Source organism: Niallia sp. HCP3S3_B10, assembly GCF_052064465.1.
Lineage (GTDB): Bacteria > Bacillota > Bacilli > Bacillales > Cytobacillaceae > Niallia > Niallia hominis.
The window spans coordinates 1-57671 of the sequence record NZ_JBQHVO010000023.1 but is presented as its reverse complement, the minus strand read 5'-3'; the positions used below and the strand labels follow the sequence as shown (position 1 = coordinate 57671).

Annotated in this window: 50 protein-coding genes, 1 riboswitch and 3 other annotated features (1 of these 54 running past the window's edge); of the genes, 42 read left to right on the top strand and 8 right to left on the bottom strand. The window is 35.1% G+C overall.

From position 1 onward, the window contains the following. The 20 genes from citZ to ACTNDN_RS11770 form a co-directional block, all read left to right on the top strand. Positions 1-469: the 3' portion of a citrate synthase gene (citZ, locus tag ACTNDN_RS11865; RefSeq protein ID WP_031534853.1), read on the top strand. 647 nt of this gene lie to the left of the window's left edge; the window shows 469 of its 1116 coding nt (coding positions 648-1116); its start codon lies beyond the left edge, outside the window; its stop codon occupies positions 467-469. 205 nt (positions 470-674) lie between these two features. Beyond that, a complete protein-coding gene (icd, locus tag ACTNDN_RS11860; protein ID WP_031534851.1) occupies positions 675-1943 on the top strand; it encodes an NADP-dependent isocitrate dehydrogenase in 1269 nt (422 codons plus the stop codon). Between the two features lie 189 nt (positions 1944-2132). Next, the gene (mdh, locus tag ACTNDN_RS11855) at positions 2133-3068 is read left to right on the top strand and encodes a malate dehydrogenase (protein ID WP_441131280.1); all 936 of its coding nucleotides are present in this window, start codon (positions 2133-2135) and stop codon (positions 3066-3068) included. Positions 3069-3300: 232 nt separating this feature from the next. Then, on the top strand, positions 3301-4017 hold the full coding sequence (locus ACTNDN_RS11850; protein WP_031534847.1) for a response regulator transcription factor: 717 nt from the start codon (positions 3301-3303) through the stop codon (positions 4015-4017). Beyond that, positions 4018-5772 (top strand): two-component system histidine kinase PnpS, encoded by a 1755-nt coding sequence (gene pnpS / locus ACTNDN_RS11845; RefSeq protein WP_284561256.1) that lies wholly within the window; start codon positions 4018-4020, stop codon positions 5770-5772. 1018 nt (positions 5773-6790) lie between these two features. Beyond that, a complete protein-coding gene (gene polA / locus ACTNDN_RS11840) occupies positions 6791-9415 on the top strand; it encodes a DNA polymerase I (RefSeq protein ID WP_441131279.1) in 2625 nt (874 codons plus the stop codon). Positions 9416-9490: 75 nt separating this feature from the next. Next, the gene (gene mutM / locus ACTNDN_RS11835; RefSeq protein WP_284561257.1) at positions 9491-10336 is read left to right on the top strand and encodes a DNA-formamidopyrimidine glycosylase; all 846 of its coding nucleotides are present in this window, start codon (positions 9491-9493) and stop codon (positions 10334-10336) included. Between the two features lie 59 nt (positions 10337-10395). After that, positions 10396-11031, top strand: coding sequence for a sporulation membrane protein YtaF (gene ytaF, locus ACTNDN_RS11830; RefSeq protein ID WP_031534840.1), 636 nt, complete (start codon positions 10396-10398; stop codon positions 11029-11031). A gap of 161 nt (positions 11032-11192) precedes the next feature. Continuing rightward, a complete protein-coding gene (coaE, locus tag ACTNDN_RS11825) occupies positions 11193-11798 on the top strand; it encodes a dephospho-CoA kinase (protein ID WP_031534838.1) in 606 nt (201 codons plus the stop codon). 108 nt (positions 11799-11906) lie between these two features. Then, a complete protein-coding gene (nrdR, locus tag ACTNDN_RS11820) occupies positions 11907-12362 on the top strand; it encodes a transcriptional regulator NrdR (protein WP_031534836.1) in 456 nt (151 codons plus the stop codon). 245 nt (positions 12363-12607) lie between these two features. Continuing rightward, positions 12608-14026 (top strand): replication initiation and membrane attachment family protein, encoded by a 1419-nt coding sequence (locus ACTNDN_RS11815; RefSeq protein ID WP_441131278.1) that lies wholly within the window; start codon positions 12608-12610, stop codon positions 14024-14026. Between the two features lie 15 nt (positions 14027-14041). Next, positions 14042-14971, top strand: coding sequence for a primosomal protein DnaI (gene dnaI / locus ACTNDN_RS11810; RefSeq protein ID WP_251629462.1), 930 nt, complete (start codon positions 14042-14044; stop codon positions 14969-14971). A gap of 44 nt (positions 14972-15015) precedes the next feature. Next, positions 15016-15324 (top strand): hypothetical protein, encoded by a 309-nt coding sequence (locus tag ACTNDN_RS11805; protein WP_235247889.1) that lies wholly within the window; start codon positions 15016-15018, stop codon positions 15322-15324. Positions 15325-15517: 193 nt separating this feature from the next. Then, the gene (gene ytxC, locus ACTNDN_RS11800) at positions 15518-16363 is read left to right on the top strand and encodes a sporulation protein YtxC (RefSeq protein ID WP_251629464.1); all 846 of its coding nucleotides are present in this window, start codon (positions 15518-15520) and stop codon (positions 16361-16363) included. A 69-nt stretch (positions 16364-16432) separates the two neighbouring features. Further along, positions 16433-16671, top strand: a binding site (T-box leader). Between the two features lie 81 nt (positions 16672-16752). Continuing rightward, complete coding sequence (gene thrS, locus ACTNDN_RS11795; protein ID WP_031534826.1) at positions 16753-18690, top strand: threonine--tRNA ligase; 1938 nt, start codon at positions 16753-16755, stop codon at positions 18688-18690. 296 nt (positions 18691-18986) lie between these two features. After that, positions 18987-19124 (top strand) — a sequence feature (ribosomal protein L20 leader region). Between the two features lie 150 nt (positions 19125-19274). Then, positions 19275-19778, top strand: coding sequence for a translation initiation factor IF-3 (gene infC / locus ACTNDN_RS11790; RefSeq protein ID WP_016201804.1), 504 nt, complete (start codon positions 19275-19277; stop codon positions 19776-19778). A 15-nt stretch (positions 19779-19793) separates the two neighbouring features. Further along, positions 19794-19994 (top strand): 50S ribosomal protein L35, encoded by a 201-nt coding sequence (gene rpmI, locus ACTNDN_RS11785; protein ID WP_016201803.1) that lies wholly within the window; start codon positions 19794-19796, stop codon positions 19992-19994. Positions 19995-20020: 26 nt separating this feature from the next. After that, the gene (rplT, locus tag ACTNDN_RS11780) at positions 20021-20377 is read left to right on the top strand and encodes a 50S ribosomal protein L20 (RefSeq protein ID WP_031534824.1); all 357 of its coding nucleotides are present in this window, start codon (positions 20021-20023) and stop codon (positions 20375-20377) included. A gap of 74 nt (positions 20378-20451) precedes the next feature. Next, positions 20452-20718, top strand: coding sequence for a DUF1294 domain-containing protein (locus tag ACTNDN_RS11775; protein ID WP_235247887.1), 267 nt, complete (start codon positions 20452-20454; stop codon positions 20716-20718). A gap of 68 nt (positions 20719-20786) precedes the next feature. Further along, the gene (locus tag ACTNDN_RS11770) at positions 20787-21362 is read left to right on the top strand and encodes a TVP38/TMEM64 family protein (RefSeq protein ID WP_031534820.1); all 576 of its coding nucleotides are present in this window, start codon (positions 20787-20789) and stop codon (positions 21360-21362) included. A 289-nt stretch (positions 21363-21651) separates the two neighbouring features. Here the strand turns inward: ACTNDN_RS11770 and ACTNDN_RS11765 are convergent, their stop codons facing one another. Beyond that, positions 21652-22017, bottom strand: coding sequence for a hypothetical protein (locus ACTNDN_RS11765; RefSeq protein ID WP_031534818.1), 366 nt, complete (start codon positions 22015-22017; stop codon positions 21652-21654). A 290-nt stretch (positions 22018-22307) separates the two neighbouring features. On the opposite strand from ACTNDN_RS11765, the gene ACTNDN_RS11760 reads away from it, so the two are divergent. Beyond that, entirely contained in the window at positions 22308-23393 is a 1086-nt protein-coding gene (locus tag ACTNDN_RS11760) for a M42 family metallopeptidase (RefSeq protein ID WP_031534815.1), read from the top strand. Between the two features lie 92 nt (positions 23394-23485). Here the strand turns inward: ACTNDN_RS11760 and ACTNDN_RS11755 are convergent, their stop codons facing one another. Beyond that, entirely contained in the window at positions 23486-24598 is a 1113-nt protein-coding gene (locus ACTNDN_RS11755; protein WP_441131277.1) for an AI-2E family transporter, read from the bottom strand. Positions 24599-24847: 249 nt separating this feature from the next. Next, complete coding sequence (locus ACTNDN_RS11750; RefSeq protein ID WP_441131276.1) at positions 24848-26008, bottom strand: ROK family protein; 1161 nt, start codon at positions 26006-26008, stop codon at positions 24848-24850. 278 nt (positions 26009-26286) lie between these two features. On the opposite strand from ACTNDN_RS11750, the gene xylA reads away from it, so the two are divergent. Together xylA and xylB are read left to right on the top strand one after the other, a co-directional pair. Next, the gene (gene xylA, locus ACTNDN_RS11745) at positions 26287-27594 is read left to right on the top strand and encodes a xylose isomerase (protein WP_031534809.1); all 1308 of its coding nucleotides are present in this window, start codon (positions 26287-26289) and stop codon (positions 27592-27594) included. A 192-nt stretch (positions 27595-27786) separates the two neighbouring features. Beyond that, positions 27787-29286 (top strand): xylulokinase, encoded by a 1500-nt coding sequence (gene xylB / locus ACTNDN_RS11740; RefSeq protein ID WP_031534808.1) that lies wholly within the window; start codon positions 27787-27789, stop codon positions 29284-29286. Between the two features lie 51 nt (positions 29287-29337). Here the strand turns inward: xylB and sspI are convergent, their stop codons facing one another. Beyond that, positions 29338-29544: a small acid-soluble spore protein SspI gene (gene sspI, locus ACTNDN_RS11735; protein ID WP_031534806.1), complete on the bottom strand. Its 207-nt coding sequence runs from the start codon at positions 29542-29544 to the stop codon at positions 29338-29340. 182 nt (positions 29545-29726) lie between these two features. Between sspI and ACTNDN_RS11730 the strand changes: the two genes are divergently transcribed. The 15 genes from ACTNDN_RS11730 to ACTNDN_RS11660 all read left to right on the top strand — a co-directional run bounded on the left by ACTNDN_RS11730 (position 29727) and on the right by ACTNDN_RS11660 (position 50152). Further along, entirely contained in the window at positions 29727-30473 is a 747-nt protein-coding gene (locus tag ACTNDN_RS11730) for a TrmH family RNA methyltransferase (protein WP_031534804.1), read from the top strand. 102 nt (positions 30474-30575) lie between these two features. After that, positions 30576-30826: a binding site (T-box leader), on the top strand. A 66-nt stretch (positions 30827-30892) separates the two neighbouring features. Further along, positions 30893-31933, top strand: a complete 1041-nt coding sequence (gene pheS, locus ACTNDN_RS11725) for a phenylalanine--tRNA ligase subunit alpha (RefSeq protein ID WP_031534802.1) — start codon at positions 30893-30895, stop codon at positions 31931-31933. A gap of 16 nt (positions 31934-31949) precedes the next feature. Beyond that, entirely contained in the window at positions 31950-34364 is a 2415-nt protein-coding gene (gene pheT / locus ACTNDN_RS11720) for a phenylalanine--tRNA ligase subunit beta (RefSeq protein ID WP_031534800.1), read from the top strand. 176 nt (positions 34365-34540) lie between these two features. Continuing rightward, complete coding sequence (gene zapA, locus ACTNDN_RS11715) at positions 34541-34801, top strand: cell division protein ZapA (protein ID WP_031534798.1); 261 nt, start codon at positions 34541-34543, stop codon at positions 34799-34801. 8 nt (positions 34802-34809) lie between these two features. Next, positions 34810-35352 carry a CvpA family protein gene (locus tag ACTNDN_RS11710; RefSeq protein ID WP_031534796.1) on the top strand — a complete coding sequence of 181 codons (543 nt, stop codon included), beginning with the start codon at positions 34810-34812 and terminating at the stop codon, positions 35350-35352. Positions 35353-35513: 161 nt separating this feature from the next. Next, positions 35514-37229, top strand: a complete 1716-nt coding sequence (polX, locus tag ACTNDN_RS11705; protein ID WP_031534795.1) for a DNA polymerase/3'-5' exonuclease PolX — start codon at positions 35514-35516, stop codon at positions 37227-37229. Positions 37230-37299: 70 nt separating this feature from the next. Next, positions 37300-39651: an endonuclease MutS2 gene (locus ACTNDN_RS11700; RefSeq protein WP_031534793.1), complete on the top strand. Its 2352-nt coding sequence runs from the start codon at positions 37300-37302 to the stop codon at positions 39649-39651. 37 nt (positions 39652-39688) lie between these two features. Next, complete coding sequence (locus tag ACTNDN_RS11695; RefSeq protein WP_031534791.1) at positions 39689-40096, top strand: DUF350 domain-containing protein; 408 nt, start codon at positions 39689-39691, stop codon at positions 40094-40096. A 171-nt stretch (positions 40097-40267) separates the two neighbouring features. Next, positions 40268-41947: a long-chain-fatty-acid--CoA ligase gene (locus tag ACTNDN_RS11690; RefSeq protein ID WP_031534790.1), complete on the top strand. Its 1680-nt coding sequence runs from the start codon at positions 40268-40270 to the stop codon at positions 41945-41947. Further along, positions 41940-42695, top strand: coding sequence for an electron transfer flavoprotein subunit beta/FixA family protein (locus tag ACTNDN_RS11685; RefSeq protein WP_081836536.1), 756 nt, complete (start codon positions 41940-41942; stop codon positions 42693-42695). The genes ACTNDN_RS11690 and ACTNDN_RS11685 overlap by 8 nt, the downstream gene beginning before the upstream one ends. A gap of 15 nt (positions 42696-42710) precedes the next feature. Continuing rightward, positions 42711-43691, top strand: a complete 981-nt coding sequence (locus tag ACTNDN_RS11680) for an electron transfer flavoprotein subunit alpha/FixB family protein (RefSeq protein ID WP_031534786.1) — start codon at positions 42711-42713, stop codon at positions 43689-43691. A 116-nt stretch (positions 43692-43807) separates the two neighbouring features. Next, the gene (trxA, locus tag ACTNDN_RS11675; protein WP_235247860.1) at positions 43808-44122 is read left to right on the top strand and encodes a thioredoxin; all 315 of its coding nucleotides are present in this window, start codon (positions 43808-43810) and stop codon (positions 44120-44122) included. Positions 44123-44560: 438 nt separating this feature from the next. After that, on the top strand, positions 44561-46333 hold the full coding sequence (uvrC, locus tag ACTNDN_RS11670) for an excinuclease ABC subunit UvrC (protein ID WP_031534782.1): 1773 nt from the start codon (positions 44561-44563) through the stop codon (positions 46331-46333). 61 nt (positions 46334-46394) lie between these two features. Further along, a riboswitch (Lysine riboswitch) is annotated at positions 46395-46577 on the top strand. A 176-nt stretch (positions 46578-46753) separates the two neighbouring features. After that, positions 46754-47983, top strand: coding sequence for an aspartate kinase (locus ACTNDN_RS11665; protein ID WP_031534780.1), 1230 nt, complete (start codon positions 46754-46756; stop codon positions 47981-47983). A 156-nt stretch (positions 47984-48139) separates the two neighbouring features. Then, a complete protein-coding gene (locus ACTNDN_RS11660) occupies positions 48140-50152 on the top strand; it encodes a methyl-accepting chemotaxis protein (RefSeq protein WP_251629473.1) in 2013 nt (670 codons plus the stop codon). 61 nt (positions 50153-50213) lie between these two features. Here the strand turns inward: ACTNDN_RS11660 and ACTNDN_RS11655 are convergent, their stop codons facing one another. Further along, a complete protein-coding gene (locus ACTNDN_RS11655; RefSeq protein ID WP_031534776.1) occupies positions 50214-50678 on the bottom strand; it encodes a YslB family protein in 465 nt (154 codons plus the stop codon). Between the two features lie 668 nt (positions 50679-51346). Between ACTNDN_RS11655 and ACTNDN_RS11650 the strand changes: the two genes are divergently transcribed. The 3 genes from ACTNDN_RS11650 to sdhB are packed head-to-tail and all read left to right on the top strand — an operon-like array spanning position 51347 to position 54525. Continuing rightward, a complete protein-coding gene (locus ACTNDN_RS11650; RefSeq protein WP_031534774.1) occupies positions 51347-51955 on the top strand; it encodes a succinate dehydrogenase cytochrome b558 subunit in 609 nt (202 codons plus the stop codon). 46 nt (positions 51956-52001) lie between these two features. After that, positions 52002-53765 carry a succinate dehydrogenase flavoprotein subunit gene (gene sdhA / locus ACTNDN_RS11645; RefSeq protein WP_235247858.1) on the top strand — a complete coding sequence of 588 codons (1764 nt, stop codon included), beginning with the start codon at positions 52002-52004 and terminating at the stop codon, positions 53763-53765. A gap of 1 nt (position 53766) precedes the next feature. Next, positions 53767-54525 (top strand): succinate dehydrogenase iron-sulfur subunit, encoded by a 759-nt coding sequence (sdhB, locus tag ACTNDN_RS11640; RefSeq protein WP_031534770.1) that lies wholly within the window; start codon positions 53767-53769, stop codon positions 54523-54525. 32 nt (positions 54526-54557) lie between these two features. Here sdhB and ACTNDN_RS11635 read toward each other — a convergent pair whose 3' ends face one another. Together ACTNDN_RS11635 and ACTNDN_RS11630 are read right to left on the bottom strand one after the other, a co-directional pair. After that, positions 54558-55697, bottom strand: coding sequence for a 7-cyano-7-deazaguanine synthase (locus ACTNDN_RS11635; RefSeq protein ID WP_235247855.1), 1140 nt, complete (start codon positions 55695-55697; stop codon positions 54558-54560). Between the two features lie 135 nt (positions 55698-55832). Next, positions 55833-56018, bottom strand: a complete 186-nt coding sequence (locus tag ACTNDN_RS11630) for a hypothetical protein (protein ID WP_441131275.1) — start codon at positions 56016-56018, stop codon at positions 55833-55835. A 331-nt stretch (positions 56019-56349) separates the two neighbouring features. Between ACTNDN_RS11630 and gerE the strand changes: the two genes are divergently transcribed. Further along, positions 56350-56574: a spore germination transcription factor GerE gene (gene gerE, locus ACTNDN_RS11625; RefSeq protein ID WP_016201768.1), complete on the top strand. Its 225-nt coding sequence runs from the start codon at positions 56350-56352 to the stop codon at positions 56572-56574. Positions 56575-56809: 235 nt separating this feature from the next. On the opposite strand, the gene ACTNDN_RS11620 is transcribed toward gerE, so the two are convergent. Further along, a complete protein-coding gene (locus ACTNDN_RS11620; protein ID WP_441131274.1) occupies positions 56810-57166 on the bottom strand; it encodes a hypothetical protein in 357 nt (118 codons plus the stop codon). Positions 57167-57671: the final 505 nt, after the last annotated feature.

Here is a 57671-nt window from a genome sequence, read left to right as displayed (position 1 = left end):
ACTTCATGGTGGGGCGAACGAAGCTGTTATGAAGATGTTGAAAGAAATCGGAAGTATCGAAAATGTAGAGCCATATATTAGAGAAAAGATGGCGAAAAAAGAAAAGATAATGGGATTTGGTCATCGTGTATATCGAAAGGGCGATCCTCGTGCGAAGCATTTAAAGGAAATGGCAAGAAAATTAACGCAGTTAACAGGGGAGCCTCAACTATATGATATGAGTATTAAAATTGAGAGCCTGTTAAAAGAAGAAAAAAATCTAGTGCCAAATGTAGACTTCTTTTCTGCATCTGTTTATCATAGTTTAGGTATTGACCATGATTTATTTACGCCAATTTTTGCTGTAAGCAGGGTTTCAGGTTGGCTTGCTCACATTCTTGAGCAGTATGAGAATAATCGTCTTATTAGACCAAGAGCAGATTATGTTGGTCCTGAACGCTTAGAATATGTACCAGTTCATCAACGTTAAAAAGGATATAATTCCCCATAGAGTAAAAGGATGATATATACTTAGTGTTGTAGAGTTTAATAAAAGGATTAACGTTTACTTAATTTTATTCGTCAGAATAGTAAATATAATCAGCTTTTATAAGCTTGTTATAATAAATTATTTCATTCTTTTTCCAATTGATTGCATTGGAAAAGGAAACTATTTTTTACGGAGGGATAGAAGCATGCAAGGAGAAAAAATTACAGTAGTAGATGGAGTATTAAATGTACCAGCAAATCCAATTGTTCCTTATATTGAAGGAGATGGAATTGGCCCAGATATTTGGGCAGCGTCATCAAGAGTAATAGATGCTGCTGTTGAAAAAGCATACAATGGAGAAAAGAAAATTGTTTGGAAAGAAGTGTTAGCTGGGGAAAAAGCATTTAATGAAACTGGAGAATGGTTACCTTCTGAAACATTAGATGTTATTAAAGAATATTTAATTGCTATTAAAGGACCATTAACTACACCAGTTGGCGGAGGTATTCGTTCTTTAAACGTTGCTCTACGCCAAGAATTAGATCTTTTTGTTTGTTTACGCCCAGTAAGATGGTTTGAAGGCGTACCATCTCCAGTAAAAAGACCTCAAGATACAGATATGGTTATCTTCCGTGAAAATACAGAAGATATTTATGCTGGAATTGAGTATGAAAAAGGTTCTGAGGCTGTTTCTAAATTAATTAACTTTTTACAACAAGAAATGGGAGTTAATAAAATTAGATTTCCTGAAACATCTGGAATTGGAATTAAACCAGTTTCTGAAGAAGGAACAAGCCGTTTAGTAAGAGCTGCGATTAATTATGCGATTAAAGAAGGTCGTAAATCTGTAACTCTAGTACATAAAGGTAATATTATGAAATATACAGAAGGTGCATTTAAAAACTGGGGTTATGAGTTAGCAGAAAAAGAATTTGGGGAAAAAGTATTTACTTGGGCTCAATATGATCGTATCAAAGAAGAGCAAGGATCTGATGCTGCTAATAAAGCACAGGCAGAGGCAGAAGCAGCAGGAAAGATTATTATCAAAGATTCTATTGCAGATATCTTCCTTCAACAAATTCTTACTCGTCCAAAAGAGTTTGATGTAGTGGCGACAATGAACCTAAATGGGGATTATATCTCTGATGCATTAGCGGCACAGGTTGGTGGAATCGGTATTGCACCTGGTGCAAATATAAATTATGAAACAGGCCATGCAATTTTTGAAGCAACACATGGAACTGCTCCAAAATATGCTGGTTTAGATAAAGTAAATCCATCTTCTGTTATTCTCTCAGGGGTTCTAATGCTTGAACATTTAGGATGGACAGAAGCAGCACAATTAGTAATTCAATCTGTGGAAAATACAATTGCTTCTAAAGTTGTTACCTATGACTTTGCTCGTTTGATGGAGGGCGCAACGGAAGTGAAATGCTCAGAATTCGGTGATGAATTAATTAAGAACATGGGTTAATAACAAATAGAAGAAGAGATAGTCTCATCTCTTCTTCCTTTTTGTCTAAAATAGCAGTTTGGTGTATTGGATTAGAATGGGATAAGCTAATATGAAATAGTGTTACTAGATTTGAGTAAAAGGGGACTCTGCCTAGTAAATTGCCTATTAGTGGCTCATGCATTCTTGGTCTAATAAGGGGGATATTATATGGTTAAGCGCAAGAAAATTTCAATCATTGGTGGTGGATTTACGGGATCCACAACAGCATTTCTACTTGCTCAAAAAGAGCTTGGAGATATTGTTTTATTAGATGTTCCGCGAAATGAAAATGCAACTAAAGGTAAAGCCTTAGATATGTTTGAAGCGAGTCCTGTACAAGGGTTTGATGCAAATATTATTGGAACATCCGATTATAAGGATACTGCAGATTCTGATATTGTCATTATTACAGCTGGTATGGCAAGAAAACCAGGTATGAGTAGAGATGATCTTGTACAGACAAATCAATCCATTATGATATCAGTAACGAGGGAAATAGTGAAATATTCCCCTAATTGTATCATTATTGTACTTACGAATCCTGTTGATGCAATGACTTATACAGTCTATAAGGAATCAGGTTTTCCGAAAAATAGGGTTATTGGTCAGTCAGGTGTCTTAGATACCGCTCGTTTTCGAAGCTTTGTTGCGATGGAGCTAAACCTTTCTGTTAAAGATATTACAGGAATTGTATTAGGAGGACACGGAGATGATATGGTTCCGCTTATACGCTATTCGTATGCAGGTGGAATCCCGTTAGAATCGCTCATTCCGAAGCATAGATTGGAAGAGATTATTGAAAGAACAAGAAATGGTGGTGCCGAAATCGTAAATCTACTTGGGAATGGAAGCGCTTATTATGCTCCGGCGGCTTCATTAGTGGATATGTGTGAGGCAATTATGAAAAGTCAAAGACGAGTTCTTCCAACCATTGCTTATTTAGAAGGAGAGTACGGGTATAACGATCTTTATCTAGGTGTCCCTACGATTTTGGGCGGTAATGGAATCGAACAAATTATAGAACTTGATTTAACAGAAGATGAAAAAGCAGCATTAGAAAAATCTGTTCATTCCGTTCGTCATGTAATGACAGTATTAAATTGAATAAATGAGAAAAATCGGTCGAACATAAAAGTTAGCCGATTTTTTTATGGAATTAATTAAGTTACAAGCCTAGTTTTTCTAATAGTATCATTGTTATAGCCTGCGCGTTTAAATCAATACTTCCTTTTGGAAATAGTAACGAAATGTTTTTTCCATTTTCGCTACACAATATATTATAATGTAAATAGGTATAAGGGGACTTAAGGGGAATTAACATATTTGGAGGCTGTATATGAAGAAAAAGGTATTAGTTGTAGATGATGAACAATCTATCGTAACTTTACTAAAGTATAATTTGCAACAGGCGGGGTATGATGTATTGACTGCCATGGACGGAGAAGAAGGATTGAATCTAGCTTTAACTGCTAATCCAGATGTCATCCTACTTGATTTAATGTTGCCAAAAAAAGATGGGATGGATGTTTGTAAAGAACTACGCCAACAGAAAGTGTTAACTCCTATATTAATGTTAACAGCAAAAGATGATGAGTTCGATAAAGTATTAGGACTTGAGCTTGGTGCAGATGATTATATGACCAAACCTTTTAGTCCGAGAGAGGTTATCGCCCGTATAAAAGCTGTTTTAAGAAGAACTCAGATGCAAGTGCCAACATCATCTAATGAAGTAAACACAGATGAGGATGAAGGTATTAAAATTGCAGAGTTGAAAGTCCTTCCTAATTATTATGAAGCCTATTTTAAAGGGGAATTATTAGAATTAACGCCTAAAGAATTTGAGCTATTATTATATCTTGTAAAAAACAAAGGCAGAGTTTTAACAAGAGACCAGCTGTTAAGTGCAGTTTGGAACTATGACTTTGTAGGCGATACAAGAATTGTAGATGTACATATTAGTCATTTACGAGAGAAAATTGAAGAAAATACAAAAAAACCTATATATATTAAAACAATTCGTGGTTTAGGCTATAAATTAGAGGAACCAAAGTAAATGAAGAGTTTTAAATCCCGATTAATGGCTAGTGTTTTATTTACTATTTTTATCGTGTTTTTATTTGTTGCTATTTTTATTGAGTCTTATAATAAGAAAACCTTTATGGATTCTTTTGATCACCGCCTAGAAAGAGAAGCTACATTAATAGCAAATCAAATAATGAATAACGGTAGGATTTTAAAAGTTAATAATGATTTAATAATCGAATATAGCGAAGCATTAGAGTTACAGATTACGATTATTAATGAATCTGGCGAGATATTGTTCAATGTGGGAGAGCTGCAGACAGATGAAGAATATGAAAATCAAATGCAGGCTTTGTTATTAAATGAAAAAGTAAATGCCGTTGCGATTGATGGTAACCCTAACTTTCATTTTTACCAACTGGAGCTTTCTGATGAAGAAGGCGGCCAAGGTTATTTGCTAATAGGGGCAAAAGTAGACGAGATAGAAAATGCATACCAACATATCAATTGGATTATTTTTTCTTCGTTTGTATTTTCATTCATAGTAATTTATCTAGTTGGTTATAAATTAATTTATCGTTACACAAGGCCAATTGAGTCGGCTACCAAAGTTGCTGTTGATTTGGCAAATGGCAATTATCATGCTAGAACATATGAAGATCGAGTAGATGAGACAGGGATTCTTAGTTCTTCTCTTAATAAGGTTGCCAAAGATATGCAAGAAATGGTAAAAGCACAAGAAATACAAGAAGATCGTTTAGGTACTTTGATTGAGAGTATTAGTAGTGGCCTTCTTTTAATAGATAGCAGAGGGTATATTAATTTAATCAATAAATCCTATAAAGATATTTTCTCTGTTCGTTCAGCTGACTATCTTTATAAACAATATTATAAAGTTATTCCATATAGACAAGTTACAGATCTTGCGGAAGAAATTTTTATGACAGAACATAAAGTTATTCGAGACATGACACTTGAAATTAAAAATGAGAAAAAGAGCTTTCAGGTTTATGGAGTTCCCATTATTGGGACAAATGATAGGTGGATGGGGATTTTGCTCGTTTTTAATGATATTACGGAGTTGAAGAAGCTAGAACAAGTTCGGAAAGACTTTGTAGCCAATGTTTCACACGAGTTAAAAACGCCTATTACTTCTATTAAGGGATTTTCTGAAACACTTCTTGATGGGGCGATGGAAGATAAAGAGACGCTGGAAGAATTTTTGCGAATTATTTTAAAAGAGAGCCATCGATTACAGACTTTAATTCAAGATCTTCTAGATTTATCAAAATTAGAACAACATCACTTCTCTTTAAATAAAGACGAGTTTAATTTGGTGGAAATTTTAAATAAGGCAACAAAAATGCTAGAAGGTCGAGCAGAGGCGAAAAATATAAAACTGAAATTTCCTCAATCAAATGAAATTATCCAGATTCAAGGAGATAGAAGTCGGTTAACTCAAGTCTTTTTAAATTTAATCACAAATGCTGTGATTTATACTCCAAACGATGGCGAAATCAACGTCTATGTTGTGGAAAAGAAAAAGAAAATTGAAGTTAGAATTCAAGATACAGGAATTGGAATCGATTCGGCAGAAATTCCAAGAATATTTGAGCGCTTTTATCGCGTAGATAAAGCAAGAAGTAGAAATTCTGGCGGAACAGGGCTAGGTCTTGCAATTGTTAAGCATTTAGTTGAATTACATAGAGGAACGATTCATGTGGAAAGTGAAATGGGTGTAGGAACTACCTTCACGGTTATTTTGCACAAGGAATTTCCATTTTAAGGACAGGGGATACTGACATCGGTATCCTCTTTTTTCTAAATCTAGCACATTTTCCTATGGTATCAGCGCCAGTTCACACGGCGCTAAACGGTGCCTTCCGCTTTTCACTGTCTAGCTCCAGTCACCAGCGCCAGATGAACTTCACGATTGTCTCTACGATAAGTCAACATCGAATCACTATCGTTCTTCGTGTTTCCTTTATCTCAAGAAAATCGCTCCAGTTCACACGGCGCTAAACGGTGCCTTCCGCTTTTCACTGTCTAGCTTCAGTGCCTATCGGTTAGCAAACTTCCGACTATCTCCCTACGATAAGTCAACATCGACTCACTGCCGTTCCTCGTGTTTCCTTTATCTCAGTCGAGAGTCTCCAGTTTGTACACCGAAAAAACAGGCCCTTCCGCTTTTCATTGTCTAGCTCCAGTCACCAGCGCCAGATGAACTTCACGATTGTCTCTACGATAAGTCAACATCGAATCACTATCGTTCTTCGTGTTTCCTTTATCTCAAGAAAATCGCTCCAGTTCACACGGCGCTAAACGGTGCCTTCCGCTTTTCTCTCTTTACATTGTTTTTACATTTGGTTTATGGTGGGTTTACACTTTGTTGATACAATAATTTGTGAAGTCCCCCTTATCCATTTGGTTAAGGACTTAAGCTGAAAGCTACCCCGCTTTTGGCTTCCCCTGTGTAAAATTAGTCTTGGAAGAGGGAAGAATTGGTTCTCGCTCGTTAGTAGAATAGATAGTTTTCTCCAATTCAAGACCATGTCAATATACCTAAAATGTTTTTATTAAAGTTGTAAAAATAGCAGAGATAGTTGGTAAAAGGTGTTTGTTCCACGTTTATTTCGTCGATGAATGAAATAAATATAAGCGTAGGAAGGAACCTCTTTTTCAGCAATCTCTGCCTTTTTACATTTATGTATATGTCATGTAAAATAAATAGTATTGAGCCATGTAACAATCATCGTTTTTTTTACGAGATAACATAACACATAAATAGGATGGAGGAGGATTTCTTGAAAAAGAAATTAATATTAATAGACGGTAATAGTATTGCCTATCGCGCGTTTTTCGCTTTACCGCTTTTAAATAACGATAAAGGTGTACATACAAATGCTGTTTACGGTTTTACCATGATGTTAATGAAAATTTTAGAAGAAGAGAAGCCAACACATGTTTTAGTAGCCTTTGATGCAGGAAAAACAACTTTCCGACATAAAACATTTAGTGAATATAAGGGAGGGCGTCAGAAGACACCACCAGAATTGTCAGAGCAATTCCCTTATATAAGAGAGCTATTGAAATCCTATGGTATCCATCATTACGAATTAGAAAACTATGAAGCAGATGATATTATTGGAACTCTTTCTCTTCAAGGAGAAAAGGATGGGTTTGAAGTGGTTGTTATTTCTGGTGACAAAGATTTAACACAATTGAGCTCAGATAAGACAACTGTTTATATCACAAGAAAAGGGATAACAGATATGGAATCCTATACGCCTGAACATGTTCAGGAAAAATACGGTCTAACTCCAGATCGTATTATTGATATGAAAGGCTTAATGGGAGATAGTTCAGATAATATTCCTGGTGTTCCTGGGGTAGGAGAAAAAACAGCAATTAAATTGTTGAAGGAATTTGATTCATTAGAAAAATTGGTAGAGTCTATTGACCAAGTAAGTGGTAAGAAGCTGAAAGAAAAGCTAGAAGAATTTAAGGATCAAGCTTTAATGAGCAAAGAACTAGCTACTATTACAAGAAAAGCTCCTCTAACAATAACTTTGGAAGATACAGAATTTCCTGGAATGCAAATAGAAAAGCTAAAAGAAATGTTCAAGGAGCTTGGATTTAACTCTTTACTCGAAAAATTAGGAGAAACACCTGAACAAGAGGAACTAGTGTTAGAAGATATAAATTTTGAAACGGTTGAAAATATTACAGAAGCTATTTTTTCTGATATAAATATAATGTATGTCGAAGTATTGGAGGATAACTATCATTATGCCCCAATCTTAGGTATCTCTTTATTAAATGACACAGGAGCATACTATCTACCGATCAATCAAGCTTTAGTATCGTCTGCTTTCAAAGCATGGGCAGAAGATGAAAACAAAGAAAAGATTGTTTATGATGCTAAAAGATCGGAAGTGTCTTTACGACATCAAGGGATTCATTTAAAAGGAATTACGTTTGATGTTCTTATTGCTGCATATTTAGCAGATCCTTCTGCAACGATTGAAGATGTTGCTTCTGTTGCTAAAAAATATGGCTATCTTAACTTACAATCAGATGAAGCTTTCTATGGAAAAGGAGCAAAAAGAAAGGTTCCAGATCAAGAATTCTTATCTGATCACATCGTAAGAAAAGCATTCGCTATGCAGGCTATACAAGAGAAAATGGAAGATGAATTAAGAAAGAATGACCAAGAAGCACTATTTTATGATTTAGAAATGCCATTAAGCCTAGTGCTAGCTGATATGGAGTCAACGGGAGTGAAAGTGGATGTTGATCGCTTGAAAGCAATGGGAGAAGAGCTTTCCGAAAGACTGAAAGAAATTGAAGGGCGAATTTATGAGCTTGCAGGTGAAACCTTTAATATTAACTCTCCGAAGCAGCTCGGTGTTATTTTATTTGAAAAGCTTGGCTTGCCAGTTGTGAAAAAAACGAAGACAGGATATTCAACCTCTGCTGATGTGTTGGAACAGCTTGCAAGTTCACATGAAGTAATTAGAGAAATCCTTGAATATAGACAGCTTGGTAAATTACAGTCAACCTATATAGAAGGCTTGCAAAAAGTGGTACATAATGGAAGAATTCATACAAGATTTAATCAAGTATTGACACAAACAGGTCGTTTAAGCTCTATTGATCCTAACCTTCAAAATATTCCAATTCGGTTAGAAGAAGGAAGAAAAATTAGACAAGCATTTGTACCGACAGAAAAGGATTGGGTTATTTTTGCTGCTGACTATAGCCAAATCGAGTTACGTGTTCTTGCTCATATTGCCAATGACGAGAAATTAATAGAAGCATTCAGAGAAGACCATGATATCCACACAGAAACAGCTATGTCCGTTTTTCATGTAGAAGCAGATGAGGTCACTTCTAATATGCGAAGACATGCAAAAGCGGTTAACTTTGGAATTGTATATGGTATTAGTGACTATGGGTTATCGCAAAGCTTGCACATTACGAGAAAAGAAGCAGCCAAGTTTATTGAACGCTATTTAGAAAGCTATCCAGGAGTAAGGAGTTATATGGAAGAAATTGTGGCAGATGCAAAACAAAAAGGATATGTCTCAACATTGCTTCATAGAAGAAGGTATTTAGCTGATATCACAAGCAGAAACTTTAATCTTCGAAGCTTTGCCGAGAGAACAGCAATGAATACACCAATACAAGGCAGTGCCGCTGACATTATAAAAAAAGCGATGATTGAAATGGCAAAACGTTTAGAAGAAGAAGGATTACAGGCTAAATTATTATTACAAGTGCACGATGAATTAATCTTTGAGGCTCCAAAAGAAGAAATCGAGAAGTTGAAAGAAATAGTTCCAGATGTAATGGAACATGCAGTTGAATTAAGTGTTCCTTTAAAAGTGGATTACTCTTATGGACCAACTTGGTATGATGCGAAGTAATAAATGATTATTTTATAATATTGGTGAGAAGTAAAGAATCATGAGCAATTTTCTCAAGGAAATGAGGTATATGAGGTGCCAGAATTACCAGAAGTTGAGACGGTACGTAAAACGTTAAAACAATTAACGCAAAATAAAGTAATTAAGGAAGTTGTTGTGTCATGGGCAAAAATGATTAAAAAACCAGAAAATGTAGAAGAGTTTTCCGATGCATTAATTGGTCAAACCATCCTTGATGTAAAAAGACGAGGCAAATTCATTTTAATTGAAACAAATGATTTTACGATTGTTTCGCATTTGCGAATGGAAGGCAAATACGGTGTGTTTCAAGCTGGTGAACCCGTTGATAAACATACCCATGTTATTTTCTTTTTTGAAGATGGTTCTGAATTAAGATATAAGGATGTACGTAAATTTGGAACAATGCATTTATTTAAAAAGGGTGAGGAATTAAATGCCATGCCACTGTCTCAATTAGGTCCTGAACCATTTGATGCTGATTTTACGATTGCTAATTTTACAGAGCGATTATTAAAAACCAGCCGAAGCATAAAAACGGCATTATTGGATCAAAAAATTGTCGTTGGTTTAGGCAATATTTACGTAGATGAAGCATTGTTTCGAAGTGGCATTCATCCAGAGCGATTAGCAAATTCGTTAAAATCTGCCGAAATGGAGAAACTATATAAAGAGATTATTGCTACTTTATCGGAAGCTGTTGAAAAGGGTGGTAGTACGATTCGTTCTTATGTAAACACACAAGGGCAAATAGGAATGTTCCAGCTTGAACTATATGTATATGGCCGAAAAGGGCAAGACTGTAAAGTATGTGGACATACATTAGAAAGAATTATTGTCGGAGGAAGAGGAACTGTTTTTTGTCCTAATTGTCAAAAAAATAAAACAATAAATCTAAATTAACATTGGATGGGCTCTTTCCATATAGTATATTACTATTGATTTGGAAGGAGCTTATCTTTATGGCCCAGGTGTTTTCTCTTTTATTAATAGCAATCGCTGTTAGCATCGATAGCTTTAGTGTTGGGTTTACTTATGGTCTGCGAAAAATGAAAATGCCCTTAAATTCTATCCTTATTATCGCCTGTTGTTCCGGTCTGACACTGCTTACAGCAATGTTGGTAGGTCATGTTATTTCAAGGATATTCTCCCCCTCGTTTGCAGAGAGTTTAGGTGGCATTATATTAATAATATTAGGTGGATGGATTCTTTACCAATATTTTAAGCCAAGCAAGGAAAAGGAAGTATTAACAGAAGAAAAGAATATTATTAATTTTGAAATAAAATCTTTAGGTATCGTTATAAATATATTGAAGAAACCTTTGTCAGCCGACTTTGATAAATCGGGAACAATTACAGGGGTAGAAGCAGTTATGTTAGGCTTTGCTCTGTCTTTAGATGCCTTTGGCGCAGGAATTGGAGCTTCCATGCTAGGACTTCCTCCACTTTTTTTAACACTTTCCGTTATCTTTATGAGTACATCCTTTGTTTCGTTAGGGATTTATCTAGGTAAATTTCTGTCAGAAAAAAGTTATATGGATAAATTTTCTTTTATCCCAGGGATTATTTTAATTATTATTGGGATATTTAAACTCTAAATCGCTTGAAAAAATTAGCGAATAGGTTATATTTTCTAAGGTGGTGACCCTCCTTGGCGAATCGCCTTAGGAATTTCACCTATCTATTGCTTTATATATTTACAAAAGTGTTTGTTCATTTAATTTTGTTACATACTAAATTTAATAAGGCAGGTATTGTCATGACATTAATAGTAGGCTTAACAGGGGGGATTGCGAGCGGCAAATCGACAATATCCTCCTATTATCAATCATTGCATATTCCGATTATTGACGCTGATATCGAGTCTAGATTAGCTGTTGAAATAGGAGAACCAGCATATGTAGAAATTGTTGCTCATTTTGGTAAGGATATTCTTCATCAAGATGGTACTTTAAATCGCCAAAAGCTTGGAGAAATTATTTTTTCGAATGAAGGGGAACGGGATGTGCTTAATAGTATCGTTCATCCTGATGTAAGAAGGAGAATGGATGAAAAGCAAAGACAAGCCGTTAAGATGGGCGAAAAAATCGTAATTTTAGATATCCCATTACTATTTGAAAATAAATTAAACACAATGGTTGATCGAACTATTTTAGTATATGTAGATCGAGATATCCAAATAGCAAGGTTAAGGAACAGAAATAATTTAAGCTATGAGCAGGCAGTTAATAGAATAAATGCGCAGATGCCTTTGCTGGAGAAAAAAGCTCTTGCTGATGAAGTAATTAATAATAATGGGACAATCGAAAATTCATTACAGCAAGCGAAGAATATTTTGGAAAAGTGGCATGTTTTTCCTATCTGACATTAGGTTATAGGTGAAATTTAATATAATTACTTGTACAAGCCTTTAATTTTATATAATATGAAGATAAGTATATACATGGAACAAAGAATTCGGAGCTGATATGAAATGAGATGTCCTACCTGTCAACATAATAACACCCGTGTTCTTGATTCACGACCAGTTGATGAATATAAATCGATTCGTAGAAGAAGAGAGTGTGAAGCCTGTGGCAATCGATTTACAACTTTTGAAAAAGTAGAAGAGATTCCTTTGATTGTAGTGAAGAAAGAAGGAACACGTGAAGAATTTAGTAAGGATAAAATATTGCGTGGTTTAATTAGAGCATGTGAGAAGAGACCGGTTGCATTAAAACAACTGGAGGAAATTACTGCAGAAGTAGAGAAAGAGCTTCGAAGTAATGTTGCCTCAGAGATAAAGAGTGAAATAATTGGAGAAATGGTAATGGATCGCTTAGCAAAAGTTGACGAAGTGGCATATGTACGGTTTGCTTCTGTTTATCGCCAGTTTAAAGATATAAATGTGTTTATTGACGAACTTAAAGAATTAATCAAAAAAGACTAGCGAATTTTATCCCTCTCTATACGGACCATAAGACTCTCTCCTTTTGCTTAGGAGAATACGAGGAGTAAAGTTGGGAGATTGTTGTCCATAAAGATCCGATTGGTTCAACTATGGATGGGGGGAAAAACTCATTAATGAGTTTCACTTTATGGAAATGATTACTAAGGGAGCTGAAGATTTCTTTGGCTCTTTTTTGCCTTTCAACTCCTTTGATGGAAATAGAATGTAAGGAAGGGGGACTTAATATGTCTCAGCACTGGCAAGACCTACTTCCCGTCGACAGATATCGAGTAGCTGCGAATGGACTCTTAAGTGATTATGATCGAAAAACAATCACATTCTTGTATCAACCATTAATTGGGACACAGTGTTTAGCTTTATACATGACTTTATGGGCTGAAGTAGAAGAAAATCGCTTGTGGTCCATGACAAATACACATCATAGCTTAATGAATTTCATGAGCTGTGGTTTAAATGATATATATGAAGCAAGACTAAAGCTAGAGGGAATTGGTCTTTTAAAAACGTATTTAAAGAAGGAGGATGGCAATCGCTCGTTTATTTATGAATTGCAGCCACCTTTATCGCCAGCACAATATTTTCTCGACGGAATGTTAAATGTTTATTTATATCGAAAAATTGGAAAAGCACAATATAGCAGATTGAAGAAATTCTTTTCCGATGAAAAAATTGTTGATCCAAGTTTTCAGCTTGTAACAAAAGGTTTTCAAGAGGTATTTATGTCTGATCATGGAAGTGCTGTTCGGGCAATACATGAATTAGAGGATGAAGAAGAGACTGACCAAACCTATATTGGAAGAGAAGAGCAGACTGGAATTCAAATTACGAAGGTGGATTTTGATTTTGAACTACTCTATGCAGGAATACACGATTCTTTACTTTCGAAAAAAGCCTTTACCAAAAAGGTGAAGGAAGCGATACAAAATCTTGCCTTTATCTATGGAATTGACCCCATTCAAATGAAGAATATCGTTATCAGTGCAATTAATCAACAGGATGAGATTGATATGGAAGAATTAAGAATAGCTGCTCGTGATTGGTATCAATTTCAGCATAACGATTTGCTGCCAATGTTAGTTGACCGAAAACAGCCGCAGAAAGATTATTCGTCTATGGATGCACCAAAATCAAAAGAGGAAGAATTAATCTATTATTTAGATCATACTTCTCCTCGTGAAGTATTAAAAGATATTTCAGGAGGTGCTGAACCATCTAAAACGGATTTGCAAATAATCGAAGAAATTATGTTTTCACAAAAGCTCTTACCTGGAGTAATAAATGTGCTTATTCAATATGTTATGCTAAAAACAGATATGAAATTAACGAAAGGTTATATAGAAAAGATAGCTGGTCAATGGGTAAGAAAGAATATTCGTACGGTGAAGGATGCAATGGATTTAGCGAAAAAGGAACATAAGCAATATATGGAATGGGCGCAAGGTAAAAAAAATCAACAATCAAAGTCAACTCGTCGCAAAGCAATTCGTACAGAAAAAATTCCAGAATGGTTTGGACAACAAGATCAGGGGAATGAAGAAGCAAATAAAACAGCAGAACAGAATCAAGATAATGCAGCAAGCGACAAAGACTTGGAGCAGAAGAAAAGAGAGCTGGAAGAACGCATAAAAAAATTAAAAAAATAGGTGGTGAATCAAAGGGTGGAAAGGATTAATGATACGTTAAAGAAGTTTGGGGCAGGTAATAATTTTCAGGAACGTTACCGTGCGATGAAACAGGAAGTACTTGCACACCCTGATGTGAGGGCCTTTTTACGCGAGCATGAAGATGAGTTGACTTCCAATGCGGTAGATGTGGGAATGATGAAATTATATGAATATGCTAATCAAAGCAAGGCTTGTAATAAGTGCCCAAGCCTTCAAGGTTGTGTGAATATGATGCAGGGTTATCATCCGAGTCTAGTTGTTATCAGGGGGAATATTGAGATTCAATATGACCGCTGCCCAAGGAAGCTCCAAGAGGATAACCAAAAGAAAAAAGAAAAATTAATCCAAAGTTTATATGTGCCCAAGGACATTTTAGAAGCATCTTTTGACAGGCTGGACATAGAAGGAGAAAGAATGGAAGCGGTAGATGCAGCTATTCGATTTGTAGAGGAGTATAAACCTGGTCAAAGACAAAAGGGAATATACTTTTACGGTGAATTTGGAGTGGGTAAATCCTATATTTTAGGAGCCATTGCAAACGAACTTTCTCAAAAGCAAATTTCTTCTATGATCGTATATGTTCCTGAATTATTTAGGGAAATGAAAAGCTCGATTGCTAATAGTACATTAAATGACAAAATCGAAAGCATCAAAAGGGAGCCGATTTTAATGCTGGATGATATTGGTGCAGAAACAATGTCTAGTTGGATTCGAGACGAGGTATTAGGACCAATCTTACAGTTTAGGATGTTAGAGAATTTACCGACTTTATTTACATCTAATTTTGACTTTAGTGGACTAGAGCATCATCTTACCTACTCTCAAAGAGGAGAAGAGGAAAAGATGAAAGCAATGAGAGTAATGGAAAGAATTCGTTACTTATCTACACCGATTCATGTAAAAGGTAAAAATAAGCGGATATAAAAAATTTATACTAGATGTTTATAAGTGTAAGGAGTAGTGTTGAGTTGACGGAAATTTCGAATGCAGAAAAATTACTGGTAAAGCGTTATAATCAATTTCTTTTCTTTGTATCCATCACTATTTTGCTATTGTTAATCCCATTTTTTCTCTCGTTTTATAGCCCGGGAATTTATAAAATAATCTTGGCATTATTGGTATTTGGATTAACTTATACGTATGTTACAAAAAATAGAAGGTTACTTGCATACGTAAGAAATCTTTGCGAAAAACGATCCATTTCTTTACAAGTGATGTATATAAGATACATTATTGTGTATGTCATTATAGTAGGAGCAATCGTATTCTTTTTGTGAATTTGGATATTACGAACGAAGACAGACTAATTAAAAGTCTGTCTATTTTTTTAGAAAAGGCAATTCCTATATATTGTAAGCATATATTACGATAACGGACATACTCCGATGATTTTCCTTATTTTATAGTCTATTTTCTCTCTATCCCCCATATATATGGAATCGAGGACTTCTTTATAAAGGGGGGATACGGTTGATCGAAATTCAATTTCAATCTGAAAAAGATGCAAAGAAATTTTTGCGTTTAATGAATAAACAGGTAAAACCTGCTGAGTCGATTGAAAGAATAAGTGATGACAATAGTGGAAATGTCGTTAAAATAGATGGAAGCAGTCAGGTAGTGCAAAAATGCTTAACTGCTTTTATCTTGCATATTAAAACAGATGATTGGGCAAAAGAAATATTACAAAATCGTTATTTCTATATGGATGAATTAGAACAACGCAGTATATTAGAACTTCTTCATAGTTTAATAGAAGAAGAGCGTGAAGGACTAGCAAATATAACAAAAGATATAAATATAAAAGCATGTCTTGCAGAAAGTATGAATAATTTTATGGTGGAAACACATCATGCATTTTCTTTTGATTCATTTGTGACCTTTCGATTAAAGGCTTTTTTTGAAAAGCTACTAAAATACATAGAATTATCGATTGATGAGTACAAAATGGAACAAGAATATCAGGTGTTTATTCATAGCTTACGAAATTCCCTTTCTAAAAAAACTGCAAAAGTGAATCATATTCATGTTTTAGTTGACTTAGAAATCCAGTTTTTTGATACCGAATATCAAGAGATTCCCCAACAGGAATTAATGATGTTGTATGAGCAAAGAAGTTTAGCTTCTTCTCCCTATTATATTGACCCATATTCTTTAGGACCACTGCTGGCAATTGCTCCGAAAACAATCTATTTATATACTGAAGATAGGGAGTTGCCTATTGTGCGAACAATTTTAAACATTTTTGAAGAGAGAGTACAGCTTCTTGAAAAGGGTCATTTTTTCCTAAGAATAAACACTCAAAAAGAAATAAAATAAGATTTTTATCTCCCCTTGATTTTATGTTTAGAAAAGCATATAATAACGTACATAAATTAACTATAACTTATACATGTATTGATAAGGACAATAGTTTTCTTGTACGGTTTAAAGAGAGGGAAGGATGCTGGGAACTTCCTAACACGATGAGATTACTTACCACCTTTAAACTTCAGTCAGGAACAGGGAACCTAAGTAATGACTGGCGGTCTCAGCAGCCGTTATCTGTTTAAACTAAAGTCAGACAATGGATTGTCTGAGAATTAGGGTGGAACCACGTGTTTATATTTATAAAACTCGTCCCTTCGCATAGGGATGGGTTTTTTTGCGTTCAATCGGTTCTTATCGTACATGAAAAGCTTAATGGCGAGAATGAAGGAGGAAGTTTTATGTCAGATCTAATTAACATTACATTTCCAGATGGAGCGGTAAAGGAGTTTCCAGTAGGGACAACAACAGAAGATATTGCCGGTTCCATTAGCCCAGGGTTAAGAAAAAAAGCACTTGCAGGAAAAATAAATGGTTCATTATATGATTTGAAAAGACCAATTTTAGAAGATGCTTCTTTTGAAATTGTTACACCTGATAGCCCGGATGCACTAGAAATTTTGCGTCATAGCACTGCACACTTAATGGCACAAGCGATTAAACGTATCTATGGAAATGTAAAGCTTGGTGTAGGTCCAGTTATCGAAAATGGGTATTATTATGATATTGATTTAGAGCAATCATTAACACCAGAAGATTTACCGGCTATTGAAAAGGAAATGAAGAAAATAATCAATGAAAATCTGGAGATTGTTCGTAAAGAAGTAAGCAGAGCGGAAGCGATTGAGCTTTTTAAAGAAATGGATGACGAATATAAGCTAGAATTAATTGATGCAATCCCAGAAGATGAAACGGTAACACTTTATCAACAAGGTGAATTCGTTGATCTATGTCGTGGTGTACATGTTCCTTCAACTGGAAAACTAAAAGAGTTTAAATTACTAAATATTGCTGGGGCTTATTGGAGAGGAAATAGCGATAATAAAATGCTTCAGCGTATTTATGGAACTGCATTCTTTAAGAAGAATGAGTTAGAGGAGCACTTACGATTTTTAGAAGAGGCGAAGGAAAGAGATCATCGTAAAATTGGGAAAGAATTAGATTTATTTATGACTTCTCAAAAAGTGGGACAAGGCCTACCGCTATGGCTTCCAAAAGGTGCAACAATCAGACGCATTGTAGAGCGCTATATAGTAGACAAGGAAGAAAGATTAGGCTATAACCATGTATATACACCGATTATGGGTAGTGTAGACCTGTACAAGACCTCTGGTCACTGGGATCATTATCAAGAGGATATGTTCCCAGTAATGGAAATGGATAATGAACAGTTAGTGCTTCGTCCAATGAACTGTCCACATCATATGGTTGTTTATAAAAATGATATTCACAGCTATCGCGAATTGCCAATTCGTATCGCAGAGCTTGGAACAATGCATCGTTATGAAATGTCAGGTGCATTATCTGGATTACAGCGTGTTCGTGGAATGACATTAAATGATGCGCATATCTTTGTAAGACCAGACCAAATTAAAGATGAATTCAAACGTGTCGTAAACTTAGTATTAGAAGTATATAAAGATTTCGATATTACAGATTACTCATTCCGACTATCTTATCGTGATCCAGCAGATACTGAAAAATATTTTGATGACGATGAAATGTGGGATAAAGCACAAAGCATGCTGAAAGGGGCAATGGACGACCTAGGTCTAGATTATTTTGAAGCAGAAGGAGAAGCTGCATTCTATGGTCCTAAATTGGATGTGCAAGTGAAAACAGCTTTAGGAAAAGATGAGACATTATCTACTGTGCAATTGGACTTCTTATTGCCTGAGCGCTTTGATTTAACATATGTTGGGGAGGATGGAAAACAACATCGTCCAGTTGTTATCCATAGAGGAGTAGTATCTACAATGGAACGCTTTATTGCATTCCTTATCGAAGAATACAAAGGGGCATTCCCAACTTGGTTATCGCCAGTGCAAGTACAAGTGATTCCTGTATCACCTTCTGTACACTTTGACTATGCAAAAGAAGTACAAGAAAACTTACAAAGACACGGTATCCGTGTAGAGCTTGACGAACGTGATGAAAAAATCGGCTACAAAATCCGTGAGGCGCAAATGAAAAAAATCCCTTACATGCTAGTAGTCGGAGATAAAGAAGTAGAAGACAAAGCCGTAAATGTCCGCAAATACGGAGAACAAAAATCAGAAACAGTTTCTTATGTAGACTTCTTGGAAAAATTAACGCAAGAAGTAAAATTTTCTAACTAAGTTAGCATAGATTTTTATGAAGTAGCATTCTTATGACTTAGTTTTCATGGATCTTAGGATAAGGTTCAGAGGGAATGGACGTCTGCCAGAAAGCAAAAAACAAACGAACTTCTGTCGTTTTAAAGGTTGTAAAGTCCGAATTTCGTTCCATATTCCTAGCTTTTCTGAATTTATGCATAAAAAGTATTGCATTGAATCAATTATTTTGATAAAATTTTTCTCGTTGTGATATTTCTTTCGTTGACTTACAGTTATCATTTGTGATATAGTTACTAAGGTAAATTGAATACGAGTTTGAGGAAAAGAAGAAGCACCCGCTTCTCACCTGATTGACACAGATTCCAAGTAGTTAACAGGTATTACGTAAAACATTTTAGGTATTACTTTTGTTTCGTAAGTGTGGGTGAATTGTTCATCCACACTTTTTTATTTGGATGATAAAGATTACAAAGCCTACGATGTCAACTTGAGAGTCAAGTGTCAATTAGTATCTAAGCTAGAGAAGGTGACCTAGAATAGATTATTCTTGACCCGAACGTTGTATTCGTCATTAACCTTGGAGGTGTTTAACTATTAGCAAAGATATGATTTTAAATGAAGGCATTCGTGCAAGAGAAGTTCGTCTTATTGACCAAAATGGAGAACAGCTTGGGATTAAAACGAAATTTGAAGCTCTTGAAATTGCAACACGTGTAAATCTTGATGTTGTTCTTGTTGCTCCAAACGCAAAACCGCCAGTAGCTCGTATCATGGACTATGGTAAATACAAGTTTGAACAGCAAAAGAAAGAAAAAGAAGCACGTAAAAATCAAAAAATCATTAATATTAAAGAGGTTCGCCTTAGTCCAACTATAGATGAGCATGACTTTAATACAAAGCTTCGTAATGCTATTAAGTTCCTAGAAAAAGGCGATAAAGTAAAAGCATCCATTCGTTTTAAAGGACGTGCTATTACACATAAGGAAATCGGTCAACGAGTACTTGTTCGTTTTGCAGAAGCATGTGCAGAAGTTGCCACTGTGGAATCACATCCAAAAATGGACGGTCGAAGCATGTTCATGACTTTAGCGCCTAAAAACGACAAGTAAGAGGAGGAATACCAAATGCCAAAAATGAAAACTCACCGCGGAGCTGCTAAACGTTTCAAAAAGACAGGCTCTGGTAAATTAAAACGCTCAAAAGCTTATACTAGTCACTTATTTGCTAACAAATCTACTAAGCAAAAACGTAAACTTCGCAAAGCTGGATTAGTATCCAAAGGCGATTTCAAACGCATTCGTCATTTATTAGACAACATTAAGTAATTTTTTCAATATAGGAGGGAAATTATATGCCACGTGTTAAAGGCGGTACAGTTACACGCAAACGTCGTAAAAAAGTTCTTAAATTAGCTAAAGGTTATTATGGTTCAAAACATACATTATACAAAGTTGCAAACCAACAAGTAATGAAATCATTAATGTATGCATACAGAGATCGTCGTCAAAAGAAACGTGATTTCCGTAAATTATGGATTACTCGTATCAACGCAGCTGCTCGTATCAACGGTCTTTCTTATAGCCGTTTAATGCACGGATTGAAGTTAGCTGGTATTGAAGTAAACCGTAAAATGCTTGCTGAACTTGCTGTAAGTGATGAAAAAGCATTTGCTGAATTAGCTACAGTTGCAAAACAAAACTTAAAATAAGTTTATTAAAAAAAGGAGGTATTTGCTACCTTCTTTTTTTTATATTTTTTTCTTTGAAAGAAGGAGGAAGCAGGATGATGCCATTACTATCCATCTATTTAGTGTTAATCAATGTAACAGGCTATTTATTCATGATGATTGATAAAAAAAGAGCGATCAAGCATCAGTATCGCATAAGTGAGCGAACCCTTTGGACAATTGCTATTTTTTTCGGTGCTTTAGGGTTATACATAGGTATGAAAAATTTTCGGCATAAAACAAAGCATGCTACATTTAAATATGGTTTACCAGCACTAACATTACTAGAATTAGGGATTGTACTCTATTGGCTGAATGTTTAGGCATATTCTCTTGTCTTTTTCTATACACTTTAATAACAGCATGATTCTTTAGAGCAGAAGGTGATAAGATGGAAGAGCAGTTATCAGTCCTATTTGTAATGGTAGAAGTTAGTGGCATTTTAGCGCCAATTATATTTATTTTATTCCATACCCTACGGCAATTTTTGTTTATTCCTCCAATCTTAGTCTGTATTGCAGGAGGAGTTTTATTTGGAGTGACGCTTGGAACCATCTATTCTATTATAGGCTTAACAATTAATTGTCTCATTTTCTATACTGTCATTCATCGCTTGCCAAAGACACATCGGAAACTATCTAATTTAAAAAAAAGATGGTTTGGGGAGTATCGTAATTTGACACTTGGACAAATCACAGTATTGCGTTTAATACCAGTATTTCATTATCATTTACTAAATTTTTGCCTATTAGAGAAAAGAAAAAGTTTAAATGAATATGGAAAAAGCGCTTTTTTAAGCAATATACCTTTAGCGTTCTTTTATACTATTTTCGGTCAGTTTATTAGTCAATTTTCGTTAACAATGGTCGTCATTATTATGTTTGCATTAGCGATACTTGTTTATATTTTAAGGGAAAAAATTACGATTATTAAATGGAGAGAATTTTTTAAAGAAGCCCATGAGTAAAATACTTCATGTAAAAAAGTCTAGGACAAAACTAATTTGCTAATCTGTGAAGACGAACAATTTCTAATATAGCGATTTCACAAATAGCTGTTATCCAATATGAGTTATGAAAAATAATCAAATGAAAAACTAATTCGTTCCCATTCTGCTACAGACACAAAATGTGCTGCAGGGAACAACACCAACTTCACTGAAACGGTCTTTTATAAACTATAAAAACCCGACCAACCATATGGAACTTGATATGGTTGGTCGGGTTTTTCAATGAGCTGGAATACTGTCCGAACCTCTACGTATTTTTTTCTGCTTCTTTAAACCGTGTCCAATCAATTTTAGCCTTTGGGTATATAGACAATAGTGACTGTTCTATATAGGCTTTGTCTTGTTTTGACATCTTCGTATTATAAGGATTGGTAGGGAATAGTAAGATGTGATCAACTTCGTTTGCTACTGCGTATTTTTCCCCTTCGAGTAAATGCCCTTTATAGGTTAATAAGAGATTCATTCTTATATTATCCTTTTGATCGAGCAAATAAAAAGTTCTCCGCTTTTGCGCTAACTTCAATCGTTGTTGTGGATTCATTAAGAAAGAAAGGATTCGAAATAAACCATAAAGAAGAAATACGAGCAGAACAATTAACAAAAGCCATTTCATAAAAGAGCCTCCAGTAACTTAATTTTTCAGGATTAACTAATAGAATACGATTGATAATAGAAAAGGTTTCATTATTTTAGAAAAAATATTTTTTTAAAAGAAAAAAGATTAAATAAATAGAAACCAAGGTTTGATACATAATAAAAGCAAGGGTTCTTTCTATACCCATATAAGACGGGTAGTAAGCAACTATTGAGGGAAGATTCTTTTTATAAGTAATTAATACTTTGTACTATATCTATTTTCTAGTATAATAATGAAGAATATATTATATTAAGGGAGTCGAAATAATGTCCAAATTAGATGAAACATTAACGATGCTTAAAGATCTCACAGATGCAAAAGGCATCCCAGGCAATGAAAGAGAACCAAGAGAAGTAATGAAAAAGTACATAACAGAATATGCGGATGAAGTGACAACAGATAATTTAGGAAGCTTAATTGCTAAGAAAGTTGGTCAGGAAAATGGACCAAAAATTATGGTTGCAGGTCATCTGGATGAAGTTGGATTTATGGTAACTCGTATTGATGATAAAGGGTTTCTTTATTTTCAAACAGTAGGCGGTTGGTGGTCCCAAGTAATGCTAGCTCAAAGAGTAACGATTGTAACGAGTAAAGGCGAAATTACTGGAATTACAGGGTCTAAACCTCCACATGTATTAAGCCCAGAAGCAAGAAAAAAACCAATAGATATTAAGGATATCTTTATTGATATTGGTGCATCTTCTAAAGAAGAAGCAATGGAATGGGGAGTAAAACCAGGAGATATGATCGTTCCATATTTCGAATTTACAGTAATGAATAATGAAAAAATGTTGCTTGCAAAAGCATGGGATAATCGAATTGGTTGTGCAATTGCAATTGATGTATTAAAAAATTTAAAAGAAATCAATCATCCTAATATTGTATATGGTGTTGGAACAGTTCAAGAAGAGGTAGGTCTTCGTGGAGCGAAAACAGCAGCGAACTTAATTGAGCCGGATATTGGGTTCGGAGTTGATGTTGGAATAGCTGGAGATACACCGGGAGTTACAGAAAAAGAAGCACTAAGTAAAATGGGTAAGGGTCCACAAATCATCTTATATGATGCTTCAATGGTTTCCCATAAAGGGTTACGTGACCTTGTTACAGATACAGCGGATGAGCTAAACATTCCTTATCAATTTGATAGTGTGCCAGGAGGCGGGACAGACTCTGGCTCTATTCACTTAACACATAAAGGAGTTCCGACGTTATCGATCACAATCGCAACTCGCTATATTCATTCACATGCTGCAATGCTTCATCGTGATGATTATGAAAATGCAGTCAAATTAATTGTGGAAGTTATTAAGAGATTAGATCGTGAAACAGTTGATTCCTTGACATTTGCATAAACAGCTAAAATAAAAAAGGGAATTTGATCTTCAAAAATCAAATTCCCTTTTTCTTATTTCAAAGAAAATACTATAACTTATACCAAAATCTTTTACTCGATTGGAGGGATTTGGGTATTTAATATAGCTGCTTTCCGTGCTTTAAGGAGACGATTAATATTAACTACAATCGTTTTGACAGCAGCATAGGTCGGTACGGCAAGAATCATTCCTAAAATTCCTGCTAAATTTCCTGCTACTAATAACAAAATAATAATTGTTGCTGGATGGGTATCCAACCTTTTTCCTAGAATTAATGGAGATAGGATATTTCCTTCAATCTGTTGAGCAATGGTAATGACAATAATAACTAGGAACGCTTGTGTTGGCGATGTGAAAAGGGCGATTATAACAGCTGGTGCACCACCAATTAAAGGACCAACATATGGAATAATATTCGTAACAGCAACAATTAAGGCCATTACAAGTGCATAATCAAGCCCAATACTCAAATAGCCGATTAAAGATAAGGTTCCTACAAACAAAGCTACTATTACTTGTCCTTGAATATAGGCTGCAATTGTTTCACTTGTATCTTTAATAATTCTTAAACCTTCTTTTCGATAAGAAGAAGGGAAGAATTTTGATAATGCTTCAGGAAATTTGCTACCATCTTTAAAACAATAGAAAAGTAAAAATGGAACCGTTACAATAGTAATGGTGATATTCGTCATGGTACTGATAACTGTCCCAATTCCATTTGTTATATTGCTTGGAATAGTTTGAGCATAAGCCTTTAGGTTCTCCGTAATATCCTCAATTTTTACATATTCTTGGTTCATAATCCATTTATACTGTTTAGTATCATTTAAGTATTGGAAATAGTGAACTGCATCATCAGCATATTTAGGAATATTGCTAAATAATTCGCTAACCTGTTTACTAATCATCGGTACAACACTGCCAATTGCCAAAATAATAATTCCAATCACTGCAAGATAGAGAATAATAATTGCGAGTGTTTTCGGAATTTTATTTTTTTGCAAAAATTTAACGATTGGATTAAGTAAAAAATATAAGAAACCAGTAATTATAATTGGCACAAAAAGTGTGGAAAATAGCACTGCAACTGGTTTGAATAAAAACGTAATTTTTGTGCAGAGATAAATAATGGCAGTGATGATGAGGATCTGCAGTAACCAATAATGAAACTTCTTCTTTGTCAAAATTTTTCACCTTTTTCTTATTTTGTATAGCAAGTATAGCATATTCATTCAATTTCTTGTAAATATTGTATTATGTATTTTAAACGATTGTATCACACTTTACGTTCATAATGATATTACGAGATAAGGAGGAGAAAAGTTTCATTTATCCTAAGAAGATTTCCTTTAAAGTATAAGAAAAAATGATACAATCTGTTATTTTTAGAAACAAGATTGTATCACTCCATGAACCATACACAAAATGCTATGTTAATCTGTATTAATAATTTTCAGATGGGAAATATTTAAGAAATTACGAATGTTCAAAGCGGTAGCCCCAAATAAAGATGCCTTCGAACCTAAACTGGAATTTTCAATGACGATGTCTTTATTAAAGGAGCTTTGCAGATTATTGCTGATTAATGAAAGTATCTCAGGGATTCTTCGAATGACAGAACTGTTCATGAATATAACCTTTGGAGCAAAAAAAGTCATTATATTGTTTATGCCCTTCGATAAATTATAGCAATGTTCTTGAATAATTTCTTGAACAAGGGGGTCTTTAGCAAAATATAGCTCAGCTAATAAATCAGGATTGACATCTGTTAACTCTTTCTTTTCTTTGAACAGCTCTAGAAGAACTTTATCGGAGCAGTACTGCTCTAAGCAACCTTTATTCCCACAAGGACAAGCTTTGCCGTTTGGATAAAGCACAGAATGACCAACTTCACCAGCTCTTCCATCTAGTCCTGTAAATAATTGACCATCTATTATAATTCCAGCACCGATCCCACTGTGAATACTTAAACTGATTAAGTTATTAAATTCAGTAGAAAAAGTAGACTCTCCTATTGCTGTTAAATTTGCTTCGTTTTCAATATGGATAGGATACTGGTATAGCTTCGTTAATTCCTCATAAAGTTCCATTTTGTCTAAATCATAATATGGTGTAAATGAGATAGTATTTTCATTTACAATACCATGAATCGCAATTCCAATTCCGATAATACCATAGGTTGTCAGATGGCTTATTTTTTGATATTTTTCAATTATATTTGAAACATGTGCAATGACATTTTCTTTTGTAATAAATATACCTCTTTCTTTATTGTAAAAGACAACTTCTCCATCTAGGTATGTGACCATTGTGGAAATGAAGTCATAGCCAAGCTCGATAGCGATTGAAAGACCTGCTTTATTATTTAGTTGTAAAAGAATTGGTTTTCTTCCTCCAGAATGACTACTCTCACCAATTCCAATTTCTTCAATAAGTTTATCCTCAAGTAATTTCTTTGTTATATCAGATACAGTTGCTTTATTTAAACCAATATTAGATGAAAGACTTGCTCGAGAAATGGGAGCATGTTGAACAATTTGCTCCATGACAAGAGAAGCATTTTGCTCTCTAATTACATATTTATCTGTGACCATTATTTTCCTCCAAACTAATTAATCCCCTTATAACGATGCTCATATTGTTAGGTTACCATACTAATTAAAATACTTCTATTAAATTTATGGATAAAATAATAAAAATACTATTGTAAGCGCTTGACAAAAAATATAGTTAGATTTATGATTAATGCAGTTAGTATACTGAACTAACAAATTAAAAATGATTTAATAGAATAGAAAGAAGATGCTACTTTTAAAAAGTAAGTTAAAGCAAGAACAAAAATATCTTTTATAACAATTAGGAGGGAATTAACATGGAATTTTTTCCAATGATTAAAGAAGTCAAATATGAAGGACCAAAAACTGAAAATATTTTTGCTTACCGTCACTACAATCCAGAAGAAGTAGTTTTAGGAAAAACAATGAAAGAACATTTACGATTCAGCTTGGCATGGTGGCATACATTAACACAAGATGGATCAGATCCATTTGGTGCAGCTACTAATGTTCGTAACTGGTTTGGTGAAACACCAATGAAAACAGCAAAAAATAGAGTAGAAGCAGGCTTTGAATTAATGGAAAAAATGGGCTTTGAATTCTTTTGCTTCCATGATGTTGATATTGCTCCAGAAGGGGAAACATTACAAGAGTTCTTCGACAATTTAGATGTAATCACAGATTTGATTAAAGAGAAGATGGATCAAACAGGTATTAAATTACTTTGGAATACGGCTAATATGTTTACAAATCCTCGCTTTGTACATGGGGCTGCTTCATCATCAAATGCAGAAGTTTTTGCATATGCTGCAGCTCAGGTGAAAAAAGGGTTAGAAATCAGTAAAAAGCTTGGCGGCAAAAACTATGTATTCTGGGGTGGCCGTGAAGGATATGAATCTTTACTAAACACAGATTTACAACTTGAACAAGACAACATGGCTCGTTTTTTCCATATGGCAGTTGATTACGCAAAAGAATTAAATCATGAAGTTCAATTTTTAATTGAGCCAAAACCAATGGAGCCATCAAAACACCAATACGATTTTGACGCTGCGACTGCAATGGCTTTCTTACAAAAATACAATCTTGATAAACACTTTAAACTAAACTTAGAAGCAAACCATGCAACATTAGCAGGGCATACTTTTGAACATGAAATGGCAGTAGCTAGAAGCTATAATGCACTTGGATCTCTGGATGCGAACCAAGGGGATGTAATGCTTGGATGGGATACAGATGAATTCCCAACTAATATCTATGATACAACTCTAGCAATGTATCAAGTGCTAGAAAACGGAGGAATTGCTCCTGGTGGTATTAACTTTGATGCGAAAGTACGCCGTTCTTCTTTCTCTATGGAAGATTTAGTGCTAGCACACATTGCTGGTATGGATACCTTTGCACGCGGATTAAAATCAGCTGCAAAACTAAAAGAAGATCGTTTCTTCGACAAAGAAATTGAACGTAGATATATGAGCTATACAACTGGAATTGGTAAGTCCATTGTAGAAGGTAAAGAAGATTTGAAAACATTAACAGAATATGCATTACAACATGATCAAATTGAAAATGAGCCAAATCATCTAGAATTCTTAAAATCTCGTTTGAACGATTATTTAGTATAATATAAATATAATAATTTGGTATAACACCATAAAGGGGTGTCTCAGGTAGAAGGAATTGGCATCACAAGTTTATTAGTAGGAGCTAATTGAAAATAATCTACTATTTATACTTGTGGAGGTCTAAATCTCTATAAATGAGGCAGCCCTTTCTTTTATCATTTGTCACATGACTTAGGAAGGGAGAGCGTGAAAATGTCGTATGTAATAGGAATTGATTTAGGAACTAGTTCATTAAAAGGCTTGTTAGTTGATAAAGAAGGCAAGGTTCTTATAACAAAGAGCTCTGAATATGAGCTTCTGACTCCTCAGCCAAAATATAGTGAACAGAATCCAAATGTTTGGATCGAAGCATTGGATATTGTCTTAAAAGAAATAATTGCCGCATTTCCAGAAGCAGCATCAGAAACAGAGGGAATTAGTTTCTCTGGACAGATGCATAGCTTGGTTTTATTAGATGGAAATGGTAAACCATTAAGAAACGCAATTTTATGGAATGATGTGAGAACAAGCAAACAATGCCTGGAAATAATGGATAAAGCGGGACAAGAAGTTATTCAAATTACAAAAAACAAAGCGTTAGAAGGATTTACTTTACCTAAACTACTGTGGGTGAAGGAAAACGAGCCGACCATATGGGAAGAAGCAAAGCACTTTTTATTGCCAAAAGATTATTTAGGATTCTATTTAACTGGCAATAAGCAAATGGAGTATTCAGATGCTGCTGGCACCTTATTGCTAAATGTGGAAGAAAAGGTTTGGAGCGAATCTATTGCTGAATTATTTGATTTGCCACTATCTATTTTCCCTAAGCTTGTCGAGTCTTCTGACAAAATAGGCGTAATGAATAAACAACTTGCAGATAAGTATGGCTTTACAAATGAAATCGCTGTATTTTCTGGAGGTGCGGACAATGCTTGTGCAGCAGTTGGGGCAGGGATTGTGCAAGAAGGTATGGGATTAGCAAGTATCGGAACATCTGGCGTATTTCTTTCCTATGAGCAAGATGGGCAACAGGATTATGAAGGAAAAGTTCATTATTTCAATCATGCAATAAAAGACAGTTTTTATTCCATGGGTGTAACCTTATCTGCCGGATATAGCTTGAATTGGTTTAAAAATACTTTTGCTGCAGATAAACGCTATGATGAGCTTCTTTCTAATATGGGGAATGTGCCAATTGGTTCAGATGGTTTATTGTTTACGCCTTATATAATGGGAGAAAGAACACCATATACAGATAGTCAAATTAGAGGAAGTTTTATTGGCATGGATGCAAGGCATACATTAGATAACTTTGCACGTGCTGTTGTGGAGGGTATCACTTTTTCACTTAATGATAGTAAGATATTGATGGAGGAAAATGCAAATAAGCAATTTACACGCATTGTCTCTGTAGGTGGCGGAGCAAAAAACAGTAATTGGTTACAAATTCAAGCAGATATCTTTAATGCGCCAGTCGTTAATTTGACAGTCGAACAAGGACCGGGATTAGGAGCAGCGATGATTGCTGCTGTTGGATTAGGTTGGTTCCCAACGATGAATGAGTGTGTGGAGAAATTTGTTCATTATAAGGAAGAGTTTCAGCCAATTCCTGAAAATGTGAAGAAATATGAAAAGGTATATGAAATTTATAAAGGTGTATATGAAGCAACAAAAGAAACTGCACATAAATTACATGCGTTAAATGAGTAGTTTATTTTAAAATGCTAAACCAAAAAGAAGGAGAAATCTCCTTCTTTTTGGTTATTTTAGTCCATTTTCCAATGTCTGCAACATTTCAATTTTATCATCTTCAGAAGAATTTTTCCAAATTACTTCGAATAGAACGCCTAAACCAGGTAACATTTTCTCTTCCCCATTTTGAATAGCATCCACGATGGTGTCTTTTAATTCATCTTGAGAATTTCCAGAAACATTGTGGATTATTGCATTTCGTAAATTTAAATTCATAATAAGCACCCTTCTTTCCATTGTTATCTATCAACACCATTTCAATTGGAAATGATATTAGATAGACGTTTTGTAGAACACATCTATTTTTATCATTTCACTAATGCCGTTTATTATGTATTTTATTTAAGCTATAATAGAGGACATAGAGATCATCTGGTGATTATGAAGGAGAATAGTAAGTGAAACACATACTTTCAGTAAAAAATCCACAAATTAAAGAATGGAAAAAAAGATTAACAAAAAAGGAAAGAGATAAAACGGGAACGTTTTTGGTGGAAGGCTTTCACCTTGTGGAAGAAGCATTCAAAGCAGATGCCATCATCGATTTGATTATTTCTGAAGATATAGATGTACCTGCTTGGAATTATAGAGATATACCGATAACAATTGTTACGAAAGAAATCATTAAAGAGCTTTCAGATACAGAAACACCACAAGGCATTCTTGCACTCTGCAAACAGCAAAGTCATCAAGAAATACTATCCACTGCTCAAACCTTTATTGCGATTGATCAGGTTCAAGATCCTGGTAATATGGGAACCATTATCCGAACTGCAGATGCAGCAGGGATAGATGCTGTTATTATAGGAGAAGGAACTGTTGATATATACAATCCAAAAGTAGTTAGATCCGGTCAAGGCAGCCATTTTCACTTGCCAATCATAAAAACAAATATACCTGCATTTATAGAGGAATTGAAAGAAAGAAAGGTTCCCGTTTACGGTACTGCACTTGAAAATGGCAGAGATTACCGAGAAACAGTAAAAACAGACGAGTTTTGTTTGATTGTCGGGAATGAAGGCAATGGTGTAAGCAAAGAAGTTTTAAGTAAGACAGATACCAACTTGTATATCCCTATTTACGGAAAAAGTGAATCCTTAAATGTTGCTGTAGCAGCTGGGATTTTGATGTATTATTTTAAATAATCTGTTTTCCTAAATAAAGTTTTCGAAATGGTGGAATCTTAGGCTAAAAAGGCATTTGAAAACTGAATAGATATATATTATAATTAAAAACAAATTACATGAATAAAGACATTGATGGAGAAAAGTAATTGGTGATTTTTAATCAAGGGAGAAAATGCCGCAGACTGTAAGCATTTTTATTAAAAACATGAATGAAGTTCACCTCCTGAGTCGGCATCGGGACCATTTTTTCTTTTTAGAAATGATGTAAAGATGTACCGGTATAGACTACCGTTATCCAAATGAAGTGAACTTGTTTTATCATACATACAAGTTAATTAGGGTGGTACCGCGACAATAACCTCGTCCCTTTTTTGGGGATGGGTTTTTTTTATGCCAATTTTCATGCAAAATCAACCAATATATAAGGAGGAAAAGTGATGGAAGATAAATTAAAAGAACTGCAAGCTGAAGCACTATCACGCATTGAAAACAGTAATGATATGAAAGAACTAAATGAAATTCGTATCGCATATTTAGGTAAAAAAGGTCCAATTACAGAAGTGTTAAAAGGAATGGGAAAGCTATCTGCTGAAGAAAGACCAAAAATGGGTGCACTAGTAAACGTAATTCGTGACGATATTACTAGCCACATTGAAGCTAAACAAAAGGCTTTAGAAGAAGCAATTGTCCAAGAAAAAATTGCTTCTGAAACAATTGATATTACCTTACCAGGTCGTCCAGTTTCTGTAGGAAATCATCATCCGCTTACAAGAGTAGTGGAAGAAATTGAAGATCTCTTTATTGGTATGGGTTATACCGTGGAAGAAGGACCAGAAGTGGAAAATGATTACTATAATTTCGAAGCATTGAATCTTCCTAAAGATCACCCAGCGCGCGATATGCAAGATTCTTTCTATATAACAGAAGAAACATTACTTAGAACACAAACTTCTCCAATGCAAGCAAGAACGCTTGAGAAGCATAAAGGGAAAGGGCCAGTGAAAATTATTTGTCCTGGTAAAGTGTATCGCCGTGATAATGATGATGCGACACATTCCCATCAATTTATGCAGATTGAAGGACTTGTAGTAGACGAAAACATTCGAATGAGCGATTTAATTGGAACATTGGAAGTTTTTGCTAAAAAAATGTTTGGGGAAGATAGAGAAATCCGCTTGCGTCCAAGCTTTTTCCCATTCACAGAGCCTTCCGTTGAAGTAGATATCTCTTGCTTTATCTGTAAAGGTGCAGGCTGTAGTGTATGTAAAAAAACAGGCTGGATCGAAATTTTAGGAGCGGGAATGGTTCATCCAAATGTATTGGAAATGTCGGGGTTTGATTCAAAGAAATATTCTGGTTTTGCCTTTGGAATGGGTCCAGAGCGAATTGCGATGTTGAAATATGGAATTGATGATATTCGTCATTTCTACACAAACGATGTACGTTTCTTAAAACAATTTTCAGTACCGGAATATTAAGGGTGGAGGAGAAAAAATGTTAGTATCCTATAATTGGTTAAATGAATATGTAGATTTGAATGGTATTAATCCCGATGAATTAGCGGAAAAGATAACGAAAAGCGGGATTGAAGTGGAAGGTGTTGAAATTCTTGATGAAGGGATTAAAAATGTTGTTATCGGTTATGTTGTAGAGCGTGAACAACACCCAAATGCAGACAAATTGAATAAATGCTTAGTAGATGTAGGTGAAGGGGATCCAATTCAAATTATTTGTGGAGCGCCTAACGTTGATAAGGGACAAAAAGTTGCTGTCGCGAAAGTAGGAGCAGTACTTCCTGGGAACTTTAAGATTAAAAAGGCAAAACTTCGCGGTGAAGAATCAAATGGAATGATCTGTTCTTTACAAGAACTTGGAATTGAAGGGAAAATGGTTGCAAAAGATTATGCGCAAGGTATTTTTGTTTTTCCAAGCGATGTGGAAGTTGGAAAAAATGCCCTAGAATACTTACAACGAAATGATGCTGTCTTAGAACTAGGGTTAACTCCAAACCGTGCTGATTGCTTAAGCATGCTTGGTGTAGCGTATGAAGTTGCAGCAATCTTAGGAAAAGATGTTAAATTACCTGATACTGCATATCCAACTATTAACGAGAAAGCATCTGATTATATTCAAGTATCTGTCGAAGAAAATGGAGATACACCATTATATACAGCAAGAGTAATTAAGAATATTAAAATCGCTCCATCACCATTATGGATGCAAGGAAAATTAATGGCAGCAGGAATTCGTCCACATAACAATGTAATAGATATTACAAACTATATTTTATTAGAATATGGTCAGCCGTTGCATGCTTTTGATTATGATAAAATAGGATCAAAAGAAATTCTAGTAAGAAAAGCCCAAAGTGGAGAAAAAATTACGACGCTTGATGAAGCAGAAAGAACGTTATCAGCAGACAATTTACTAATCACGAATGGAAAAGAAGGAATTGCTGTTGCTGGAGTAATGGGTGGCGCTAATTCTGAAGTGCAATCTAATACAACCACTGTGTTATTAGAATCTGCTTATTTTGACAGTAAAGTCATTCGCAGATCATCAAAAGTGATTGGGTTAAGAAGTGAAGCAAGTGCTAGATATGAAAAAGGGATTGATCCAAATCGAGTGCGCATAGCTGCAGATAGAGCATGTCAATTATTGCATTTATATGCAAGCGGAGAGGTGCTTGAAGGAGAAGTAGCGGTTGATACATTAACAGCTGAACCAAAAGTTGTTTCCATTACGCTAACTAAAATTAATCAAACCCTTGGAACTTCTTTAGAGTCAAATGCAGTTACTGCTATTTTTGACAGTCTACAATTTACAACACAAGTTATGGGAGATACGTTCACAGTAACGGTTCCAACGAGAAGAAATGATATTGTCATTGAGGCAGATTTAATCGAGGAAGTTGCCCGTCTGTATGGGTATGATAATTTACCGAAAACATTGCCTATTGGCGCATCTACACCGGGTACCTTAACTTCTTATCAGAAGAAGCGTCGTATGGCTCGCAGATATTTGGAATCAGCTGGTTTATATCAAGCGATTACGTATTCATTAACAAATGAAGCGAAAGTCCATAGCTTTGCTTTAGAAAAAAGAAATCCAATTAAACTTGCAATGCCAATGAGTGAGGAACGTGCATTATTACGTCAAAGTATCGTACCACAGCTTTTAGAAGTACTAAAATACAATGCAGCAAGACAAAATGAGAGCAGTGCCGTTTATGAAACAGGAGTTGTTTTCCTAGCGAATGAAAATCAGGAACTTCCAGAAGAAAAAGAACATTTAGCTGGAGCTGTGACGGGAATATGGAGCACTCATCCATGGCAGGGAGAAAAGAAAGCTGTTGATTTCTTTGTTGTAAAAGGTGTATTAGAAGGTCTGTTCCAAAAGTTAGGTGTATCGGAGAAAATTACTTTTACAAGAGCGGAAATGGAAGGAATGCATCCAGGAAGAACGGCTGAAATCGAATTTAATGGAGACGTTATTGGGTTTGTTGGTCAAGTTCATCCACAAATGCAAAAGGAATTAGATTTAAAAGAAACGTATTGCTTTGAACTAGACTTAAGCAAATTATTTGCAGTAGAAATAGAAGCTTTACACTATACTTCTATTCCTCGCTTCCCTTATGTAACAAGAGATATAGCGCTTGTTGTGGATAAACAAATTCTAGCAGGAAATCTTCAAGGAATCATCCGAGATGCCGGTGGGAAATTATTGAAAGATGTCCAAGTGTTTGATTTATATGAGGGAGAAAAAATGGAAGAAGGCAAAAAGTCAATTGCATTCTCCTTAACTTATTTCGATCCAGAACAAACATTAACAGATGAAATGATCAGTAAAGTTCACGAAAAAGTACTTGCAGCTGTGGAAGAACAAGCAGGAGCTACTTTAAGAGGCTAACGAAATAGTAAAAAGCATCCCATCGTTCTATTTTGGGATGCTTTTTTTCTTGATGGAAATAGTAATTCTTTCCCCTTATAACAAGTCTTGAGATAGAATCTATTCGAATGACTTCCCTAGCAAGAATAGTTCATGATATGATAGAAACTAGGATTCTTTAGAATGGAGGCATGGGCGTGTCAAATACCCCTAAAAATCGTACAAATGTTGATATATACGGAACACCATATACAATAATAGGGGAAGAACCTTCTAGTCATGTTAGACTGGTTGCCTCCATAGTAGATAAAAAAATGCGTGAAATTCATGTCATGAATCCCTCACTTGATTTAAATAAACTAGCAGTCCTTACTGCTGTTAATATAGTAAATGACTATGTAAAGCTAGAAGATCGAGTGAAAGAACTGGAAGAAGAATTAAAAAGAGAAAAGGACTGACAATGTTCATGTTGGATATTATTTTGGTTATATTGCTGCTTTTTGGTCTTTTAAGAGGACTAAAAAGAGGATTTATTATGCAAATTATACACTTAACAGGATTTATTGTTGCGTTTATTGTTGCTAATAAATATTACATACCACTATCGCAAAAATTAACACTATGGATTCCCTATCCAAATACAGGAGAAAGCAGTTTTCTACATTCTTTTATTCAGACTGCGAATATAGAAGATGTTTTTTACAGAGGATTCTCCTTTATTGTGATATTTTTTGTCGTGAAAATTATTTGGCAAATTCTTGGTAGTATGATAGATTTTGTTGCTAGTATTCCAATTTTAAAACAGTTAAATACATGGGCTGGTGCTGTATTAGGATTTATCGAAACGTATTTGCTATTATTCCTTCTATTATATATTTCTATTTTAATCCCAATTGATTTTATACAAGCTCAATTAAACGAATCCTCTGTAGCAGCTTGGATGATAGAAAATACTCCTTATTTTTCAGAGAAAATTAAAGATTTATGGTTCGACTATATCGCTTCATAGAAATTAGGAAACTCTTCTAGCTTTGTATGTAGCTAGTGGAGTTTTTTGTGTGGTTAGCAATTACGAACATCATTATTGAAATATTGAAGTTCATGGTATGATATGTAGTGTAGGCAGAATTTAGAAAATAGAAGATTTATTATATCCATGTAGGTGATGAAATGACAATAACAAACAAAGATATTATTCGATTATTAGAGCAAATAGCGATATATATGGAGCTTAAAGGAGAAAATCCTTTTAAAATTTCAGCTTTTCGAAAAGCTGCAAATACAATAGAAACAAGTGAATACAATTTAACCGAGATAACAGATTTAACACAGTTGCCTGGCATCGGCAAGGGAACAGCGGCTGTTATAGAAGAATATATAAAAGAAGGAAAGTCTTCCGTATTGCAAGAATTGAAAGACGAAGTTCCGAAAGGGTTAATTCCTTTGCTACAGCTACCAGGTCTTGGTGGGAAGAAGATAGCGAGATTATATAAAGAGCTATCTGTTGAAAATGCTGATGATTTAAAAAATGCCTGTTTAGAAGGAAAAGTTCAAGCGTTAAAGGGATTTGGAAAAAAGACAGAGGAAAAAATACTAGAATCTCTGCAAAATGTTGGATCAAGACCAGATCGATTACCGATTGCCTTTATGATCCCAATTGCTGTTTCGATTGAAGAGGCATTATCGAAAATGGAGGGGGTTGTCCGCTATTCAAGAGCAGGAAGCTTAAGAAGAGTGAGAGAGACCATTAAAGATTTAGATTTTATTATTGCAACAGAGAATCCTGAACAAGTGAAAACACAGTTGCTTCAGCTTTCCTCTATTAAAGAGGTAATTGGAGCAGGTGCAACAAAAGTAAGTATTGTTCTTGGACTCGATTACGACGTCTCTATAGACTTTCGTTTAGTAAAGCCAAATGAATTTGCAACAACGCTACATCATTTCACCGGTTCAAAGGAACATAATGTGCGAATGAGACAGCTAGCAAAGGAACGTGGAGAAAAGATAAGCGAATATGGTGTGGAGAATAATGAAACAGGAGAAATTAAAACCTTCGAATCAGAAGAAGCTTTCTATCATTATTTCGGACTACCATTCATTCCTCCTGAAATAAGAGAAGATGGAAAAGAAGTAGACAACTATTCAGATCAAAGTGAGCTCATTTCCTTGGAAGATATTAAAGGTGATTTGCATATGCACACAACAGCAAGTGATGGTGCACATACATTAGAGGAAATGGTAGAAGCGAACCGTCATTTAGGCTATCAATATATGGCGATAACGGACCATTCCCAATATTTAAAGGTAGCAAATGGATTAACACCAGAAAGAGTACGCAAGCAAATACAAGAAATTAAAAGACTTAATGCAAAGTATGATGATATCACTATTTTAGCTGGGGCGGAAATGGATATTCTTCCTGATGGGACTTTAGATTATGAGGAAGATTTATTGAAAGAATTAGATATTGTTATTGCTTCCATTCATTCTGCGTTTTCCCAATCGAAGGAAAAGATTATGACTCGTTTAAAAGCAGCCATGGAAAATAAGTATGTCGATATCATTGCACACCCAACTGGTAGAAAAATTGGGAAAAGGGATGGATATGCTGTCGATATGGACATGCTTATTCAATTAGCAAAAGAAACGAACACTGTTTTGGAGCTAAATAGTAATCCGAACCGTTTAGATTTAAATGCTACGTATATTAAAATGGCGCAGGATGCTGGCGTGAAGATTGTTATTAATACAGATGCCCATTATAAGCATGAGCTTCATAATATGGCAATAGGTGTTTCCACAGCAAAAAAAGGCTGGATTAAAAAATCGACGGTCCTAAATGCGATGACAAAGGAAGAACTATTGGAATTTTTGTATAAAGGCTAATATATAAGCAAATAGAGAATACTTACAAACATCATTAACCCATAAGCGGGATAGCAAAGGAGATTACTCCATGCAGGAAAGAGTATTAAAAACGTTAGAATTTGATAAAATAAAAGCGCAATTAATGGAGCATGTTTCTTCCTCTTTAGGCAGAAATAAAGTAGAAGAACTAATTCCATCAACGGATTACAATGAGGTAGTAAGATGGCAAGAAGAAACAGATGAAGCGGCTAAAGTATACCGAATGCGGGGAACAATTCCTCTTGATGGGATTTATGATATCGGTGCCCATGTGAAAAGGTCTTCTATCGGTGGAATGCTGAGTCCTATCGAATTAAATCATGTTGCAAGTACTGTTCATACTAGTAGACAAATGAAACGTTTCATTGAAGAATTTCATGAAGAAGAAGCTGTGCCTATTCTTTTTACCTTAACAGATAGTATCACGGTATTAGCCGAATTAGAAGAAGAAATAAAGATGGCGATTGATGAACAGGGTTCGGTTCTAGACAGTGCAAGTGATACACTCAGAACGTTGAGAAATCAATTGCGTAGAAACGAAGCAAAGGTACGGGAGAAGCTAGAAAGTATGATTCGTTCCTCAAATGCCCAAAAGATGCTTTCAGACAGTATTATTACAATAAGAAATGATCGCTATGTTATTCCAGTTAAACAAGAATATAGAGGGAATTATGGTGGAATTGTTCATGATCAAAGTGCTTCAGGGCAAACTTTGTTTATTGAACCACAGTCTGTAGTTACCTTAAATAATGAGTTGCAAGGAATTCGAGTCAAGGAACAGCAAGAGATAGACCGTATTTTGACCCAATTGACGGCACTTGTTGCGCAAAATGAAGAGGAATTATTGCATATTGTTACGGTATTAGCTGACATTGATTTTATGTTTGCAAAAGCCAAATACGCTCACCGCTTAAAAGCATCGAAACCAAAAATCAACGATGAGGGAAAAATTGTACTTCTTAAGGCTAAGCATCCACTTATACCACCAGAAGTTGTTGTAGCAAATGACATTGTCCTTGGAGATACGTATAAATCGATTGTGATAACAGGGCCAAATACAGGTGGTAAAACGGTAACCTTAAAAACGGTAGGACTATGTACGTTAATGGCGCAGGCAGGACTCCAAATTCCAGTTTTAGATGGTTCTGAAATGGGTGTATTTAAATCCGTTTATGCAGATATTGGAGATGAACAATCTATTGAACAATCATTGAGTACTTTCTCCTCCCATATGGTAAATATCGTAGGCATACTTGAAAAGGTGGACCATGAGAGCCTTGTTTTATTCGACGAGTTAGGAGCAGGAACAGATCCGCAAGAAGGGGCAGCACTTGCTATCTCTATTCTTGATGAAGTAAATAAAAGAGGTGCAAGGGTTATCGCAACAACTCACTATCCAGAGCTAAAGGCATACGGATATAACAGAGAAAGTGTTGTGAATGCGAGTGTAGAATTTGATATTGAAACACTAAGCCCAACCTATCGATTACTAATCGGCGTACCAGGTAGAAGTAATGCCTTTGAGATTAGTAAACGACTAGGTTTAAAAGAAGATGTTATTGAAACGGCTCGTTCACATGTTAGTGAAGACAGTAATAAAATTGAGAATATGATTGCTTCTTTAGAAGAAAGCCGTAGACAGGCTGAACGGGAGCATGAAGATGCTAAAGATTTATTAAAGCAAGCAGAAATGCTTCATCGTGATTTACAGAAACAGGTAATGGAATATTACGAAAAGAAAGAAACACTGCAGGAAAAAGCGAAAAAAGAAGCAAAGGAAATTATGGAAGAAGCAAAGAAAGAAGCAGAAGCTGTAATTGGTGATTTAAGAAAAATGCAGCTTGAAAAACGTGCTGAAATTAAGGAGCATGAATTAATTGATGCTAGAAAACGTTTAGAGGATGCAACGCCACAAATAGAAATAAAAAAACAACAAGCAGCAGCCAATACAAACCATGTTTATCAGCCAGGAGATGAAGTAAAGGTCCTTACCTTTAATCAAAAGGGACAATTACTAGAAAAGGTTTCAGATAAGGAATGGCAAGTTCAAATTGGCATTATGAAAATGAAAGTGAAAGAAAAGGATCTTGAATTCATAAAAGCACCAAAGGTAGTGGAAACAAAACCGCTTGCTACAATAAAAGGAAGAGATTATCATGTGAGCTTGGAATTAGATTTGCGTGGCGAAAGATTCGAGAATGCTTTAGCAAGAGTAGAAAAATATATTGATGATAGTCTCCTTGCTGGCTATCCTCGTGTCTCGATTATTCATGGAAAAGGAACAGGTGCACTTCGCTCAGGTGTTCAAGAGTATTTAAAAAATCATAGAGCGGTGAAGAGAATTCGTTTTGGGGAAGCAGGAGAAGGTGGAAGCGGCGTAACTGTAGTGGAATTTAAATAATCCCTTCTTTTAAAGAAAATGGTAGAGGAGAAACCTTATGGATCAATTTTGGGAAAATGAATATGTAAAAACGGCAGGAGATTATAGTGTTGTTATTTTAAGCCTAGTTGTATTTTTGGCTATTTTTGAACTCGTCACAAAATATAATAATTGGGATGAAATCAAAAATGGCAATATTGCTGTTGCTATGGCTACAGGCGGCAAAATATTCGGTATTGCAAATGTATTTAGACATTCGATTATGCATAATGACTCTTTATTGACAATGATAGTATGGGGTGTGTATGGATTTATACTATTACTAATCGGCTATTTCATTTTTGAATTTTTAACACCAAAATTTAAGATTGATGAAGAAATAAAAAATGATAATCGAGCTGTAGGGTTTATTTCCATGATTATATCCATCGGTTTATCTTTCGTTATAGGAGCAGGCATTTCTTAATAATGACCAAATTAAAGGGGCTTTCACTTAGTGATGGTCCCTTTTACTTGGTTCCAGCAATATAAGCCTATTTTTTCTATTCGATTAAAAGTAGGCTTATACATAATCCAATTAAAGTATTCTTCCATATAATAAGCTAGTACAATAATAGAATTAAATGGAGGAATTGTGTTGGAAACTGAGAAAAGATGGTTAAAACTTTACCCCGACCAAATAGCCAAAAATGTCTACTATCGGGCAGATACTCTCCCACAATTATTAGAAAATGCCGCAAAAGAGTATGCAAAGCATAAAGCCATTCATTTTATGGGAAAAGAAATGACTTTTAAAACACTATACAAAAAAACATTAAAATTAGCAGCATATCTACAAAATTTAGGGATAGAAAAAGGGGATAGGGTTGCTGTAATGCTTCCAAATATTCCTCAAACAGTTATTAGCTTTTATGCGATTTTGCAGGCGGGAGCTATTGTAGTTCCGGTAAATCCTTTGTATCAAGAAAGAGAAATAGAATTTATATTGAAAGATTCAGGTGCGAAAGCAGTTATTACATTAGATATGCTTTATAACAGAGTGGAGAAAGTGAAGGAGCAAACAGATTTAGAACATATCATTGTAACTTCTATTAAAGATTACCTTCCATTTCCAAAAAATATTGTCTATCCTTTCGTGCAAGCAAAAAAGCAGGGAAAGCCTCCAATTATTCCATCATCAAAATCCACTCATCTTTTTACCCAAACAATAAAGAAGAACTATAAGCTTAAAGAAGTATCGATTAGTTTTGAAAAAGATATAGCAATCCTGCAATATACAGGAGGTACGACAGGATTTCCTAAAGGAGTTATTCTAACCCACCAAAATTTAGTTTCAAATACCTCTATGTGTAGACAATGGCTATATAAGATGGAAAAAGGCAAGGAAATCATGCTTGCAGTAATGCCATTATTCCATGTGTATGGTCTTATGACAGTCCTTGTTTTATCTGTGATGGAAGTGTATAAGATGATTCTTGTTCCAAGATTTGACGCAACAGATCTATTAAAAACAATCCAAAAACAAAAAGCGACTATCTTTCCAGGCGCACCTACTATTTATATTGGATTAATGAATCATCCAGATATTAAGAAATACGATCTTTCTTCCATTAAAGGAGCGATAAGTGGATCTGCTCCATTACCAGTCGAGGTTATCGAAAAATTTGAGCAAAAGACAGGTGGAAAGATTGTAGAGGGATATGGATTAACAGAAACATCTCCCGTTACCCATGTGAATTTCCTTTGGGACAATGAAATAGTGAAAGGAAGCATTGGTGTGCCATGGCCTGGAACAGATGCTGCAATTTTTTCCATAGAAACAGGAGAAATGTTACCAGTAGGTGAAGTTGGAGAACTTGGTATTAAGGGACCACAAGTAATGAAAGGCTATTGGAATAATGAAGAAGAAACCGAGAAAGTTTTAAAAGATGGCTGGTTATTAACAGGTGATATCGCATATATGGATGAAAAAGGTTATTTTTATATCGTCGATCGAAAAAAGGATATTATCATTGCCAGTGGATTTAATATTTATCCACGTGAAATTGAAGAAGTCTTGTATGAACATCCAGCTATTATGGAAGCATCAGTTGTTGGTGTAAAAGATCCTTATAGAGGAGAAACGGTTAAAGCATTTGTCGTTTTACAAGAAGGCATGACCGTGACGGAAGAAGAATTGAATAAATATATGCGCAGCAAGCTGGCGTCGTTTAAAGTTCCTCGCATCTATGAATTTAGGAAAGAACTTCCAAAAACGGCAATTGGTAAAATATTGAGAAGACAATTAAAGGAAGAAAGTGAAGAAATAAATGAGTAATAAAGCATTGCATCTAGTTGTCTTATTATCGAGGACCATTTCACCTGAAGCATCTTTAGTGCTTGATTCTGGACAAGTTTTTGTGGAAGACGATAACTTCATCATCAACCCGCCAGATGCAATTAGTTTAGAAGAAGCATTGCAATTTAAAGAGAAATATAATACCGAAATTACAGTGTTAATGATAAGCGGAAAAGAAGGGGAGAAACAACTAAGAGCTGCTTTAGCTATGGGAGCAGATCGGGCTGTTTTAATAGAATGTCACCCATCAGAAGATGAAGCGCCATCCATAGCTAAAAAAATCGCTGAATATTTGCGAGAGATTGACTTTGACATCATCTTAGCAGGAGATTTTTCTACAGATGGAGCAACTAGTCAAGTAGGACCTCGAGTTGCTGCCTTATTAGATATTCCCTTTTTTACCAAAACAGTCAAAATCGAAAAAGAGGAAGAAAGCGCCATATTAAAACGAAACACGGATGGGGACATAGAAACATTTTGTGTTGCTTTTCCTTTCTTAGTCACCATTCCACAAGGATTACATGTTCCACGTCTGCCCTCACTTGCTGGAATTATGAAGGCAAAAAAGAAACCCTTAGTGTATAAGCAGTCAGAAGAAATGGCATTAAAAGAAAAATCGAAACAGTACGCATACCCTAAAATGAAACGAAAGCAGACAATCTTTCAAGGAGAAACACAAGAAAAGGTAATGGCGTTAGCAAAATTGTTAAAGTCATTACATGAATAAGTGGAGGAATTAATAATGAAAGATAAAATTATTATTTTGGGCGAATATCAACAAGATAAAATTTCCTCCATCACCCTTGAGTGTATTTCAGCTGCAAAGCAACTACAAGGGGAGGCGGAGATTATCCTTTTATTAATGGGAGAAGATAGAAAAAAAGATGCTTGCGAATTGCAACAATATGATGTTGATCAAATTGTTTTAGTGGAGCATCCTTTGCTTTCTAGATTCTCAAATGAACCTTATGCTAAAGCACTTTTATCCGTATGGGACCAACTTAATCCTGCTATCCTTCTGTGGGGACACACAGATATAGGCAAAGCCATTTCTCCCTATTTAAGTGAAAAATTAGATATTCCTTTGTATTCGAATGTAGAGAGCGTTGAATATAATGAAAAAAGGTTATTCTTAACTCGACCTGTTTACTCTGGAAAATTAATAGAGAAAATAGAAGTAAATACGCCCACTTTTTTTCTAACAATTAAGCCGAAAAAGTGGAAAGCTTCACAGAAGAAGTTAGAAAGGAATTGTACGATTCGTTCCTTAAAAGTAAAAATTGATAAATCTATTCCGACTTTAATTGGACTAGAACAAAAAAAGCAGCAGACGCTTAATTTGGAGGATGCAAAGATTATTGTTGGTGCGGGTAGGGGAATTCAGAATGAAGAAGGGTTTGCTCTGATTAATCAATTAGCAAAAACTATTGGTGGAACGGTTGGTGTATCAAGAGGAGCTGTAGAATTAGGTGTATGTGATGCATCAATGCAACTTGGTCAAACAGGTAAAACTGTAGCTCCTGATCTTTATATTGCTTGCGGTATTTCCGGAGCCATCCAACATTTAGTGGGTGTTACATCAGCCAAAACAATCATAGCCATTAACAAAGATCCTCATGCGCCTATTTTTGAAGTAGCCGATTATGCAATTGTAGGAGACCTCTTTGAAATAATCCCTGCCTTAATGAAAGAATGGGACAATCCAACAATCGAAATATCTTGAATGTATTATCAAGTTATAGGGGAAAATGATATTTGAAACATATTATTAGTATCATTCTTGAAAGCATGGTATACTTTCGATATTGTTAGATTATCAAATAAGGAGGCAAATAATAAATGGCAATTACACATGCAACAGATCAAACTTTCCAAGAAGAAACAGGTTCAGGTGTAGTACTAGTAGATTTCTGGGCTCCATGGTGTGGACCTTGTAAAATGATTGCTCCTGTTCTAGAAGAACTAGATGGAGAAATCGGAGAAAGTGTAAAAATCGTAAAAGTAGATGTAGATGAAAACCAAGGGTCAGCATCTAAATTTGGCGTAATGAGCATTCCAACATTACTAGTTCTTAAAGATGGTGAAGTTGTAGATAAAGTAGTAGGTTTTCAACCTAAAGAAGCTCTTTCAGAATTATTATCTAAACATGTTTAATAAAGAATTTAATCTTCTTTGAAGAGGAAATAACTGTAGACACACTCAGAAAATGAGGAAGTGTTTACAGTTTTTTTATTGGTGGAACGAAGGATGAATGTAGAGATGTTTCTGTAAATGGTGGGTTCTGGGGAGGGATAAAGACCACAAGTAAGAGGAAAAGCAAGAAAAGAGGCGTTCATAGAAGGAATGAAAACCACAAATAATAGGAAAAACAAATAAGTGGCATTCATCGAGGAAATATCTCAACCAATAATTAATTTATCAAAAAGGCAAAACCCATCCAATCCCATCCAATCCGAATCCAAAAATAAAACCGTTCTCATAAAATATTTCCATCCTATACTTTTTCCTTGATGATTCGATGAAATTCTCTATAATTAGAGAAGATAGTATATATGTTCGTTTGTTTAGGTTTGCATGCTGGGAGGGAAAACATTGAACGATATCATTAAAAATAAATTAATGATCTTACCTGATCAGCCTGGTTGTTATTTAATGAAGGACCGACAAGGCACGATTATTTATGTTGGAAAAGCAAAAGTGCTGAAAAATCGGGTTCGTTCCTATTTTACAGGCTCTCACGATGGAAAGACATTAAGACTAGTCAATGAAATAGAAGATTTTGAATATATCATAACCTCTTCCAATATCGAAGCGCTTATTTTAGAAATAAATCTGATTAAAAAGCATGATCCAAAATACAATATTATGTTGAAGGATGATAAAAGCTATCCGTTTATCAAATTAACGGCAGAAAAACATCCAAGACTCATTACAACGCGAAATGTAAAGAAGGATAAAGGAAAGTATTTCGGTCCATATCCGAATGTACAAGCGGCTAATGAGACGAAGAAGCTTCTTGATCGAATCTATCCTTTACGGAAGTGTAATGTATTACCAGATAGAGTATGTTTATATTACCATTTGGGGCAATGTCTGGCTCCATGTGTGAATGAGGTTAGTGAGCAGGAATATAAGAAAATGACGGATGATATTACAAAATTCCTAAATGGTGGGTACAAAGAAATAAAAAAAGACTTGTCCGAAAAAATGATGGCAGCATCAGGAGAATTAGATTTTGAACGCGCGAAGGAATATCGCGATCAAATTGCCCATATTGAAGCAACAATGGAAAAGCAGAAAATGATGATGACGGATTTAGTGGACAGAGATATTTTTGGCTATTCCTATGACAAAGGTTGGATGTGTGTTCAAGTATTTTTTGTTCGGCAAGGGAAACTAATTGAACGAGATGTTAGTATGTTCCCTATTTATCAAGAGCCGGAAGAGGAAATGTTGACTTATCTAGGACAATTTTATGATAAAGCCAATCATTTTAAGCCAAAGGAAATTTATCTTCCAGACGATATACAAGGGGATATTGTTGAACAGTTATTAAAGGTAAAAGTAACAAAGCCACAAAGGGGACAAAAAAAGGAACTTGTTTTATTGGCAAATAAAAATGCGAAAAATGCCTTAAAAGAAAAGTTTGCCTTAATCGAAAGAGACGAAGAGCGGACAATAAAAGCGGTTGAAAACCTAGGGAAGCAAATCGGTATATATACTCCGCTCCGAATTGAAGCTTTTGATAATAGTAATATTCAAGGGACAAATCCTGTGTCTGCAATGATTGTATTTATCGATGGAAAACCGTCGAAACGAGAATACCGCAAATATAAAATTAAGACAGTAACAGGTCCAGATGACTACGAATCGATGCGTGAAGTAGTTCGTAGAAGGTATCAACGAGTTTTAAAAGAAGGATTGCCACTGCCAGACTTACTTTTAATTGATGGAGGCAAGGGACACTTAGAGGCAGTTAGAGAGGTTCTGCTAGACGAATTGAGCTTAGATATTCCAGTTGCGGGATTAGTGAAAGACGACAAGCACCGTACCTCACAGCTGCTATATGGAAATCCCTTAGAGATTATTCCACTGGAGCGAAATAGTCAGGAATTCTATTTATTGCAGAGAATCCAAGATGAAGTTCACCGTTTTGCGATTACGTTTCATCGTCAATTAAGAGGGAAAAATGCTTTTCAATCTATATTAGACGATATTCCTGGCATTGGGGAGAAACGTAGAAAATTATTGTTAAAGACTTTTGGTTCAGTCAAGAAAATGAAAGAAGCCTCGATGGAAGAGTTCTTAGAAATTGGAATACCAACAAATGTGGCGGAACAGCTACTTGCTAAATTACAAGAATAGAAAATAATGTTTGTTGGAATGAAAACATTATGCTATAATGATGGCAACTTATAACTTAATAAGTGAAGGTAGAGGTGCGAACTTCAATAGTAATAATTCGGAGAAGAATGAGCTTCAGAGAAGAATTATGAAAGGGATAGATCGCCGAAGTAAAGAAAGCTCTCATGGCTTTTTTTACTGGTTTTGCATTGAATAAATGTAAGATTGTCAAAACAAGGAACTGTTTTGGAGAGCTATCTCACTGTTTGTGCGAATTAATACTATTATTGGCCTGCACAGCAATGAGATATTTCTCATTGCTTTTTTTAATCCGTTTTTTCTGGAATTTAAAATTATTGGAAAAGAAAAGGAAATACATAAATAAAAAGCAATGAGAAAGAAAAAGAAACCTCTAAGATTACAAGAAGGTAGGGAATGACTTTGGGTTTAGTTGTACAAAAGTTCGGTGGAACATCAGTAGGTAGTGCTGAAAGAATACTACATGTAGCAGAAAGAGTAATGGAGGAAAAAAATCGAGGCAATGATGTAGTTGTTGTTGTTTCTGCAATGGGGAAAACAACAGATTCCCTTGTGACGCTAGCAAATGAAATAAATCCAAAGCCGTCCAAACGGGAAATGGATGTATTACTATCAACTGGAGAGCAGATTACAATTAGCCTTCTTAGCATGGCGTTACAGGCAAAAGGCGTTGACGCTATTTCTTATACTGGTTGGCAAGCAGGAATAGAAACAGAGGACGTTCATGGCAATGCTAGAATCTTAAACATGCAAACAGAAAAAGTTCAAAAGCAAATTCAAGATGGTAAAGTGGTTATTGTCGCAGGATTTCAAGGAGTTACAGAAGCTGGTGATATTACCACACTTGGTCGCGGTGGTTCTGATACAACAGCAGTTGCTATTGCAGCAGCGCTAAAAGCGGATAAATGTGACATTTATACAGACGTAACCGGTGTTTTCACAACAGATCCTCGGTTTGTTAAAAATGCTAGAAAGCTATTAGCTATTTCCTACGATGAAATGTTAGAATTAGCGAATTTAGGGGCAGGGGTTCTGCATCCAAGAGCGGTAGAATATGCAAAAAACTATCAGGTTCCATTAGTGGTCCGCTCCAGTATGGAACAAGAAGAAGGAACAATCATCGAGGAGGAAGTTTCAATGGAACAAAATTTAGTCGTACGTGGAGTTGCGTTTGAAGATAATATTACGAGTGTTACGGTATTTGGATTAAAAAATCCGTTAACAAGTCTTTCTACTATTTTCACAACACTTGCATCTCATCATATAAATGTAGATATTATTATCCAAAGTCTTACTAATGATCAGCTGACAAACCTATCATTTTCCATTAAAGATAGTGATTTAGAAGAAACCTTAAAAGTATTAGAAGAAAATAAGAGTGTACTAGGATATGATAAAGTTACTTCTGAACAAGGCTTAGCCAAGGTATCTATTGTTGGTTCTGGAATGATTTCCAATCCAGGTGTTGCAGCAGATATGTTTAAAGTATTATCAGCTGAAGAAATTGTTATTAAAATGGTGAGCACATCAGAAATTAAAGTTTCCACTGTTATCGAAAAAGAGAATATGGTTAAAGCAGTAGAAACATTGCATGATGCGTTTGAATTAAGTAAAATTCCAGTGAATGCATAAAAACAAAAAGCCGCTTCTTTCCAAAAGCTTGGATTAGGGAGCGGCTTTTTAGTTTGATTTTCAAAAATGGAAAATAGAAAATTTTGTTATGAAAACGCTTAATATATATGGTAAGATATTAAAAGAGGAATATTTTACTATAAAGGAGGTTCTGCTATGAAGAAAATGAGTTGGAATAGGGTAAAAAGAACTAAGGGGAAGATCAAAACAAGATTTAAATTGAAGTTGAAAACCAAAATGATTATTTCTTTTGCACTAATATTAATTATTCCAAGTTTAATTATTAGCACGTTTTCATATATAAAAGCGAGAAATGAAATGGAAAATCAATTTTTAAATACTTCGTCTGAAAACGTAAAAATAGTCGACAATATTATTAGGAATACATTAGGCACCAGTATCTATCAAACGGTGATTTATTCGGAAAAAGTTAATTTTGATGAATCAGAAGAAAGTTATTCGACGGTAAAGACAGAATTTGATAAATACATGGAAATGAATCCAGAAATTGAGAGCGTTTTCTTTGGTTCTAAAGAAGGAACAATCATCCAATCTCCGAATAGTATTCAAGGAAAAGGCTATGATCCAAGGAAAGATGCATGGTACACAAACGGGATGGAGAAAGAGGGGGTTGTTTACGTTTCTAGTCCCTATACTTCGATTGCTACAGGCAGTTTAGTTGTGGCTGTTTCTAAACAGACGGAGGATAAAAAAGGTGTAGTAGGAATGGAAGTTAGCTTAGAGCGAATAAAAAGCTTGGTTTCAGATGTAAAAATAGGTGATAAAGGCTATATCATCATTTTAAATCAAGATAAAAAATATATTGTACATCCAAAGGAAGAAGCCGGTACAGCTGCTGAACAGACAGTGTTTAATCAAATGTTCGACAAAAATGAGGGAAGCATCGATCTAGCCGATGGAGAAAATAACTATATTCTGCAATATATAACGAATGAAACAGTAGGCTGGAAAATCACTGGTGTTGTAGATAAGTCAGAAATTAATGATATGACTTTTCCTATTTTGTATCAAACTGTTCTAGTAATTGTAGTGTCGTTATTAGTAAGCGGATTCTTTGTATTCTTGCTCATTAATTCCTTTATTAGACCATTAAATAACTTGAAGGAAACAGCAATAAAAATGAGTGAGGGGAACTTAACAGAGAAAGTAGACATTTATAGAGAGGATGAAATAGGCCAAGTAGCTCACGCGTTTAAAAATATGGCAAAAAATCTACATAGTATCATTAAAGATGTAAACGAAAAATCGGAACATATTGCCGCTTCGTCTGAGCAATTGCTTGCAAGCTCTGATCAAACAGCATCTGCATCTGAATATGTAGCTGGAGCATTGGAGGAAGTTTCAAGTAAGGCCGAAATACAGAAGGATAATTTAATGGAAAATTCTAATGCATTAAAGGAAATAGAGAATCATGTTAATAAAGTTGCCGAAAATGCAAAAATTGTTTCCACATTGACAAATGAGACAGTCATTCAGGCACAAGAAGGAGAGAATACGGTAAACAATACGCTGAGCCAGATGAATGAAATATATCATTCCGTTGAAGCATCGAATCAGCAAATTCATTCCTTACAAGAACACTCGCAAAGAATAGAATCTATTGTAGAGACTATTAGTGGAATAGCTAACCAAACAAATTTGCTTGCCTTAAATGCAGCAATAGAAGCTGCAAGAGCAGGTGAGCATGGAAAAGGATTTGCCGTAGTTGCGACAGAAGTTGGAAAACTTGCCAAGCAGTCAGAACAATCTGCGCAAGAAATTGCCGATATTATTACTAACATCTTGACGAATACAAAAACAACTGTTGACGGGATGGAAACAGTTACAAAAAGTGTTCAAAAGGGAATACTGGCATCCGAGCAAACTTTTGAAGCCTTTAGTGGCATTATTCATCGTGTAAAAAACATTTCACCACAGATGACGGAAGTTGCTAATCTGTCTAATCAAATAGCAGAGCAGGTACAAATGGTAAGTATATCAGCAAATGAATTATTAACCATTTCAAGCGAGAATGCAGCTTATTCTGAGGAAATGGCAAGCTCAACCGAAGAACAATTAGCTGCAATGCAAGAAATAAAAGCAGCAGCCAGCTCATTATCAGATGTAGCAGTCGAACTCCAAGAAAAAATAAATGCATTCATCATTTAAAAAACTCCATATGACGTAAGGAACTGATAGAAAATTCCTTACGTCATACGGAGTCATCTCATTATTCCACTACTGAATCTTTACTATCCCATCGAACAGTAATGGTAACTTTATGATTTTTTCTTTTTGGGTCTTCAAAGGCTTCAGTAATAACATTTTTTGTCTGCTCATATTGCTGAGCTAAATATCCTGCTTCTAGTTGAAATGTGCATTTCCCTTTTTCCTTTAATCTTTTTTCAATGAGTTCGCTGGATAAATGATAGGTAATTTCATTTTTGGTTTGTTTCACGACTTCTAAATTACCCCATCCGACTTTTTGAAAAAAAGCATAAGCTTCTTCTATTGCCTGTAAAGGAAATAAGCGAGCAATACGTTTACCTGCCCAATATAAAAGATCAGGGGTTTCACGGCCTAATAATTCTGGGATAAGTATTTCTCGAATTAATTCATATCCATATGCGGGAACAGTAAGCGGATCAGCAGCTTCCACCTGTTTTTTTTCTTCTACGGATGTTAAATTACTCAATATGCTCTCCTCTTTCTACCATTCTATTATATTCACTTACTTAGAAGAAGTAATCTCCTTAAAAAGTCATCATATTAAGTCATGAAGGATTATTCCATACAATAATTAATGATGTAAAAAAGTATGGATTCCAATAAAATAGAATAAAATATATTGTCTAAATAGTATACTGTATAAACGAAAAAAAATCATAAGAAAAGAGAATGATTTTTTAATTTAGCAATGCCAAACACTCTTGAAAGCTCATTTAGTAGGTTATAACTTTTTCATAAAAGTTGCGAACAGCAGGGAATCAAATTCCTGTAAGAAAGGAGGAAAGGGGAGAAAAAGCAGGTAAAACAAGAAGTTGCAGTCCCCAAACCAATATCAAAATATTAGGTTGCTGTAATCAAAATTTGTATTAAAAATATTTTCTAAATGGCTTTGTTGTTGATTCTATTATTTGATTTGCATATTAAATTTATGCGAATAATAGAAAGGAGGAAATTTTTACTTTTTTTCACATATAGATAGAAAAAAAGCGAAAGAAAATTTATTTAATGTATCCGTTTTCTTGACCGCATTTTTTTTTAAGAGTACAATTAAATTGTCACTAAATTGTAAGAATTTTTGGTTATGTTATCGCTTTATGGGCAAAGGGAGTATGTCATCAATTAGGGGGGAATTTTATGGCAGCAAATCGAGAGTTTTTATTCAGAAGGCTTCACTCTTTATTAGGGGTAATTCCCGTAGGGGTATTTTTAATCCAACATTTAGTTGTCAATCATTTTGCAACTAACGGTCCAGAATCTTTTAATAAGGCAGCTGGATTTATGGAGCATTTGCCTTTTCGGTATTTTCTTGAAATTTTTGTAATATTTTTACCGATATTGTATCATGCAATTTATGGAATCTATATTGCGTTTACAGCCAAAAATAATACAAAAAATTATGGATACTTTCGAAATTGGATGTTCTATATCCAAAGGGTGACAGGGATTATCACATTAATATTTATCGTTTGGCATGTATGGGAAACAAGAGTGGCTGCACAATTAGGGCAAGAAGTAAATTATGAGATGATGAGTGAAAATTTAGCTAATCCATGGATGTTAGTATTCTATTTAGTAGGAGTTATCTCAACAATTTTCCACTTCTCTAATGGATTATGGTCCTTCTGTGTTAGTTGGGGTATTACGGTTTCTCCTAAATCGCAACGAATTAATACATATGTAACACTAGGAATTTTTGTTGCATTAACAATTGTAGGTGTACGAGCAATTTTTGCATTTGTTTAATAATAGTAGATTAATAGAGCAATAGATGAGGGAGTGAACGTTTGTTATGAAGAAAGGGAAAGTTATCATCGTTGGCGGTGGCTTGGCAGGATTAATGGCAGCAATCAAAGTAGCAGAAACAGGGACTCCTTTAGAACTGTTTTCCCTTGTGCCTGTAAAAAGATCACATTCCGTTTGTGCTCAAGGTGGAATAAATGGAGCGGTAAATACGAAGGGGGAAGGAGATTCTCCTTGGGAACATTTTGACGATACAGTGTACGGTGGGGACTTCTTAGCAAACCAACCGCCAGTTAAAGCAATGGCTGAAGCTGCGCCAGGAATTATCCATTTGATGGATAGAATGGGTGTTATGTTTAACCGGACACCAGAAGGATTACTTGACTTCCGTCGTTTTGGAGGAACTCAATATCATCGAACAGCCTTTGCCGGAGCAACAACTGGACAACAGTTACTTTATGCATTAGATGAACAAGTAAGACGTTATGAAGTCGATGGGCTTGTGGTAAAGTATGAAGGTTGGGAATTCCTTGGAATTATCACAGATGATGAAGGGGTATGCAGAGGAATTAAAGCCCAAGATTTAAAGACAATGGAGATTAAATCCTTCCCTGCAGATGCTGTTATTATGGCAACAGGAGGTCCTGGAATTATTTTCGGAAAATCTACGAACTCCATTATCAATACTGGTTCAGCAGCATCTGTTGTTTATCAGCAAGGAGCTTATTATGCAAATGGTGAATTTATCCAAATTCATCCAACTGCAATTCCAGGTGATGATAAACTCCGTTTAATGAGTGAATCAGCTCGTGGGGAAGGCGGCCGTATCTGGACGTATAAAGATGGGAAACCATGGTATTTCTTAGAAGAGAAGTATCCAGCTTATGGAAACCTTGTGCCAAGGGATATCGCAACCCGCGAAATTTTCCATGTTTGTGTCGATCAAAAGCTCGGCATCAATGGGGAAAACATGGTGTATTTAGATCTATCTCATAAAAATCCAAAAGAGCTTGATATTAAGCTAGGCGGCATTATCGAGATTTACGAAAAATTCACTGGCGAAGATCCACGTAAGCTTCCGATGAAAATTTTCCCTGCAGTTCATTACTCCATGGGTGGATTATGGGTGGATTATGATCAAATGACGAATATCCCAGGCCTATTTGCTGCAGGAGAATGTGATTATTCTCAGCATGGAGCCAACCGTTTGGGAGCAAATAGCTTACTTTCGGCAATTTATGGCGGCATGGTAGTAGGTCCAAATGCGGTTAAATATATCAGTGGATTAAGCAAAAGCGCAGAAGATTTATCATCTGCTCTATATGATTCAGCTATGAAACAAGAAGAATCCAAATGGCAGGATATCATGAAAATGGATGGAACAGAAAATGCCTATGTTCTTCATAAGGAATTAGGAGAATGGATGACTGACAATGTGACAGTTGTTCGTTACAACGATAAGTTGCTTGCAACAGATGATAAGATTCAAGAGCTATTAGAGCGTTATAAAAATATTAATATTAATGACACGGCAAAATGGTCGAATCAAGGAGGCGTATTTACTCGTCAATTAGAGAATATGCTTCAGCTAGCACGTGTGATTACCCTTGGTGCATACAACCGAAATGAGAGCCGTGGAGCACATTATAAGCCGGAATTCCCGGAAAGAAATGATGAAGATTTCTTAAAAACAACAATGGCTAAATTTGTTGGTGGAAACAAGGCGCCAGATTTCCATTATCAAGAAGTGGATACCTCCTTAATCAAACCGAGAAAAAGAGATTATTCAAAGCAAAAAGAGGGAGTGAAATAAAATGGGGGAGCAAAAAACAGTAACGTTACAAATTGAAAGACAAGATGACCCTAATTCACCATCTTATGTAGAAGAATTTACTTTGCCGTATCGTCCTAATATGAATATAATTTCTGCATTAATGGAGATTCGCAGAAATCCTGTCACAAGCGACGGGAAAAAAACATCTCCAGTAGCTTGGGATATGAACTGTTTAGAAGAAGTTTGCGGAGCTTGTTCAATGGTTATTAATGGAAAACCACGCCAATCCTGTACGGCGCTAATTGATCAATTGGAACAGCCGGTTCGTTTAGAACCAATGAGAACATTCCCAGTCGTCCGTGATCTTCAAGTGGATCGCAGCCGAATGTTTGATAGCTTGAAGAAAGTAAAAGCATGGATCCCGATTGATGGTACGTATGATCTTGGACCAGGCCCAAGAATGCCAGAAAAAAAACGACAATGGGCATATGAGTTATCGAAATGTATGACTTGCGGAGTTTGCTTAGAGGCATGTCCAAACGTAAATAGCAAATCAGATTTCATTGGACCAGCGCCACTTTCTCAAGTTCGTCTTTTCAATTCTCATCCAACTGGAGAAATGAATAAAGAAGAGAGATTGCAAGAAATTATGGGAGATGGTGGACTAGCTAATTGTGGTAACTCACAAAACTGTGTGCAGTCCTGTCCAAAAGGAATTCCATTGACTACATCGATTGCAGCATTAAACCGTGAAGCAACTTTTCAAGCGTTTAAGGATTTCTTTGGTAGTGATCATTAATCAAAAAGACCACCAATTTTGGTGGTCTTTCTTTACGTTTGATACTTTGTCATATATTGATAATAAGCATTGGCAAATTCCTTTGCTATATATTGTTCTTCTAAAGATAGCGTAGGTAATTTGTTTTCCAAATAAGAGCAGATACTTTCCATTTGTTGAATACTTTCCAAAAAAATTGTCCGATCTCCGTCGTTTTCTATATCTGATATTTTTTGCTCATAATCATAGTGATAGAACGTATCATACACTTCGCTATTGCATGAGGATAAAGCTATTTTTCTTTGCAGGCAAGAAAGACATATTCCACACGGAAGAATAGCTCCATTTCTACTCATTCGTACACAGCTTATCGTGTTCTTAATTTGGATTTTATACTCTTTAGGCAAATCAAGCATGAGAGACTGAACAGATTTCAAAAGTATAGGAGTTTGAATTTGCAAATGAAGATCCAAACCAGCATAAATATCATTTAAATGTTTAAATGTATTCGGATGCATTGATTTTTTCCATATATTAAAACCATTTGAAGGATCTGGATTCATTTTACTCAGTTGGAAAACATATACATACTTCCCACCGTTGAAAAATGTTTTTACAGCAGCAATCGAAACCAGTAGACAGAGGCTAACTGATGATTGTTGCTTTCTAATTTTCTTGGAAATCGCTGAATTTAAGGTAATAATCTCAGTAGAATCTGTTCCTTTACTCCTCAGGAAGGAGGCTAGTTTCCCTTGCTTTGATTTTTCATTTTCCTTATTTACTAGTCTAATATAATCGGAGGCAGTAGAAGACTTTGCATTTTGCGCAACACCAATGATGGAATCTAAATCATCTAAAAACAAGGTTACATCATGCTGATTAGGCAGTAAAAACGAAGGTGAAAGAAGATCAGTATCGATTGGTTGGAATTGAAGATGAAGAGGTTCATCCAATATCCAAGCTATTAGTTTTTCTAGTAGTGGTCTGTTTTCTTCCCAAAGGATTGCATGGAATACTGGAATAATTAATCTATTATCCTTTTTTGCTTTTTTTGATTGGTGTTCAAAATAAAATAAGGCTCCCATTATGGTAACGATGTCAATACAACTAGTACCTTCTCCTTCATAATCAAAATATGTATCCTGAAGTAGCTCCTGATGTAATTTAGTCAAGAATTCAATGTTTAAGTCCATTATTATCACCAAAACTTAGAGATTTACAAGTGCAATTTTCTTTCCATTATACCATTAATTTTTTAGGAAGTTTATTATGACTCCTTTTCCTCGGAATGTTTGGCCATAATGCTGGAGATTGCATCTCCATTAAGCTTATTGAATGCTGATAAACCCTTTTATTTTCAGATTATACATATAAGTATAAGCAACATCTTTTTCATCATGGAAAATGACAATCGCATGAAATCCAAACATGGCGTAGTGAACCTCGATTTTTTTTATAGCCTTTTGCTTGTAATGTCTTATATTGTAAAGATGATTTTCAACAGCTCTTTTCACTTGTTCCTTATTATTGGAAAAACTGTTTGTAGCCTAGATGGAAGCACTTAGAATAAAAATGACTATAACGGAAATTACGAACTGATATGCTTTTTTCATTCATTGCCTCCTTGGTTTAAATACGGAAATATATACTAATTATACAATGGAATTCTTTTCTAAATACATAATAAAAAGAGGGAATGGAAAAGAAAAAATTAAAAAGGCAAAAACCTTTCCCAATTTCCATAAATCCAGTCACTCCAAGGTGTCATTTTACATAATATATTCAGACTATAACTATACCCATCCCAAAGTTCATAGCTGGCAAAGGCAAGGAGGGTTACACTACTTGAAGGAGAATGAATTTACTCACAAGCCATTATTAACCAAAAGAGAAAGAGAAGTATTTGAACTGCTAGTCCAAGACAAAACGACTAAGGAAATCGCCAGTGATTTATTCATAAGCGAAAAAACAGTTCGAAATCATATTTCTAATGCTATGCAGAAGCTGGGCGTGAAGGGGCGTTCACAGGCTGTTGTAGAGCTTCTAAGAATGGGAGAATTAGAGCTTTAATGTAGAAAGGTGACTCGCTAAATAGACAAAACCAAACGTAATCTTTCCTTTAAAATTAAAAGAAAAGATTGGGGATGTCTTATTTGGGTCACCTTTCGAATTAGTATAAGAATGATTCAATGATTTAGTAAATATCTTAAAAAGAAAAGTAAGTCTAAATTCAAACAATGCATAATCAAACATCTGCACCTCTTGGTAAGATACTAAATGTATCATCTAGGAAGTGCTTTTTTATCTATTTTTCTTTATTTAACATTCCGTTTTCTTGTAAAATTTCCACTAGCTCGGAATAAGGGACAGTTGAAGCATAGATGGCTTGATTTAGTGGCATGAACATTTCTTTGTTATCTATACTGTATACTAGTTTTGGTCTAATAACGGCATTACCTTTAGTTTGGTTAATATTTAGATTTATAGTAAATCTGTTCTCTTTCATTTTGTATAAAACATCCTGTGAAATTCCAGTTACTATATTTATTCTAGGATTATTTATTTCTATATCTTTAATTAGGATACTTGAGTCGCTTATATTATGAAGGTTAGTTGAATATTCAAAATTATTGTTATAATTATCTGTCCAATTCTCTAACAAAGTCCCACCCTTAATTTCAAGAAAACTATTGTTTAGTTGTTCTTCTTGTATTTCAAAGTTCCACTTTCCTAAAGTTTGGTTATATTCATTTTCTTCTGTAGTAATTGTTAATCTTAAATCATCTAAATTATGTTGACCCTCTTTTTCAGGAATTAGAGTAATATCAAGAATATATTGGTCAAAGTCTTTGAATTTATTTTTAGGGGTTAGCTCTAAATCTTTTACTTCTCCAATATGAAAGTTTTCTAATTTAATATTAGAGGATTTTAGCTCTGAATCAAAATCATATACGGGAATCTGGATTTTTACTTCCTCATTTTTATTTGCAAAGATATAGCTATCCCAAAAAGAATAAATAAGTATACCTTTTACGGATGAGAAGTTAAAGTCTTCTTCTTCACTTTGGTTAGCTTTCGGTGTTTGTCAACATAGTTGTCGCATTTAGTTACTTTAGTGTTGTGTTCAGTCAAGGCTACCGCGCTACGCTTGCTGGCCTGATGATTTG

Bases quoted from the DNA above. Each gene is read 5' to 3' on its own strand.
- icd (WP_031534851.1), top strand. From the start codon at position 675: ATGCAAGGAGAAAAAATTACAGTAGTAGATGGAGTATTAAATGTACCA.
- mdh (WP_441131280.1), top strand. From the start codon at position 2,133: ATGGTTAAGCGCAAGAAAATTTCAATCATTGGTGGTGGATTTACGGGA.
- ACTNDN_RS11850 (WP_031534847.1), top strand. From the start codon at position 3,301: ATGAAGAAAAAGGTATTAGTTGTAGATGATGAACAATCTATCGTAACT.
- pnpS (WP_284561256.1), top strand. From the start codon at position 4,018: ATGAAGAGTTTTAAATCCCGATTAATGGCTAGTGTTTTATTTACTATT.
- ytaF (WP_031534840.1), top strand. From the start codon at position 10,396: ATGGCCCAGGTGTTTTCTCTTTTATTAATAGCAATCGCTGTTAGCATC.
- coaE (WP_031534838.1), top strand. From the start codon at position 11,193: ATGACATTAATAGTAGGCTTAACAGGGGGGATTGCGAGCGGCAAATCG.
- nrdR (WP_031534836.1), top strand. From the start codon at position 11,907: ATGAGATGTCCTACCTGTCAACATAATAACACCCGTGTTCTTGATTCA.
- ACTNDN_RS11815 (WP_441131278.1), top strand. From the start codon at position 12,608: ATGTCTCAGCACTGGCAAGACCTACTTCCCGTCGACAGATATCGAGTA.
- thrS (WP_031534826.1), top strand. From the start codon at position 16,753: ATGTCAGATCTAATTAACATTACATTTCCAGATGGAGCGGTAAAGGAG.
- infC (WP_016201804.1), top strand. From the start codon at position 19,275: ATGATTTTAAATGAAGGCATTCGTGCAAGAGAAGTTCGTCTTATTGAC.
- rpmI (WP_016201803.1), top strand. From the start codon at position 19,794: ATGCCAAAAATGAAAACTCACCGCGGAGCTGCTAAACGTTTCAAAAAG.
- rplT (WP_031534824.1), top strand. From the start codon at position 20,021: ATGCCACGTGTTAAAGGCGGTACAGTTACACGCAAACGTCGTAAAAAA.
- ACTNDN_RS11775 (WP_235247887.1), top strand. From the start codon at position 20,452: ATGATGCCATTACTATCCATCTATTTAGTGTTAATCAATGTAACAGGC.
- ACTNDN_RS11770 (WP_031534820.1), top strand. From the start codon at position 20,787: ATGGAAGAGCAGTTATCAGTCCTATTTGTAATGGTAGAAGTTAGTGGC.
- ACTNDN_RS11765 (WP_031534818.1), bottom strand. From the start codon at position 22,017: ATGAAATGGCTTTTGTTAATTGTTCTGCTCGTATTTCTTCTTTATGGT.
- ACTNDN_RS11760 (WP_031534815.1), top strand. From the start codon at position 22,308: ATGTCCAAATTAGATGAAACATTAACGATGCTTAAAGATCTCACAGAT.
- ACTNDN_RS11750 (WP_441131276.1), bottom strand. From the start codon at position 26,008: ATGGTCACAGATAAATATGTAATTAGAGAGCAAAATGCTTCTCTTGTC.
- xylA (WP_031534809.1), top strand. From the start codon at position 26,287: ATGGAATTTTTTCCAATGATTAAAGAAGTCAAATATGAAGGACCAAAA.
- xylB (WP_031534808.1), top strand. From the start codon at position 27,787: ATGTCGTATGTAATAGGAATTGATTTAGGAACTAGTTCATTAAAAGGC.
- sspI (WP_031534806.1), bottom strand. From the start codon at position 29,544: ATGAATTTAAATTTACGAAATGCAATAATCCACAATGTTTCTGGAAAT.
- pheS (WP_031534802.1), top strand. From the start codon at position 30,893: ATGGAAGATAAATTAAAAGAACTGCAAGCTGAAGCACTATCACGCATT.
- pheT (WP_031534800.1), top strand. From the start codon at position 31,950: ATGTTAGTATCCTATAATTGGTTAAATGAATATGTAGATTTGAATGGT.
- ACTNDN_RS11710 (WP_031534796.1), top strand. From the start codon at position 34,810: ATGTTGGATATTATTTTGGTTATATTGCTGCTTTTTGGTCTTTTAAGA.
- polX (WP_031534795.1), top strand. From the start codon at position 35,514: ATGACAATAACAAACAAAGATATTATTCGATTATTAGAGCAAATAGCG.
- ACTNDN_RS11700 (WP_031534793.1), top strand. From the start codon at position 37,300: ATGCAGGAAAGAGTATTAAAAACGTTAGAATTTGATAAAATAAAAGCG.
- ACTNDN_RS11695 (WP_031534791.1), top strand. From the start codon at position 39,689: ATGGATCAATTTTGGGAAAATGAATATGTAAAAACGGCAGGAGATTAT.
- ACTNDN_RS11685 (WP_081836536.1), top strand. From the start codon at position 41,940: ATGAGTAATAAAGCATTGCATCTAGTTGTCTTATTATCGAGGACCATT.
- ACTNDN_RS11680 (WP_031534786.1), top strand. From the start codon at position 42,711: ATGAAAGATAAAATTATTATTTTGGGCGAATATCAACAAGATAAAATT.
- trxA (WP_235247860.1), top strand. From the start codon at position 43,808: ATGGCAATTACACATGCAACAGATCAAACTTTCCAAGAAGAAACAGGT.
- ACTNDN_RS11660 (WP_251629473.1), top strand. From the start codon at position 48,140: ATGAAGAAAATGAGTTGGAATAGGGTAAAAAGAACTAAGGGGAAGATC.
- ACTNDN_RS11650 (WP_031534774.1), top strand. From the start codon at position 51,347: ATGGCAGCAAATCGAGAGTTTTTATTCAGAAGGCTTCACTCTTTATTA.
- sdhA (WP_235247858.1), top strand. From the start codon at position 52,002: ATGAAGAAAGGGAAAGTTATCATCGTTGGCGGTGGCTTGGCAGGATTA.
- sdhB (WP_031534770.1), top strand. From the start codon at position 53,767: ATGGGGGAGCAAAAAACAGTAACGTTACAAATTGAAAGACAAGATGAC.
- ACTNDN_RS11635 (WP_235247855.1), bottom strand. From the start codon at position 55,697: ATGGACTTAAACATTGAATTCTTGACTAAATTACATCAGGAGCTACTT.